Source organism: Armatimonadota bacterium, assembly GCA_029907255.1.
Classification (GTDB): Bacteria; Armatimonadota; UBA5829; order DTJY01; family DTJY01; genus JAIMAU01.
In genome coordinates this window covers 1-57,671 of the sequence record JARYMF010000016.1, presented here as the reverse complement: position 1 = coordinate 57,671, position 57,671 = coordinate 1, and the positions used below count along the sequence as shown (strand labels likewise).

The 57,671-nt window shown below is 46.2% G+C and carries 48 protein-coding genes (1 of these 48 running past the window's edge); 23 read left to right on the top strand and 25 right to left on the bottom strand.

Going from position 1 to position 57,671, the window contains the following annotated elements:
• Positions 1–985: the end of an alginate lyase family protein gene (locus QHH26_12455; GenBank protein MDH7482769.1), read on the top strand. It extends 1,094 nt beyond the left edge of the window; only the last 985 of its 2,079 coding nucleotides appear in the window; the start codon falls outside the window, past its left edge; it ends in the stop codon at positions 983–985.
• A gap of 117 nt (positions 986–1,102) precedes the next feature.
• Here QHH26_12455 and QHH26_12450 read toward each other — a convergent pair whose 3' ends face one another.
• Both QHH26_12450 and QHH26_12445 read right to left on the bottom strand, forming a co-directional pair.
• Positions 1,103–4,225 carry an alpha-mannosidase gene (locus QHH26_12450; GenBank protein ID MDH7482768.1) on the bottom strand — a complete coding sequence of 1,041 codons (3,123 nt, stop codon included), beginning with the start codon at positions 4,223–4,225 and terminating at the stop codon, positions 1,103–1,105.
• A gap of 155 nt (positions 4,226–4,380) precedes the next feature.
• Entirely contained in the window at positions 4,381–5,478 is a 1,098-nt protein-coding gene (locus QHH26_12445; protein MDH7482767.1) for a family 10 glycosylhydrolase, read from the bottom strand.
• Positions 5,479–5,671: 193 nt separating this feature from the next.
• Between QHH26_12445 and QHH26_12440 the strand changes: the two genes are divergently transcribed.
• Positions 5,672–7,237: a DUF6067 family protein gene (locus QHH26_12440; protein ID MDH7482766.1), complete on the top strand. Its 1,566-nt coding sequence runs from the start codon at positions 5,672–5,674 to the stop codon at positions 7,235–7,237.
• A gap of 76 nt (positions 7,238–7,313) precedes the next feature.
• On the opposite strand, the gene QHH26_12435 is transcribed toward QHH26_12440, so the two are convergent.
• A complete protein-coding gene (locus tag QHH26_12435) occupies positions 7,314–7,799 on the bottom strand; it encodes a tryptophan-rich sensory protein (protein ID MDH7482765.1) in 486 nt (161 codons plus the stop codon).
• 92 nt (positions 7,800–7,891) lie between these two features.
• Between QHH26_12435 and QHH26_12430 the strand changes: the two genes are divergently transcribed.
• Positions 7,892–10,153 (top strand): trehalase family glycosidase, encoded by a 2,262-nt coding sequence (locus QHH26_12430; GenBank protein ID MDH7482764.1) that lies wholly within the window; start codon positions 7,892–7,894, stop codon positions 10,151–10,153.
• Positions 10,154–10,244: 91 nt separating this feature from the next.
• Here QHH26_12430 and QHH26_12425 read toward each other — a convergent pair whose 3' ends face one another.
• On the bottom strand, positions 10,245–10,865 hold the full coding sequence (locus QHH26_12425) for an IMP cyclohydrolase (protein ID MDH7482763.1): 621 nt from the start codon (positions 10,863–10,865) through the stop codon (positions 10,245–10,247).
• An 80-nt stretch (positions 10,866–10,945) separates the two neighbouring features.
• Positions 10,946–11,953 (bottom strand): 4-hydroxythreonine-4-phosphate dehydrogenase PdxA, encoded by a 1,008-nt coding sequence (pdxA, locus tag QHH26_12420; GenBank protein ID MDH7482762.1) that lies wholly within the window; start codon positions 11,951–11,953, stop codon positions 10,946–10,948.
• Between the two features lie 295 nt (positions 11,954–12,248).
• Between pdxA and QHH26_12415 the strand changes: the two genes are divergently transcribed.
• Genes QHH26_12415 through QHH26_12400 form a run of 4 tightly spaced genes read left to right on the top strand, consistent with a single transcriptional unit; the run spans position 12,249 to position 15,698 of the window.
• Positions 12,249–13,319 (top strand): uroporphyrinogen decarboxylase family protein, encoded by a 1,071-nt coding sequence (locus tag QHH26_12415; GenBank protein MDH7482761.1) that lies wholly within the window; start codon positions 12,249–12,251, stop codon positions 13,317–13,319.
• 48 nt (positions 13,320–13,367) lie between these two features.
• A complete protein-coding gene (locus tag QHH26_12410; GenBank protein MDH7482760.1) occupies positions 13,368–14,846 on the top strand; it encodes an ADP-ribosylglycohydrolase family protein in 1,479 nt (492 codons plus the stop codon).
• A 36-nt stretch (positions 14,847–14,882) separates the two neighbouring features.
• On the top strand, positions 14,883–15,275 hold the full coding sequence (locus QHH26_12405) for a hypothetical protein (GenBank protein MDH7482759.1): 393 nt from the start codon (positions 14,883–14,885) through the stop codon (positions 15,273–15,275).
• 36 nt (positions 15,276–15,311) lie between these two features.
• The gene (locus tag QHH26_12400; GenBank protein ID MDH7482758.1) at positions 15,312–15,698 is read left to right on the top strand and encodes a hypothetical protein; all 387 of its coding nucleotides are present in this window, start codon (positions 15,312–15,314) and stop codon (positions 15,696–15,698) included.
• 54 nt (positions 15,699–15,752) lie between these two features.
• On the opposite strand, the gene QHH26_12395 is transcribed toward QHH26_12400, so the two are convergent.
• From QHH26_12395 to QHH26_12380, 4 genes are all read right to left on the bottom strand, one after another.
• Positions 15,753–16,259, bottom strand: a complete 507-nt coding sequence (locus QHH26_12395; GenBank protein MDH7482757.1) for a phosphoheptose isomerase — start codon at positions 16,257–16,259, stop codon at positions 15,753–15,755.
• A 3-nt stretch (positions 16,260–16,262) separates the two neighbouring features.
• The gene (locus QHH26_12390; GenBank protein ID MDH7482756.1) at positions 16,263–17,375 is read right to left on the bottom strand and encodes a uroporphyrinogen decarboxylase family protein; all 1,113 of its coding nucleotides are present in this window, start codon (positions 17,373–17,375) and stop codon (positions 16,263–16,265) included.
• Positions 17,376–17,385: 10 nt separating this feature from the next.
• On the bottom strand, positions 17,386–18,561 hold the full coding sequence (locus QHH26_12385; protein MDH7482755.1) for an aminotransferase class V-fold PLP-dependent enzyme: 1,176 nt from the start codon (positions 18,559–18,561) through the stop codon (positions 17,386–17,388).
• 567 nt (positions 18,562–19,128) lie between these two features.
• Positions 19,129–20,529, bottom strand: coding sequence for a sulfatase (locus QHH26_12380; protein MDH7482754.1), 1,401 nt, complete (start codon positions 20,527–20,529; stop codon positions 19,129–19,131).
• A 261-nt stretch (positions 20,530–20,790) separates the two neighbouring features.
• On the opposite strand from QHH26_12380, the gene QHH26_12375 reads away from it, so the two are divergent.
• A complete protein-coding gene (locus tag QHH26_12375; protein MDH7482753.1) occupies positions 20,791–21,045 on the top strand; it encodes a hypothetical protein in 255 nt (84 codons plus the stop codon).
• Positions 21,046–21,150: 105 nt separating this feature from the next.
• On the opposite strand, the gene QHH26_12370 is transcribed toward QHH26_12375, so the two are convergent.
• The 6 genes from QHH26_12370 to QHH26_12345 all read right to left on the bottom strand — a co-directional run bounded on the left by QHH26_12370 (position 21,151) and on the right by QHH26_12345 (position 27,715).
• On the bottom strand, positions 21,151–21,717 hold the full coding sequence (locus QHH26_12370; GenBank protein MDH7482752.1) for a flavodoxin family protein: 567 nt from the start codon (positions 21,715–21,717) through the stop codon (positions 21,151–21,153).
• A 180-nt stretch (positions 21,718–21,897) separates the two neighbouring features.
• A complete protein-coding gene (locus QHH26_12365; protein MDH7482751.1) occupies positions 21,898–23,337 on the bottom strand; it encodes an L-fucose/L-arabinose isomerase family protein in 1,440 nt (479 codons plus the stop codon).
• A 104-nt stretch (positions 23,338–23,441) separates the two neighbouring features.
• Complete coding sequence (locus QHH26_12360) at positions 23,442–25,415, bottom strand: hypothetical protein (protein MDH7482750.1); 1,974 nt, start codon at positions 25,413–25,415, stop codon at positions 23,442–23,444.
• Between the two features lie 103 nt (positions 25,416–25,518).
• Entirely contained in the window at positions 25,519–26,211 is a 693-nt protein-coding gene (locus tag QHH26_12355) for a tetratricopeptide repeat protein (protein MDH7482749.1), read from the bottom strand.
• A complete protein-coding gene (locus QHH26_12350; protein ID MDH7482748.1) occupies positions 26,211–26,978 on the bottom strand; it encodes an ABC transporter permease subunit in 768 nt (255 codons plus the stop codon). Before QHH26_12350 ends, QHH26_12355 begins: the two co-directional genes overlap by 1 nt.
• Positions 26,966–27,715: an ABC transporter ATP-binding protein gene (locus tag QHH26_12345; protein ID MDH7482747.1), complete on the bottom strand. Its 750-nt coding sequence runs from the start codon at positions 27,713–27,715 to the stop codon at positions 26,966–26,968. The genes QHH26_12350 and QHH26_12345 overlap by 13 nt, the downstream gene beginning before the upstream one ends.
• Before the next feature lie 153 nt (positions 27,716–27,868).
• Between QHH26_12345 and QHH26_12340 the strand changes: the two genes are divergently transcribed.
• From QHH26_12340 to QHH26_12310, 7 genes are all read left to right on the top strand, one after another.
• Positions 27,869–29,920, top strand: a complete 2,052-nt coding sequence (locus tag QHH26_12340; GenBank protein MDH7482746.1) for a PDZ domain-containing protein — start codon at positions 27,869–27,871, stop codon at positions 29,918–29,920.
• A gap of 16 nt (positions 29,921–29,936) precedes the next feature.
• Positions 29,937–30,767, top strand: coding sequence for a serine protease (locus QHH26_12335; GenBank protein MDH7482745.1), 831 nt, complete (start codon positions 29,937–29,939; stop codon positions 30,765–30,767).
• 64 nt (positions 30,768–30,831) lie between these two features.
• On the top strand, positions 30,832–32,196 hold the full coding sequence (locus QHH26_12330) for a ThuA domain-containing protein (protein MDH7482744.1): 1,365 nt from the start codon (positions 30,832–30,834) through the stop codon (positions 32,194–32,196).
• A 2-nt stretch (positions 32,197–32,198) separates the two neighbouring features.
• Positions 32,199–33,461: a Gfo/Idh/MocA family oxidoreductase gene (locus tag QHH26_12325; GenBank protein ID MDH7482743.1), complete on the top strand. Its 1,263-nt coding sequence runs from the start codon at positions 32,199–32,201 to the stop codon at positions 33,459–33,461.
• Positions 33,462–33,480: 19 nt separating this feature from the next.
• Positions 33,481–34,788, top strand: a complete 1,308-nt coding sequence (locus QHH26_12320; protein ID MDH7482742.1) for a Gfo/Idh/MocA family oxidoreductase — start codon at positions 33,481–33,483, stop codon at positions 34,786–34,788.
• Positions 34,789–34,892: 104 nt separating this feature from the next.
• On the top strand, positions 34,893–35,804 hold the full coding sequence (locus QHH26_12315; GenBank protein ID MDH7482741.1) for an FAD:protein FMN transferase: 912 nt from the start codon (positions 34,893–34,895) through the stop codon (positions 35,802–35,804).
• Between the two features lie 6 nt (positions 35,805–35,810).
• On the top strand, positions 35,811–37,199 hold the full coding sequence (locus QHH26_12310; GenBank protein MDH7482740.1) for a hypothetical protein: 1,389 nt from the start codon (positions 35,811–35,813) through the stop codon (positions 37,197–37,199).
• A gap of 32 nt (positions 37,200–37,231) precedes the next feature.
• On the opposite strand, the gene QHH26_12305 is transcribed toward QHH26_12310, so the two are convergent.
• Positions 37,232–38,101, bottom strand: a complete 870-nt coding sequence (locus QHH26_12305; protein MDH7482739.1) for a glycosidase — start codon at positions 38,099–38,101, stop codon at positions 37,232–37,234.
• A 270-nt stretch (positions 38,102–38,371) separates the two neighbouring features.
• On the opposite strand from QHH26_12305, the gene QHH26_12300 reads away from it, so the two are divergent.
• Positions 38,372–39,049, top strand: coding sequence for a DUF1080 domain-containing protein (locus QHH26_12300; protein ID MDH7482738.1), 678 nt, complete (start codon positions 38,372–38,374; stop codon positions 39,047–39,049).
• A gap of 73 nt (positions 39,050–39,122) precedes the next feature.
• Here the strand turns inward: QHH26_12300 and QHH26_12295 are convergent, their stop codons facing one another.
• The 5 genes from QHH26_12295 to QHH26_12275 form a co-directional block, all read right to left on the bottom strand.
• Positions 39,123–40,016, bottom strand: a complete 894-nt coding sequence (locus QHH26_12295; protein ID MDH7482737.1) for a sugar phosphate isomerase/epimerase family protein — start codon at positions 40,014–40,016, stop codon at positions 39,123–39,125.
• A 75-nt stretch (positions 40,017–40,091) separates the two neighbouring features.
• A complete protein-coding gene (locus tag QHH26_12290) occupies positions 40,092–41,441 on the bottom strand; it encodes a Gfo/Idh/MocA family oxidoreductase (GenBank protein ID MDH7482736.1) in 1,350 nt (449 codons plus the stop codon).
• A gap of 38 nt (positions 41,442–41,479) precedes the next feature.
• Complete coding sequence (locus QHH26_12285; GenBank protein MDH7482735.1) at positions 41,480–43,069, bottom strand: family 10 glycosylhydrolase; 1,590 nt, start codon at positions 43,067–43,069, stop codon at positions 41,480–41,482.
• Between the two features lie 100 nt (positions 43,070–43,169).
• Positions 43,170–44,027 carry a sugar phosphate isomerase/epimerase gene (locus tag QHH26_12280; protein ID MDH7482734.1) on the bottom strand — a complete coding sequence of 286 codons (858 nt, stop codon included), beginning with the start codon at positions 44,025–44,027 and terminating at the stop codon, positions 43,170–43,172.
• 10 nt (positions 44,028–44,037) lie between these two features.
• Positions 44,038–44,796, bottom strand: a complete 759-nt coding sequence (locus QHH26_12275) for a sugar phosphate isomerase/epimerase (protein MDH7482733.1) — start codon at positions 44,794–44,796, stop codon at positions 44,038–44,040.
• Positions 44,797–45,060: 264 nt separating this feature from the next.
• Between QHH26_12275 and QHH26_12270 the strand changes: the two genes are divergently transcribed.
• Positions 45,061–46,302, top strand: a complete 1,242-nt coding sequence (locus tag QHH26_12270; GenBank protein ID MDH7482732.1) for a glycosyltransferase family 87 protein — start codon at positions 45,061–45,063, stop codon at positions 46,300–46,302.
• Positions 46,303–46,415: 113 nt separating this feature from the next.
• On the opposite strand, the gene QHH26_12265 is transcribed toward QHH26_12270, so the two are convergent.
• Positions 46,416–47,072, bottom strand: coding sequence for an alpha/beta hydrolase (locus QHH26_12265; protein ID MDH7482731.1), 657 nt, complete (start codon positions 47,070–47,072; stop codon positions 46,416–46,418).
• 122 nt (positions 47,073–47,194) lie between these two features.
• Here QHH26_12265 and QHH26_12260 point away from each other — a divergent pair, with 122 nt between their 5' ends.
• The 6 genes from QHH26_12260 to QHH26_12235 are packed head-to-tail and all read left to right on the top strand — an operon-like array spanning position 47,195 to position 53,574.
• Complete coding sequence (locus tag QHH26_12260; GenBank protein MDH7482730.1) at positions 47,195–48,703, top strand: aldehyde dehydrogenase family protein; 1,509 nt, start codon at positions 47,195–47,197, stop codon at positions 48,701–48,703.
• Positions 48,704–48,741: 38 nt separating this feature from the next.
• Positions 48,742–50,985 carry a family 14 glycosylhydrolase gene (locus QHH26_12255; GenBank protein ID MDH7482729.1) on the top strand — a complete coding sequence of 748 codons (2,244 nt, stop codon included), beginning with the start codon at positions 48,742–48,744 and terminating at the stop codon, positions 50,983–50,985.
• A 3-nt stretch (positions 50,986–50,988) separates the two neighbouring features.
• A complete protein-coding gene (locus QHH26_12250) occupies positions 50,989–51,663 on the top strand; it encodes a creatininase family protein (protein MDH7482728.1) in 675 nt (224 codons plus the stop codon).
• 33 nt (positions 51,664–51,696) lie between these two features.
• A complete protein-coding gene (locus QHH26_12245) occupies positions 51,697–52,122 on the top strand; it encodes a hypothetical protein (protein MDH7482727.1) in 426 nt (141 codons plus the stop codon).
• Between the two features lie 3 nt (positions 52,123–52,125).
• Positions 52,126–52,554 carry a hypothetical protein gene (locus QHH26_12240; protein MDH7482726.1) on the top strand — a complete coding sequence of 143 codons (429 nt, stop codon included), beginning with the start codon at positions 52,126–52,128 and terminating at the stop codon, positions 52,552–52,554.
• Positions 52,555–52,560: 6 nt separating this feature from the next.
• Positions 52,561–53,574, top strand: coding sequence for a kelch repeat-containing protein (locus QHH26_12235; protein ID MDH7482725.1), 1,014 nt, complete (start codon positions 52,561–52,563; stop codon positions 53,572–53,574).
• Here QHH26_12235 and QHH26_12230 read toward each other — a convergent pair.
• From QHH26_12230 to QHH26_12220, 3 genes are all read right to left on the bottom strand, one after another.
• Positions 53,571–54,959 carry a hypothetical protein gene (locus QHH26_12230; protein ID MDH7482724.1) on the bottom strand — a complete coding sequence of 463 codons (1,389 nt, stop codon included), beginning with the start codon at positions 54,957–54,959 and terminating at the stop codon, positions 53,571–53,573. The two genes, QHH26_12235 and QHH26_12230, sit on opposite strands and share 4 nt — an antisense overlap.
• 11 nt (positions 54,960–54,970) lie before the next feature.
• Positions 54,971–56,191, bottom strand: coding sequence for a hypothetical protein (locus QHH26_12225; GenBank protein ID MDH7482723.1), 1,221 nt, complete (start codon positions 56,189–56,191; stop codon positions 54,971–54,973).
• A partial coding sequence (locus QHH26_12220; protein MDH7482722.1) for a hypothetical protein occupies positions 56,184–57,671 on the bottom strand: 1,488 nt, incomplete at its 5' end. The genes QHH26_12225 and QHH26_12220, both read right to left, overlap by 8 nt.

Sequence of the window (57,671 nt, the reverse complement as noted above, 5' to 3'; positions counted from 1 at the left end):
GGCACTATTACACGGCAGATCTCTTGACAAGGACTTCAAAGAACCGAATTTTAAGTCAATTAATTTCCCTGTCCTGGGCATAGCTGTCCTGCGTTCTCAGAACGGAAACATGATAACCTTTGATTATGGACCGCATCTCGGACACGGACAACGCGATAAAATGGGAATCACTTTTTTTGCAAATGGCAAACCACTTGTTCTAGACTACGGAACACCTGGTTACGGCTCGGAAATTATGCAATGGTATGTAAGCACTCCAGCCCACAACACGGTGGTCGTAGATTGCAAGAACCAAGCTACGACAAAGGAACGCCGGCTTACTTGCTTTAATTCAGGTGATATTTTTGAAGTTGCCGAAGCTGAAACTGAGGAAGCTTATCCTGGGGTGCTTCATCGCCGCACGGTAATTCGCGTTGAAGATTACTTCATTATGGTTGACCACTTAGAAAGCGAAGAAGAGCACTCCTATGACTGGTTCCTCCGATGTGAAGGCGACCTTACAATAAGGATGGTTCCAACTACAGAAGCACCTCCAATTTCATACAAATACGTCGAGCAATTGGCTTCTTTCGCTCCCAAAGGACCATGGCAAGCAAGGTGGAAGACGAAAGATGGAGGGCTTGGCCTTTTCATGCTTGATGATTCTCCGTCGCTAGTGTATTCGACCGAATGTCCTGCCGAATCGGGAACGCGAAAAGTACCTTTGATAGTTTCCCGCAAAAAGGGCAAAACCGCAACATTTACCGCGATTTTGTTTCCATACCTAGGTTCGCTGAGGGTAACGGCAACTTTGAAAAGGGGTTTGATAGAAGTCAATCATGACGGAGTTACCGATTGGATTTCCATTGAGCCCCATACAAAGGAACGACCGCTACTAACCGATGGTCGCTATGCTTTCGTGCGAACGAGAGACTCCAAACCCCTGTGCTCCTCCATAATTGGAGGAAGCTACCTGGATTGGAATGAAGCGAAAAGCCCTTTCTAAGCGAATAATAGTCTCATCCGCTTATGTAAAAACTCATCAGTTACATTTTCCGGGTAGCCCTGTCCAAACTATGCATTTCAAACACAGAAGAAACTATCCCAAACTAATCTTTTTCTTTTAGCCAGCGACCAGCTTAACCGTCTTAATCTCAAAAGGTGTAAATGACAGCTGGATTTTATTACCGTCAACTTCAAGCTCTTTCTTATCTCTCTCAAGAAGGTCACACTCTGCCGCACGAGAAATCGAGGAGCCTGCCGTAAGCGTGATCTTTGCAAGACCACCCGAGCATTCATACAATCGCACGATTAACGCGTCTTCCCTTTCTGCCTTCTTTATTGTTTCAACAATCACATTTGGCGAATCTACGGATAACAGACTTCCGCTGAATCTTGGTTTATCCTCCGAAAGCCACGCCGTCATAGGAACGTTTAGCTCATATGCCCTGCGCACAGTCTCCCCTGCTATCCAGTCGCCTTGGTGTGGCAGAAGTGAATATGTAAACACATGCTCGCCCATATCAGCCTGCGAATCTGGCATTTTAGGTGAACGGAGCAAAGTTAGCCGTATTACATTGCCGTGTATATCATGGCCATACTTGCAGTCGTTTAAGAGGCTAACTCCATAATCCGCTTGCGAGAGGTCAACCCACTTTTGAGCAGGAACCTCAAAGCGAGCGAAGTCCCAACTGGTATTCCAATGATTTGGGCGCTCAACACTCCCGAATTGAATTTCGTATCGTGCTTTGTTTCCATGAACATCCACAGGAAAAGCAACCTTTAGCATCTTTGTAGCTTCATGCCAGTCAACATGGGTTTCAAAGTCAATTCTTGGATTTGAGCCCCAAAGTACAATCCTTTGCTCAATCTGAGAGTTCCCAAACTTTCTTAGAATTCTCACAGAGCCTCGAACTGGCCCTGCCTCTTCTACTGTAATCTCCGCAAGGTCGGTTATATCATTGCCTTTATCGCGGTAGTAGAATTCGATATCCCATGCATCCCAAGAAAGCGGCTTGTCCTCGAATAACTGGAAAAGATTGGCACGGGCTCCCCTGGGAAGCACCTCCCTTTGTGCCCGCTTATCGTAAATGGAGGTTATTAACCCTTGCCGGTCAATTTTGATGCGGTAAAAAGAGTTTTCCATGCTCGATGTTGAAACCTTTATGTTTGCCTTAGCTATCCTTGGAGCACCCTTGACAAGCTTAAATGAGCAAAGCCCTATGCCAGGTAGTCCCTGCGGTTCGAACCAAAGTTCTGATGCATTTCCAGCTTTCGGTTGTGATGGAAGCACCCGGCCATCAATAGTTTCCACATGCCAATCTTTTGCATTCCCAGGTACCTTCAAGCAAACTGCATCCGACCGATTCCATGCCAGGCTATTAAATACAATAATTTGATTACCTTCTGCTTCTGATGCACCAATTACCCGCAGACCCTGGGCTCGCATTTTCTCGCCAATTTCGGCAATTTCTTGGTAGTCAACGGCTGTGTCTTTGTAAACATCTGTAACCGAGGTTCCAGGAATTACATCATGGAATTGGTTCTTGCAAATGAGCTTCCAAGCACGTGTAAAGCGTTCATGTGGATATTCAGCTTTCGCAAGAAGCCATGCGAGGCCGCATGCCATTTCAGCGTCACGAAGGAGCAACTCTGATTTTCGATTCGCTCTCTTGTTTCGCGATTGGGTGGTATATGTACCCCGATGGTATTCCAAGTAAAGCTCACCCACCCATGTGGGAAGGTCCTCGCTTCTCTTTTCTAGCTCATGGAAAAAGTCGCTAACCCACGACGGTTTGCATTTAGGAACGCCTTCTAAATTTGCAGCACGCTTCAGATGCTCCAAATGTTCTCTAGTTGGCCCGCCTCCGCCATCGCCAAAACCATATGGGTAAAGGGCGATATCCGATCTATCCTTCTCCCTATAATTCTCTGCCGCTCCTCGAAGCGTTCCTGGATCAATTCTTGCGTTGTAGTCATTGCTAGGAGGAAAATGAGCTAAAACCCGCGTTCCATCTATTCCCTCCCACCAAAAAGTTGAATACGGAAACTTATTAAACTGGCTCCAACTTATCTTAATAGTTGAGAAATACTTGATTCCACCAAGCTTTAAAATCTGCGGCAATGCGGCGCTGTATCCAAATACATCTGGTAGCCAAAATACTTCTGTTTCGATTCCAAATTCATCTAAAAAATAAGTCTTGCCAAGCAAAATCTGCCTTACAAGGGATTCACCTGACGTAAGATTGCAATCTGCCTCTACCCACATGCTTCCTTGAGGCTCAAATCTTCGTTCATTTATGCGCTTTTTAATTTTCTGGTAGAGACCAGGATAATGCTCTTTTGTAAACTCATAGAGCTGAGCTTGGCTTTGGGTAAAAAGATAATACGGATATTCCTCCATTAAGCGGTCAACAGTTGAAAATGTGCGTGAACACTTTCGTACTGTCTCCGCATATGGCCATAGCCAAGCCACGTCAATATGAGAATGACCATTGCATGCAAATTCAAGGGAGCTTGCGTTTGCAGGAGCCTTGTATAAGGGCATGAGTATTCTTGCCGCCTTTCTGGCGCTTTCTGCAAGTGCATCAAAACTCTTCTCTTCAAGATTAAACGAATCCACACTTTTATTGGCAATCCGAACTATTCTTGCGCGACGCCTATCTCCCTTTGGCAAGGATTCTGCAATCCCAAGAATGAATCCAAGATCGTAGTAATAGTCCTTAACATCGGTATTCAACACCGCAATATCCGCTTGCTCAAGCACCATCTTGTGTTTGATGCCCTGCCAAACTGGTGTGGAAACACATTCCACCACAAGGTCAAATTTCTCCCCTGGCTTTGCTTTTTCAGCCAAAATTACGTCCGGATGGTTGGGATCTATCCCTTGGTACGGAACACCATCTATGAAGAGGCATCCCTCGCCACCTAGCCAACCTGTCTTCCCAAAACGAAACAATGCTACAAGCGTCTTTCCTGCAAACTCCTTTGGGACTGTAAATTGGAAGCGAAACCAAGCAAACTCACCATTGCCAGCCCACTCATCGCCGACCTTGATAATACGCCAGTCACTTGCGTTCAATGCCTCATCTATCTTCTCATATGCGGTAGTTTCACGTATTAGGATTTTTTCGATTTGTCGAGTGCCCCACCAGCGCAAATTGCCTATTTCATTCCAGCGCTGTCGAGCTTTTTGGAGCAATAGCTCCTCGATTCTATCATGGAGCATGGGTTGTTCTATTGGCACTTTTACCTCCAAAAACTATAATGCATAAGTCCGAAAAGATTAGAAGTAAGCTTTCTCTTGCTTCTAACAAAAGTGCTATTAAACTAGCAAAAGATTTTTTCCTTTGTATTCCGCCAATGCCCTTTAGCTTAGCAATTCACAAAAATGATGAAAAATTAACGTGTCTGAGAAGTATGTTTGCCTAGTTGCCTTAACGTTGAAGATAGGTCCTTTAGAAACGGCCTTGTATATTCTAGCGTAAAGAATACTATGCCATCGGCGCCCAGCCTCATTGCTTCATTTATCTGAGCTTTGATTTCGTCTGCGGTGTTAAGCCTACCATGACTTGTAATCACACCAATAGTTACCAAATATGGGAAACCTTTAGGTATAGCCGAGCGATTTTGGCTTACACGGTCGGAAAAAGACTTCATATTGTATATGTAGCCAGAAGGGTTAATCCAATCGAGCCAGCCCTTTTTAATCCATGTCTTCCAATCTTGACAAGTCTGGTATTTCTCGCTGTAAGTGTGCACTCCCCACACATAGCTAGAAATCGGCAGTCCAGGCTTAATCTCGTTAACAACTTTGCGAATCTGCTCCATCTCCAGATTTATCTGCTTCATTCGCCAAGCCCGCCACTTGCGCCATTTATCAGTTCCTGGCATAGCTTTGTCCGCATCACGTGCATCATAGCCTGTTGCTTCTTTAAAAAGTCTCGCACACCTATCACAAAAGCAATTGCGGCCGCTTGGATAACGAAGATAATCAAGATTGATACCATCCACATCATATTTGCTTACAATTTCTTTTATTACAGAGCACACATAATCGCGTGCTTCCGGAGAAGAAGGGTCAATATAACCACCGCTTTTTCCATCAATGCTTACAACTCGCCACTCCGGGTGTTCTTCGAGAGTTTTCGATGGTTGTTCTCCACCATCGCAATTAACGCATATCCATGGATAAACTTTGAGCCCTCGTTTATGTGCAGCGTTTATAACGATTTTTAGCATATCTGGAGAGCCGGGACGTGCTTCAGGAATAATTTCGCTTTTGTAGTATGCCTTGCCGCTTGTGGACTTGGCAATAGGCATAAGAAATTGAATTCCCGAATCTGCAGCCTCATTGATAAGAGCAGAAATGTTTTCGGCAGAACCATCGCGCAAGTTCATATAAGCCCCAACATGGCCTGGAAATTTACAATCTGCCGAATATGCGCCAATTTTTAGTAACACCAACAGCGTAAGTATCCACAGAAAACAAGTCCTCATAATAAAACCTCCGCAATTATTTTTTACTCGCCTCCCCTAATTACCTTCAAAAGCTTTGTAAAACCAAGCATTTAATTTCGACATGCATATTTGAAAAGTAACAAACATGCTTCAAAAGATAACTCGGTGCAAAGCAGGGAATTCTTGCCAGCCTGCTGAAATGAAAAACGATAATTATTGGAGGTGCGCAATTATGGCATACGTAAACTTCGCCGCTGTCCTACTCCTCATGATATTATTGGGCACTGCGTCGGCAACAACAAATGAATACCGGCTTTGGATTGAACCATCAGCAAAGAAAATTCTACAAGATGCACTACCTTCCGAGCAAGCGCCTTCTGCCGCCGATCTTTGCGCTGCACGCAACGAATGGGAATCTTTCCAAATATGCCTAAGGTCCAACAAGACTATACGAAACATTGGAGCCGAAGCTTCTGACCTCAAGCAGGTAAAAGGCAAAGGCGTTATTCCAAGTACAAATATCTGGTTAGGCTTAGTTTCGTACGTGCCTATAATGAATCCACCAATTCCATATCCAGATCCACTGCCGCCTCTTCGCCCCTTTGATCTTCAGCCTAACGTTACTCAACCAATATGGGTTACTGTCAAAGTACCTGAGGGAATTCCAGCAGGCGAATACAAAGGAAGCATTAAGGTAACAGCAGGCAGGTTTACGTCAAACATAGCAATCAAACTTCATGTTTGGGACTTCACCCTACCTAAGACACCCAGTTGTGTGACAGCTTTCGGCATCACCATGGAATCAGTCGCTCGAACGCACGGCGCTACTGGCAGCGCTGAAAAGACTTTAGAGCTACATAAGAAATACTATGAGATGCTTCTCGACCATAAAATTTCACCATACCATATCCCGGTTGACCTCATGTCGCCCGATGCAAAGGCGTATCTAGAAGACCCGCGGATGACTTCTTATATCATCCCCTACATCGAAGATGATGCAAAACTCAAAGCGCTAGTCCAGTACCTCATCGAAAATAACTGGTTTAGGAAGGGCTACTTTTACCCTCTTGATGAGCCGGTCGATAAAAATGCTTATGACCGGCTAAAACAAATTACAGACCGCCTACGTGCAATCGAACCAAGATACCGCATTGTGGCGCCTTTCTTCCGAGGACCAGATTTTGCAGAAGGAAAAACCATTTGGGACTTTGCAATCGGGCAGATAAACATCTGGTGTCCAAATGAACACTATTTCGACCTTGAGCCGCGTACCCGGCTAATGATAAGGGCCCGCAAGAACGCCGGCGAAGATGTTTGGTGGTATGTTTGCTGCGGGCCTGGCGACCCATATTCGAATTTCTTTGTTCAACAGGAAGCAATGAAACACAGAATGCTTTTCTGGCATCAGAAACGAGAAGGCGTTGACGGACTCCTTTACTGGTCAACGACGTATTGGATGCCTTGGGCAGGATGCGATGACCCATGGAAATCAATGATGACCGTAAAGAACATAAACCCAAATATATTCGGCGACGGTTCGCTCCTATATCCTGGAAAACCCGTTGGAATTGACGGCCCAGTTTCGTCACTTCGGTTGGAAGTGATTCGCGATGGCATCGAAGACTTCGAATACTTATGTCTTGCTAATAACTTGCTTGGTTCTAGCGCAACGAACCAATACATCCGCACGGTAGCAAAATCGCTAACAGATTATGAGCTAGATCCGCTTAAACTTGAAAAAGTAAGAAGAAGATTAGGAATGGCAATTGAAAAAGCCTTTCAGAACAAAATTAATTAGAGTTTTCTTTAAAGGTAATATTGACCTACTGAATCATCCTAAAACCGGCGGAAGAAAGAGGTTTGTAGAAATAAACTTATACATTAAGACGCCAAATCACCCATGTTAAATACGTTGCAAACCCAGTCCAGAGAGCATATGGGATGAAAAGAATAGATGCAATGCGTGAAATACGCCAAGAAATAATAATTATCCCTATTACAGATAAACAAATCGCCGCCGCATCCCATATTGCAATATATACCATGCGGTTTCCAAAGAACAGCGCCGACCATGCAATATTTAAAACACCATTAAGGAAAGCAAGGCTTATGACCCAAAATGTGCCGTTCGTGTGTGGGCGGCTATTCCATACAAGCGATAGCGACACAATTGCAAGTAGAAATATAACATTCCATACAATTGGAAATACCCAATTCGGTGGCTGGAAGGGGGGCTTTTTCAGCTGTTCATACCAATCCCTGTTTTGATTGCTAAAGTAACTTCCAATTAAAGCAACCAATGTCACAATCAAAGCTATTACTATAACTGAAAACCATGAAATTCGTAATTCGTATGCCATGGCAAGGCTCCTCTTGCCTAATTTAGTACCCGTAAACCGCTATGTCAAAACAATCAAAATCTTGATTGCAAAAATATGTGGGGGGGTCTACTATGAATAGATGCCTTAGAGCAGTTCTTATTCTTGCAGTATTTACATTCCTACCAAGCTATGCAGATATTTCTCCTCCTGTTTCTGAACATTTGGTAGCCTGGTACAAAATGAATGAAGGTAAAGGCAATGTGATACACGATTCCATCCAGCCGTCTGCTGACGGGGAATTGAACAACGGTAATTGGGCACCAACGGGAGGGGTCATTTTTAACGGAAATGGAAACGTCCAAATTGGAAGCGCTCCAAAGTTGCTATTCCGCTCAAACTTTACACTTGCCGCAAGGATAAAAAGTAGCTCCACCTCGTTTGGTCAAATTGTCGGGTCTGCTGGTGCCGGTGGGCTAGTATTCTCCACAAATCAATTAAAGTTTGCTATCTGGGGCCATGACTGGCACGTTGAACAATTCCTGCCTGAGGACCAATGGCTCCATATTGCTGTTACAATGGACGAAGAACAAAACGCGCGAATGTATGTCAATGGCTCTGAGGTTGGAGCATCAAGAGTTATGGCATGGCCAAAAGATCCTGACAATTGGACAATCGGAGGATGGAACGTTGGTGAAGGATTCCGAGGGATAATTGCTGATGTAATGATTTACAATATTGCGCTTAATAAAAGGCAAGTTAAAGAATTAGCAGCTATGTTTGGCCTTGATAAGGAGCCTCTGATTCCAATTGACGAACGCGCCCCTTTGAACAAAACACCAAAATCAGTACGTGAAATGGCGAAAATTTTAGCGCCTCTTGCACTTGAACCTGACCTCCTCCCAAGATACCCTTTCAGCGCTATGATGGGAGGTAAGCGATTTGCTGAAGCTTTGCGCATTCATAAGTATGCCGACAGAACAGCCGCCGAGAAATGGCTTGCTGATAATATCCCCACTTTCGACTGCCCAGATGCAAAATGGACACGCTGCTGGTACTACCGCTGGTTTCTCGTCAGAGTAAACTATCAAGAAGAAGATGGCATCCCAGGGTTTTATGAAGGTAAGCGGGGCGGATATACGCGACATATAACTTATTCTGCGCCTCATATAATGGATGAAGTTCGCTGGTTACGCGACGGCAAGTACGCCTATGGTCAAGCAGAAATTCTTGGCAAGCGGCGGGAGCCAAACGGTAGAAGGTTCGGAGGATATACCCATTGGATTTCAAGCACACTATGGAATACTTACCTCGTGCATCCAGACAAAAAGAGATTAGCAAAACTTTTACCAGCATGGGCAGAAGACACTGAGTGCGCTTTTCCTGGCAAACTCGATACCAATAGGCCTCTACGCGATTATCTTCTCAATCCACCAAGTCACTGGGCAACAGGCATGGAATGGCAGCCTGCTTGGTTTTATTTCGACAATTATGACCGAAGCAAGGAAACAAACCTTTACCGACCCGACTACACAGCCTATTACTATGCTAACGCCCGCGCTGTGGCAAATATGTATCGTGAATTAGGCGATACAAACAGAGCTAAACAATTTGATGCCCTGGCTGACAAAATTAAAGAAGCGCTCAATACACTCATGTGGGATGCAGATACAAACTTCTTCTATTCAATCAAAACTGGCACAGATGACCAAAAAGCAATGGTAAAAGAAATTGTCGGCATTTATCCGTTTGCATTCGAAGTTCCAGAGAAAACGCACGTTCGAGCATTCGAGTCTATTTTGAATCCAGAAGAGTTTTGGGGACCTTGGAAGCTTACCACTTGCACAATGAAGTGTCCAATGTTCACCCCAAAAGTTGTGCTTTGCAACTGGAATGGTCCCATCTGGCCGCATGCAAATAGCATTGTTGCCAATGCGCTTGCCCAGGGAATACGAAGATACATGGCTCCAGCCGTTACACGAAAGCATCTTTGGGAGCTTCTCGATTCATACACAAATCTTCATTACGAGGATAAAGGAATTTGGAAGCAACCGAATATCCGAGAAGAAGGAAACGCAGATGATGGACAAATGTTTGGATGCCCAGACTACTTCCATTCTACATACAATAACTTAATCATCACACTAGTAGGAGGTTTGGTGCCGAGGAACGACGATAAGGTCGAGCTTTTCCCTGTTGTTGACATACCTTGGGACTATTTTAGGCTGGACAAAATCCCCTACAAAGGCCATCAGCTAACCATTGTTTTCGATTTAAGGGAGGATGGCAAGCGTTATAAAGGCTGTCCCAAAGGATATAGCCTATTCATAGACGGCAAGCTGGTAGCCACTAAACCAAAACTTGAACGAATGACAGCAAAGTTGCCAAGCCAATAAAATGGTTCACCAACCGCTGTCAACCAATTTAACACCGATTGTTACCAAAATTGAGACCGTTTTATAAAAATCCTTTCCGAAGGCTGGCACCTTATCCCTTTCTTTCGCCAACTTCAAATGGGTTAAATACCGCTAGCTTTTCCATCCAGGCTGCAGCACATATTGGTTTTTCTAGGTTTTCGAAAATACCGCCATCTATAACATATTTAGCTGCTTCAAGAGGGGTTCCTGCAAAAAAGGGATAATCCTTATCTTCTATCTTATTCATCTCATAAGTACAAATTATTCGACAGGAATTAGGCTTTAGGTCAAAGTGAGCAGTCTCCACCTTATCCGGGCGAACAATCCCAATGTAACCCACCGAATCTTTTACAATTCCGGCAATTCGAGGCGTGTTTAGCTCATCCCTTTCGTAACCCATCTCAGCAAGCACGTCACTCAGCGCTGTTTCCGGTTCGACCCCACCCTCGAGTTTCTCCCAAATTGGGTCAGTGTGCGAGCCATTTGAGACTACAACCCCATTCTTCGATACGCGTATGCAGTTGTAAGCTATATAAGGGTTTTTTTTCAAATCCTCGGCATCTAATGGCTGAATAGCAACACCTACGTCGGTAATTCTAGCAACTCTGTTTGGAAACGAACGCGATGAAACCCTATATGCAACAAATGGCTTACTAGTCATGCCCACAGCGACTATTCGCCCAACATACATTTTGAAAACCTCCATAATTCAATTCATGCGTTATTTACAGCACAACAGGCTGAAGAATAATACCAAACTGAACATTCCTTTTACAAGTTTCGCCTTTGATGTTCGAGTAAGTCTGCAGCAGCGATAATGGCAGCTTCCATACTAACGGGATTCGCCCTACCCTGCCAAGCGATGTCAAACGCCGTTCCATGGTCAACGGATGTGCGAAGGACAGGCAATCCCAGTGTCGCTGAAACTGTTCGATAGAAATCCCGCGTCTTTGCAGCGATGTGACCCTGATCATGGTATAGCGAAAGCACGCAGTCATATCTACCTTCAAGAGCTTGGTGAAATATAGAATCAGCGCCCACAGGTCCCTGCGCATTTATGCCCATTGCTTGTGCTTTTTTGACAGCAGGGATTAGAATCTTTTCTTCCTCATTGCCAAATTGCCCACCATCGCTTGCATGCGGATTAAGCGCGGCTACTCCAATTTTCGGCGACTCGAAACCCAATTCTCTCATCGCATTGTTCACTAATTGCAGCATGTTGAGCAGACGTTCCTCTGTTATATAGTCAATTGCTTCTCTTAGCGAAAGATGGCGAGAAAGGAAGAAAATCCTCATATTCTCAGTTATAAACATTGTGAGTGGGTTTGGTGCATCTAGATAGTCGGCAAGCATTTCGGTGTGTCCAATGCCTTCAACACCGGCGGCCCTCAGCGATTCTTTGCTAATTGGGGCAGTTACAATAGCGTCTATCTTTTGCCACAATGCCAATTCACATGCATACCTTATGTATGCATCGGCGGCACGACCTCCAATTGCTTGAACCTTCCCCGGTTCGATTTCTTGGATGCCTTCGACAACGACATCCAATACTTCAATCATTCCTGGAATCCCTTCGGCACTTCTGGGGTCGCTGACGGCTAATAACAGTGTTCGAATACCTAAGATATCAGCCACTCGCTTAAGCACAGAAAGGCTGCCTATCACGACTGGAACCAAACGCTTATAAATATCCCGACGCTGTAGGGCACCAAGCACGATTTCTGGGCCAATCCCAGCTGGGTCACCCATAGTTATTCCAATTACCGGTCTTGTTGACATTTTAACTCTCCAAGTACTTGGTTTAACTAATTTTACTCAAAAAGCATTTCGACTTTCTTCCAAATTAGTATTAACTAGTCTGAAACATGCAAAAACGTTGGTTAATCAGGAGTCAAATTTGCATAAAAGCCCGCGGTATTTTCTCACGCCTCGCATTGCACATAAAAATTGCTTCTTCGGATTCGCTCGGCTACTTTTTCTCCTAATGCTTTATTTAACTATACCAGCTAGACTCACAACTTCAAAGTCTGTATAATCAAAAACAACAATGGCCAATTGCCATGTGGAGGTCAGCATGACCCATATGTCTCCAAAGGAACGAGTTCTAGCTACTGTAAATCACATTCAGCCAGACCGCCCACCAATTCAAATATACGTCACGCCGGAAATTCACCAGAGGCTTATGGAATATTTTGCCCCATCAAATTACATTGAGGCTTTTGAAGTTGATTTTCGCCATGTTTCCCCGATTGAACTTAAAGCTCCACGAAAACCCGAACAGGGAAGTTCAATCGACTACTATGACATCTGGGGTGTTGGCTACAAGAACGTTCCCAATAATGCAGGTGGCGTATACAGTGAGGCATGCGACCTCGCTTTGGCACGACTAAAGACAATTGATGATGTTCAATCATATCCATGGCCGAACCCTGACGACTACGACTACTCATCCATCCCCAAACAAATTGAGCAAGTGAAAGATTACGCTATTTGCTTAGGTAATGCAGGCATCCCCGATATTATTAATGGAGTTGGCCGTGGCCGTGGAATGGAACAGGTGCTTATAGATATTATTACAGAAGACGAAGTTGGAATCGCTATTATCGACAAACGCGTAGACTTTTATTATGAATGGTGTCGCAGAGGATTGGAAGCAGGCGGAGGAAAAATAGACATCCTATGCATTGGGGAAGACTTGGGCACACAAAAAGGACCAACCATGAGCCCCGCAATTTTCGACAGCTTCTTCCGGCCTCGGATACAAAAGTTCATTGACTTAGCCCATGAATTCGGAGCAAAAGCAATGCTTCACTCATGCGGCTCAACCCGCTTGCTCCAACCTAAGTTTATTGAAATGAAACTTGATATACTGGATGCAGTCCAGCCGGAACCCGTAGGAATGAATCCAGAAGAATTGAAGAAGGAGTTCGGCGACCGTTTGACGTATTGCGGTATGATAAGCACCCAAAAAACGCTACCCTATGGTACAATTGAGGAATGTCGGGCGGAAGCAAGACATCGTATTGATGTCATAGGAAAAAATGGCGGCTATATATTTGCACCGGCACACTGCATCCAGCCGGACACGCCGCTAGAGAATATACTTGCAATATATGAAGAAGCAACAGGCAAAAAGTTTATGTAGTTTTTAGACCAACGCCAACAGCAGAAACGATAGAAAGGACAAACCGCCGTGAAGCCTATTACTATCTCAGAAACCGAATACCGCGACAAAGTATATGCATGCTGGCTCGGGAAGAACATTGGAGGCACGCTTGGCGCACCATATGAGGGCCGCAAGGAAGCACATAACCTCACCTACTATGACCCACTTCCCTCCGAGTCAGCAGCAAATGACGACCTCGACCTCCAACTCGTTTGGTTAAAAATGCTGCAGGAGCGCGGCATCAACCCACGCCTCCAAGACTTCGCTGATTATTGGATGAAGCACCTCTATCCATATCCCTGGGATGAATACGGATTCTGCCAGCGCAACTTGCAGAGAGGACTTAGGCCTCCAATTAGCGGATGCTTCGAAAATGATTTCATTGACCAAATGGGCTCGCCAATCCGAAGCGAGATATGGGCATGCATTGCCCCGGGAGACCCGCAACTTGCCGCCATAATGGCATGGAAGGACGCAGTTCTCGACCACGCCGGCGGCGAGGGCGTTTGGGGAGAGATGTTTTGGGCTGCCGTCGAAAGCGCTGCGTTTGTCATCAACGACCCCCTCAAGCTTATCCAAATTGGGCTCAGCATGATTCCAATTTGGTCTCATATTAGCCGTGCCGTTAATTCCGCTGTTTGGTGTTACAATAACAATATCCCCTGGGAACAAGCTCGAGAAAAAATATTGAATCGCTTTGGACATAATCATCCATGCCATGCCCCTCAAAACCACGGCTTCACGATAATTGGTTGGCTTTATGGTAAAGATTATGGCGATAAGTTGTGCAAAGCTGTTAACTGCGGCTACGATACTGACTGTACTGGCGCTACCCTTGGTTCCGTTCTTGGAATCCTTGGCGGTACGAAGAACATACCTAAAGAATGGTCGGACCCTGTAGGAGACGGAATTGTTCTCCACAAGTTTACACAGAAACTGGATGCTCCGAAGACAATCGGCGAACTGACTGAGCAAACAGTAGAAATCGGAAAGAAGGTGCTTTCTCAACGCTCCAAAATCAGCATGGTTGGCGAAAACACTAAAGTTCCACCCAATATCCTTCATATTTACTCAATAAACGAAAAAGCGCGTGCGCTTTGGAAGCGAGATATGGAATCTGCTACAATTCCAATCTCAAAAGACATGGAGGTAACGCTCCATTACCACGGCGATCCCGTGATTAAACCTGGCGTTCCAAAGGTCTTAAGCATCACGGTTGAGCGCAACGAAGAACTCATACCAGCCAACGCCAAGCTTGAATTCCCCTCGGACTGGCATGTTAAGCCAATCGAATCATCAGAACTCGAGATGGCATACGAAGTTTTTGCTGACAACCCAGCGGATTCGAACACTATCAAGGCAAAGGTCGAGATTGGCGCAGATAAGTTCGAGGCGAACTTCGTTATCCTTGGGCCAAACGCGGGTAAGGATTGGCAGCCAGCCGCTGGTGTGCCGCACTGCCCCAAGTGTGGCGCACGGATTGAGGCTTGCCTTTGCCCCAAATAAGTATCAAGTCTAACGAAAAACATTGGAGGTTAACTTATGAATAAAAGACTGTCAACTGCCATTGTTGCAATGCTTACCATCGCGCTCCTCATGCCAGGTTGCGCCAAGTATGGGAAGGAGAAGTTTGCCCGCAAGGTTATTGACGCCACTTACGCCGGGTCTTTCGACCCACTCCGCCCCAAGATGACCGATATGATGAAGGAGACAATGTCGGATTACTCCGTGGGCCAGGTTGGTAAAGACCTGCAACAGCGTTATGGCAAAGTCAAAAGTTTAAAGCTGACTGCAACAGAAAAACTCAACGAAGGCACCGAAGATGAGTTCGAGCACGAAACATGGGATGTCAAAGCCGAACGCGGTAGTTTCGACATGAAACTTATTATAGACAAGAAGGGAAGACTTGCAGGAGTCTGGTTCGTTCCAAAATAGCGGTTACTTTGTTATATAAAAAGAGGAATTGGTGTTATGTGCAGGAGGAAAGTATTTGCGCTCGTTCTCGCGCTTGTGGTTGCCGCCATCTTCTCCGGTTGTTCCAAAATGGAGAACAATCCCAAGTTCGCCCGCAAAATTCTATCGTGCGTATACGACGGCTCACTGCGCCCGATATCCAAACACCTGAGGGCGGATCTTGAAAACGTGCTTACGGACAGCCAGGTTGCCTATATCGGAAAAATCCTCCGCGAGAAGTACGGGAAACCACAGCGGGTGATGAAGGGCAAAACCACCACCTATGAAGGGGAAACCGTCACAACCTACGTTGTCGAAGCCCAGAAAGGTTCTTACCGAATGATAATAACGATAGACAATCGGAACATGATAGCTGGGCTTTATTTCCCCGAAGCCGAAGAATAAACTATCCTTCAGCAAAGCTTCTCAAAAATAATCAGAAGCCTTCCGAACGCCTATCTACCGCGCATAATCGTCTTGAATCCGTAAGATGTCGTCTTCGTCCGATGGATTGGCTGGGTCCACATGCTCCCAAATCTCTGCCACCCTGCCCCAAGAATCCAACGCACCCGCTAGACGGTGCATCTCCCCGCATTCAATATGTATCGTCTCGCCAGCATACAATACGTCATAGGCGAGATGTTCTTGGTCAGGCCCGTGTATAATCAACACCGGCCCATCAAGAACCCGCCACAGCTCCGAACGGCGGTTGTGGAGCTGTAGCGAAAGTCTCTGCCCAGGGGCAACGAGCAACACCTTCGGGTCACGCCGCCCAGTCCTCGAGCCTGTGTCTACTCCCTGCCAATAAGCTTCGAAGAAAGGCTCGAGAGATTCTTCCGAGAACCGAAGAAAACCTCCCCAGGGCCTGTCAAAATCTTTGTCAACTATTTCCAATCCGAATCCCTTCGCTTCCGCTAGGATTCGCTTGAACATAATGTCTGCATGCTCTCTGCCTGCAAGTTTCATATGCTATCGTTCCTCATACGTCTTCACGATTTCCGATACCAGCCGCACTCGTTCAATGTCGCAGACCGGCGACGGCTCGTCGGAGATACCTAGTATTAGGTTCGGCTTGAACTTTTCGATAATCTCCCGCGTAACGCTTTCGAGGTCCTCCACGCGCTCGTGTGGAAGAAACCATGTCATCGGTATGCCATCGAGCAGAATCATATCCCCAAGCGCTTCCTTCATCTCGTCAATTGTAATATCGCCCTGCGGCATCGGTGTCAATGCTTCAATCCCGTCTAATCCCGTGTCCTTGGCGTATGGCAACAAGAGCTTAATGTGTCCATCCCAGTGGGCATGCGTGAATTTGCCCTTCGACCGCAGGTACTTCGCTCTGCGCTTATATTCCGGCTCGACGTACCGCTTGTAGAGATTCGGCGGCAGGAAGTGATGGTCAATGTTATCGCCAAAGTTGATAATAGGGATTGGGCTTTCGGCAACCACTTTAAGCATCTGCTCATCCGTCTCGTTGATTACTTGAATCAGATGCTCAACCATTCGCCTGTCATCATTTAGCGCAAAAATCGTGTTCTCTACCCCCATTATCTCAATGTAGAGACGCTGGATGTTAATGCGGGGAATGAAGATCATCGGTGCGGCACGCTCGCCAATTAGCTTGTCATTTCGCTCGAACTCTTCATAATCAAACCACCACGTCCGCCCGCGGAGGATGTACTCCATCACTCGCGCATCCTCCGGCTTCTCCACCGGGAACTTTTCCGTATGATGAGCAAGCGCCGTGCGTCGAGAGCGCATCTCAATACTGCCAACGGGAGTCGTCCATCTGCTTACGGTAATGTCGCCGTATTCTTCGACTTTATACTTCACGCTCGGGTCTTCCTTAACCTTGAGACACCCATTGAAGAAGGGATAACTGCGGATGGAACAGCCAAGATCGTCGTATACATCAAGGAGCGACATTCCCCGATAGCGGGCGGGCAAAGTTCCCGCGTTTAAATTCACCCAATACCAATGCTCTATCCTCGGTTGGTAGACTATGTTGTCTACTGGCTTGTGGGCGAAGATTGCAAGTGTTCTCTCCCGAAATGTCATGCCGCTCACGCCTCCGTGAATCATTCTCCCGCCGTTATTTGTTCCAATCTCCCGAAATTATCTTGCCTCCGCTAATCTCTTGCACGGCGTCAATCACAGCGTCTATCTCTTCTTCCGAAGTAAAATAGCTGAGGCTAAACCTAACAGTGCCCACGGGGAACGTGTTCGCAGTCTTATGCGCCGCCGGAGAACAGTGGAGACCCGCTCTGGTGAGGATTCCATACCTATCCTCAAGCAGATAAGCAAATACCGACGGGTCGAAACCGCCGATGTTTGCCGATACAATGGAAATGCGGTTCTCGCTATCTTTTGGGCCATACACCCTAACATACGGGATAGCTTCTAGCCCTTTGATTAGCTTTTCTGTCAATGCTTTCTCATGTTTGCGGATTTTTTCGATGCCCTCAGCCAAAACAAACTCCACGCCTGCACCAAGGCCCGCTAGCCCAGGACCGTTCAACGTCCCGCTTTCACCGACGTCGGGGAGGAAATTAGGCTGGATCTCGCTGTCTGAACGGCTTCCAGTCCCGCCACAAACAAGAGGCTTAAACTGTGAACCTTTGACCGTCCGCGATACTACAAGTCCGCCAGTCCCTTGAGGACCGTACAGCGACTTATGACCTGCGAAAGCGAGGAGATCAACGCAGTCCCGCTCAATATCAATGTCTATCACGCCCAATGTCTGCGCGGCGTCAATAAAGAAAAGGATTTCCTTCTCGCGGCAAAGACGCCCTATCTCCCCAATCGGCTGAACGCTCCCAAGAACATTCGAGCCGTGGCAGATGGCAACCATGTCCGTGTTCGGCTGAATTGCCTCCGCAATCGCATCAACTGAAATATAGCCCTCGCGACTGCATTCTACAACGGTTACCTCAACGCCCGTGGATTCTAGCTGTCGGAGCGGCCGCATAACCGAGTTGTGCTCAACACTGCTTGTGATTACGTGCCTGCCAGGCTTGAGGAGCCCCTGAAGCGCTATGTTTATTGCGGTTGTCGCATTCGCCGTGAGGATGATGCGCAGAGGGTCTTCCAAGCCAACTAAGCGAGCGATGCTTTCTCTAGTTCGGTAGATGATGCGCGCCGCTTCCGTCGCCATGCGATGACTCGACCGCGCAGGGTTGCCACCAACCTCCGTGAGATATCTAACAACGGCGTCGACCACTTGCGGCGGCTTGGGGAATGAAGTTGCGGCGTTGTCAAGATATATCAATTCAACGCTCCTCTTTTCAAATGTTGTAATCCTTTACAACACTCAATTATAGAGATTGTTACATATGATATCCCACAATGTCAAGTGATTACTTATTTTTTCTAGGTTTTTTGCCGCTTTTTCAATTGAATTCAATGTTTTTCAGCCATTTTTGGTCCCTTTTTTATCTCCGTTGGAGATTGGTTTTTCAGCTTTCGCCGTTCGCCAATTATTTTGGGGCAAGCGTACAAAACTTTTGTACAGTCGTACAACATTTTTGTACTTCGGTACAACACTTTTGTCCCTCGGTCTAACAATGTTGTCCCTCGGTCTAACATTTTTGTCCCGCGGTCTAACAATGTTGTCCCGCGGTCTAACAATGTTGTACTTCGGTCTAACACTTTTGTACCAAGTGATAACTCCTTTGCTCAGGCTTCTATTTCGGTTAGAAAAAGGTAGTATAATGTGAGAAAAGTCCTCCACAAAGTTTGACCATATCCTGCAAAAAAGCGCCGCTTTGCAAACTTTATCCAAGCTCACGCTCTAAAGCGCCGCAATGCGCCAAATGGAAAACGCGGTGCCGCGCATTTACTTTGGATATCCTGTTTCTTTTTTAAGCCGCTCGAGGCGCGACTTCATTTCAGCTAGGATGTGCTTGTACTTTGGGTCATCTACCAAGTTGCGGAGTTCCTGTGGGTCATCTTTCAAATTGTAAAGCTCAGGCTTGTCGTTTATTTCGGGGTATTCGATGTATTTCCAGCAGTCAGTTCGAACGCCCACCATAGTCGGTGTGCGAGGGAAGCCCTTCTCTTGGAAGTACTCGTAAAGCCAGTCACTGCGCCAGTTCGACTTGCGCCCTTTCAGCAAAGGAACAATAGAAAGTCCTTGGTTGCCGGGGAGCATTGGAACGCCAGCCAAATCGAGAAACGTTGGCGCAAGGTCTATATTGAGTACCATTTCATCAACCAGCGTGCCGGGCTTAATAAGCTTGGGATACCGCATCAGGAAAGGAATGCGTATTGATTCTTCATACATCGCGCGCTTGTCGAGGCGCCCGTGCTCGCCTTGGAAGTAGCCGTTATCGCTTGCGAAGACGATAACGGTGTCGTCTAGCTTGTTAATTGCCTCAAGTGTTTCGAGTATCCGACCAACGCTGTCGTCCACAGCCATAATAGTGCGGTTGTAATCACGGATGAAAAGTTCGTAGCCTTCATCGCTTTTGAGCGCGCCCTTCGAATCGTGGCCCGGCTCCATGCCAAGCTTCACCCACTCGGGTTTGCCTTCGAAAGTTTCATTCATGCTCGGGGGCTTAGTTATGCGCACGTTTTCATACAGTTTGGAATGCCTTACAGCGGGCTGGAAAGGACCGTGGACGGCTTTATGACAAAGGTACAAACAGAAAGGATTCTCGTTGGTCTTCGACAGCCAATCCACCGCAAACTCTGTAAGGATATCGGTCATGTAGCCATCCACTTTCTTAGTTTCGCCATTGATATTCAGCGTTGGGTTGTAGTAGACGCCCTGCCCTTTAAAGCTAATCCAATGATTGAAGCCGGGCCTGGGCCCTTCTTGACCGTCCATGTGCCACTTGCCGATGAAAGCCGTATCGTAGCCGACTTTTTGGAGTGCCTGGGGCATTGTTGGGATTTCGTCGCTAAAAGGAGTTCCGTTATTAATAACGCCGTGCGAGTGGGCATAACGGCCGGTAAGGAAGCAACCGCGGCTTGGGGAGCATAGGGCGATTGTTACGAAGGCGTTTCTGAAGCGTGCGCCTTCTTTTGCAAGGCGGTCTATATTTGGCGTAAAAAGGAACGGGTGGCCAGCACAGCTCATCGCATCATAGCGCTGGTCGTCCGTAAGGATGAAGACGAAATTGGGCTTTTTATCGGCGGCGAACGCACTGCGGATATTGATGAATGGCATGCTCGCAACGGCGGCGCTCGCACCTGCTAAAAATTCCCTTCTTCCGATTTTCTTGTTGTCTGGCAAGATAATTCTCCTCCCGCATTTGGCACTTTTGTTTGGTAAACTCTTATCCAAAAAGAAAGGTTTTTCCTGCAACTTAGTGGCCTTTCGAAATCGGGCAAATCTGCCGATGCTTTTTTAGGAGGAATATTCAAATAATTGAGTAAAAATACTAAAAATGTTGTATAATAAGCGGTAGAGGTTAAACCATCTTGTCCTAGAGTTGGACAAGCAAACATATCTCCGACGACGGTGTCGGAAAGATTCCAATGGAGGAATGATCCAATGAAGGAAGGCATTTGCACGTCTTGTGTAAAGCGCAACGTTTGCACATTCAAGACCAACTCCGAAAGCATTATTGAATGCGACGAATACGAGGGAGAGGTCAACGGCAACGGCAAGAAGATCCCCAAAGATTACATCCCCTACTTAATCTTTGAGACAAACAACGAAGGGCTCTGCGATACTTGCGGATTTAGAGAGAAGTGCACCTATAAAGAGAACCATGCGGCAGTAGTTCAGTGCGAGGATTTTTGTTAGAGTAAGCCTCCGAATTAATAAGGACAATTTGCGAACGTGGCAATCGGCACCCTGCAGCTTTTTGCCTTTCGGGGGACTTTCGTTATTGAGTTAGACGAACGCCGCCTAGGCTTTCACGCGTTTTTTCAGCGACCTGCCAATATCATAGGCACGTTCAAGCACTGCCGGCTTCTGCAGGACGGCGCCTTTTGGTCCGACTCCATCCACAACCAATCGCTCGATGAGGCTGACGCCGAGGTAGTCGAAGCTCATCTCAAACATTCTAAGGAGTGGGTCGGCGGCTTCGGGCCCTTCCTCTTCGTATGCGACGACGAGGATAGCCTCTTTACCTTTGATTATAGGCCGTCCTTCGGGGTGGTTAAACACAACAAGGCGGTCAATGAATGCCTTCATAATTGCGGTGGGCGCATACCAATAAACCGGCGTGGCGAGCAAAAGGAAGTCGGAGGCGGCAATTGTTTCATATAAGCGAGTCATATCGTCATCAAACGCACAAGGGCGCCCCTTCCGCCAGCATTTCCCGCAAGCGACGCATGGTTTAATCTTGAGCCTTCGGAGGGCGACGACCTCGGTCTCGACGCCGACTTTCTCAGCGCCGTCAAGGACGCGGGAAGCGAGGATATCCGTATTGCCCCCAGGTCTTGGGCTTCCGAGAAAAGCGGTGATTTTCATTGCGTGCTTTCCAACAAACTCCCTTGCAATTCTATCTGCGAACGCTAGACGACATTATAAGACCATTTGCATAATTTGCAAATGGATATCATCCCGCACCTGAAAGCTAATTTTGCCAATTTAATTAGAAAGCATGCGACAGCTTAGGCAGAGCGACTGCACGCTGTTCGACAACGGTGCTTATCTTGGCGGGAACGGCGGCTCGGGCGTCCACATTCCTGGAACAACTTGGTCAGTTGCATATACTTCGAAGCCGAGATAGTTGCCGAAAGCCTCCCAAAGGACATCCTCGACCTTCCCTCTTGTAAACCCGACGTGATGCGGGAAGTGGCGCACGAGGATGTCTCGATAAAGCTTCGTTAGGTTGTTAATTCTTGCCCACCCATACGCACCGAACGTCTTAGCATTGCTTGCTTCGATGTTGGCAGGGACAATCACTGCCTTGTGGTTGCCATCCGCGTCCTGGGTTGCGCGAAGTAGCGTCACAGGCCCTTCTTTGACTTCGAACTCGACAGCACCCCAAGAGTTATCCTTGCCAATGGTGTGGGAGATGATTTCCTGGATGCCAAGCTTCAGGCGGGTTTTTGCAAAACTTCCGGGGAAGACTCCGCAATGCCAGAGATTAACCAAGTTAGGGTCTTCATTGTGAAGGTTATTCCAATCAGCAAGTCCCGCAGGGCTACCAGAAGCAAGGAGAAGCGCATGCATCGAAAGGGTCCCGAGTATGTCCGATTCGCAAGCACAAGGGATTCCTTCCTCCCCAAGGCGGCCCATTGTTGCGCATGCACACATGCTTAGATTATCCTGAAAACTCGTCCAGCACTGAATCGCCAATCCATCCAAATCCTTCTCTTCGACGAACTTCCGCAGGAAAAGCTCGAAGCGAGCCATTTTATTGACGACGCCTTCGGGTGCTTCTGACGTGTCGCAGTATCCGCGTATGTCGTCTTCAATTCTCTTGACGTCCTCAGAGGCGGGGTCCATGTTCGAGACGGCACGAATCGCTTCAGAAAGGTCTAGCGTAACTGTAGTGACTCCTAGACGCTGGAGAGCTTTCTCGCTAACGCGGCAAGTCCAGAATGCATCGGGGCGGGCCCCTATTTGACCGTATCTAGCATTCCTAATACCATTCACCACCCGGCAAAGTGCCGTGAAGCGGTGGAGTTCATCTTGGAAAGAATCTTCTCTTGGGAAGCAAATAGGCACACGAGCGACGGTATACTTCACACCCAGCTGTCTTAGGGCTTCTCCAATCGAAATAAGCCCGCAGAAAGAATCTCTCCTATCCGTGCTAGGCTTCAACACCTCTTCTTCCTGACAGCCGAATATCAGTATTGGCACGTTCAACGCCGCTGTTTTGATAGTAAAAGCCACTGCTTGTTCGTCGCCAAAATTGACTGCGGCGACAATAATGCCTTGGACATTTTCCTCCCTGAAGAGGCGTCCCGTCTTCAACGCTTCTTCGTAGGTTTCAACGCATCCAAGCTTTGTCATATCTTCGCTAGGGACTACAACCTCGATGCCAGCCTTTTCCATAGCCGCGATAGTTTCTTTGCGCATTTGGGCGGCAAGGATGTCGCTGAAAAAACCTCTGTTAGCGGGTATTAATCCGATTTTCATCGCCTACTAATCCTCCTATTTGGCACTTTGAAGTTGGAAAGAAAACTCAACAATTTGGTTTATACTCGCTACTTCGGCGTATGGAATCTTTTTTCCTTCTGTTGTTATGCGCCCCAGAAGCTGTATGTCGGTATTTTGAAAATAATCCCATAAATGCTCCAGAATGAACCGACAACGCACTGTCCTAGTATTAGCCCGAGGAAAAATGGAATTGCCCACCGATATGTTTTTAAGCCGCCGAAGCGGAGAATCAGCGACTTTAACAACCAAGCAATAAATAACGGAAGCCAGACTAGGTTCATCGACCAACTTCCCGAAATTGCGTAGCCGATTGGATGAAATGGGAACCCGACCGACCGAATGCGAATGAGGTTTAATAGCGTGCAGAAAGCGAAACCTATCACGATTGCCCAGGTAGCCAGAAGGTTTGGCGGCTGGGGTGAACTAATCCAGGCGTTTAGGCGGGTGTACATCTCGGTGCTGAACCATACGCCGGAATTAAACTTCGCCGCTGTTCCTCTAATATAGGCGTGGTGGAGAAATGCCCAGAACGCCGAAAAGGTTCCAAGAAAGCACGCCGCGCTCATTGCCCAGAAGTAGAAGCGCCGACTTGATTTGGTTGGGTCGGCAACCTTCAGCCCCTCCATTAACACTGGCATCGGGTGGCTTCGGTAAGCGCGGTTGAACCAGAAGAAATAACTCAACGCGGTCAGCGAGCGCCCATCAATGTTCTCCGTGCCAACTACCCTTGTAATAATATGGTCGGGTCCAGAGAAATGGAGGTCGTGCACTGGCGGCCCGAGTTCGGCACGAATGCGTGTCACGGCAACCGACAAGGCAAGGTAAATCAACATCCCGACGAAAGCCATCCAAGGCTTCAAACCTAGCAGAACAAAGAATCCAACAAGCATGAAAGTCCCCACAACCGCTCCAATCCCCGCCACACGATAGCCAATGGCTTCGTTGCTACAATCAACAGCAGAAGGCCGCCCAAGAATCTTCATGATAATTTCTCTAAGTTGCCGTCTCCCCGTGTAAAGAAGGAAAGCCACGATAGCCATATAGCCGCCGAAGCACTGTTCGGTTATGAACGGAAAGTTAGGAGTGACGTCCCACGCCATGGCGTTCGACACAACTAGCTGCATCTTCCAGAAAATATAGAAGAACCAACACGAGAAAAGAAGGTCCACGGGGAGCAGGAAACCCAGACCAATTGCAAATGGATAAAACGAGTATGGAGTCCAGCCAACCGCGCTCCATGGTTTTGCAGTAAGATATGGCCGCAAATCAGTATGTTTGACGACAATCTCAGGAATTGCGGGATAGAGGTAATGAAGCCCGTTGATGAAATCAATTCCTCCGGCTAGTATGAAACCCGCCCACATCAGCTTATTTCGATAAAGCTTCCCCTCGACATCGCTCATCTCGATTGGGAGATAAACAATCGGGAACGACAGTTTTTCTCTGTCTTGCCATTGCGCTCTAACCAATGTATTGATGCACATGAAAACAAAAAGTAGCACGAAGATGAAGCCTGTCCAAATCAGCACCGGCGATATCCAAGGCTCAAGATTGCTCCACCTATAAAGCGATGAGGCGCCATTATAGTAGCCTTTCAGCGCATCCATGTCGTCAACAAGAGCAAACTTTGGCAGATAACCACCGAAGTTGCTCATCCACCTGTTGCTTGCATTGGCAAAGAAGTAAGGATGGCCCATCATCATTATGAGCACAGGAATGGAATCGTGGCCCGCAAGCGCGCTTCCTATAGCAACCATTGTGTAAACCAGGAGCAACTCGGTCTGGGTTAGCGCGACCTTAGGAGCAAATTGGTGGACAAAGCGGTTTAGCAACCAAATGATTAGCAATATGAAGATGACGTTAGCAAAAAGGGATATACTCGTTGGAAACGGCCCAGGCAGTACCTTTTCCATTAAGATAACCCAGTAGCTATTGATAGGGATTATCAACAGCCCAAGAATCACTGCACGAAATCTTAATGCGCGGGTATATGCGGGCTTCTCGGGCTTACCAGGCTGAGCAACCTCTGACTGCTTTTCCAGGGATGTTTTTTCCATGTCTACAAGGTAAGATTATACTTTGGAAGCATTAATCCTCTTGAGAGAAAAAACAGTTTAAAAAGGGGCGTAATGTATAGAGGAACAATTGCAAGGAAAACAACTACCAGATATCTTTTACGTTCGGTCTGCCAGCGGCTTTTGCACGAACATAGCTTAAATAAGTATCAACTGTATGCCACTCAAACCCATCACTAACTGCGGGTCGCAGGACATCAGCTTTTTCAAGATCTTTGAGAGCTTGCTGCCATTGCTTAAGGCGCGCGAAGAGCACTCCGCGTTCTAAATAAAGCTTATAGTTTTTCGGATTGTGCCGAATTCCCTCGTTAATGAAAGCCTTTGCACGGTCATATTCCTTTGTGCGATAAAACCAATAAGTGCCAACACACCATGCTTCTATGTATTGAGGATTAAGGCGGACAGCAACAATGAACCAGGGAAGAATCTCTTTCTCATCTGCACCAACGACATGCCTTTCGCTGCTTGGTATGGCGGTCTCCTGAAGTAACTTAATATACCTCACTAATGGAAGACTTGAATTTCCTGGTTTATTACCCTTCTTGTGGTGCAAACTTCCATTCTCCTCATGTGATTCATTGCTACGTACACCGGAATGGAAATAAACATCAGCCTGCTTATATGCCGCTTGCGCCGCAACCCCCGATGCCCCGCCAAGTAGTTGTGTTAGAACATCTTCAGGCTGCGGATTTGCAGAGTGAACTACGGGATTAAGAATAGCGGCAAGAAGAACCGCAGAAAAAAGAAAAGAGATTACGACTGCAATGGACTTCACCATTAAAGCCACCTTCGCCGAAAAATTAGCGAACATACAGCTATTAAGCCAATTGCATAGACTATCCCGTAAATTGCAATATAAAGAAATATCCAAAACGGAAGGGGTCCCCACCCATGAACAAATCGCTGGGTTACATTAAAAAATTCGAAATGCGGCATCAAAAGATATAAACACCATGCTGTGTGCTGCCATATACTTGATACTCCTAGAATCATATCCGACAGCGATTTTGCGCCATATCGCATGACGCATAAGATTATGAAAGAAAATGTTACCGCACCTGCAGTCGTCGAGAAAGAAGAAAAGAAAACAGCCAGCGAGCACAACATGAATAATGCCACCAGCTGAAGTGCAAACGCCTGCCACAGCATTGGATCAACTAATGCTTCTCCACCTTTTACGCAGAGCATGATAGCTAGGACAAGAAACAATCCTGTCAGGCAAATGCCAGAAGCTCCAGCCGCTCCAATTGTCCTTCCAAGCACATATTGCCACCTAGGTAAAGGCCTAGCGAGTATTACGTAAACTGTTTTGCTTTCTAAATCCTGAGGGATTTGGCGAGCTGCAAGAGGAACAGCCAGAGCAAAGGATGCGAGCCATACGACTTGCATTATTACATCCTTTGCGAACCTGCCAGCGCTCGACTCACTAATATTAATTAGATGAAGCCAAATAGCAAGCCCAACGATTAAAACAAGAACAACATAAAATTCCTTGCGGCGCAAAGTCTCAATAATAGAAAGGTATGCAACTGCTAGGCAGCCCACGGTAATTCCTCCCCAAGCAGCCGCACGAACGCCTGCTCCAAATTAGTCTCATTTCCGACAAGCTCTGCAATCGGTCCTTGAAATACTAGGCTTCCTTCATTCATTAGCAAAATCCTATCGGCTACCATCTCAATCTCCCCAAGCTCATGGGAGGAGAATAAAATTGTTTTTCCTTCTGACCTTAGACTTGAAAGCATCATTCGCATTCTCATTCGAGCAATCGGGTCCAAGCCCGACATGGGCTCGTCTAAAATAAGTATCTCAGGGTCATGTAGAAGCGCCTGGGTAAAGCCAGCCTGCTGAAGCATGCCCTTCGAAAAACCCGAAAGTTTCGTTTTTAAATAAGGGGTCATTCCCGTTCGTTCAGCCGCAAACTTAACACACTCTTCTCGTTTTCCTCGAGGAACCCCCGACAATGCGGCACAAATACGAAGAAATTCGTAAAGTTTCAAGTATTTCGGATAGTAAGATACCTCTGGCATGTACCCAACGCTCAATCTTGATTTTGGGTTGGAGCTTGGAATACCTGCTATGACACATTCACCATGTGTCACGGGGATTAAATTAAGCAATGCCTTGATTGTAGAAGTTTTTCCTGCACCATTTGGGCCGATAAAACCAACTATTTCGCCGCGATGAACTTCAAAAGACAAGTCTTTTACCGCTTGACGTTTCTTACCGTGCCCTGCAAAGTAATTAATGTTAAGACATCTTGCCTCAATTATCGGTGCCCCCACGATTCTTCAACTCCCAATCGTAGTTATCGGCATGACCTGGAAGATTCATTAGCCTTGTCTTAAATAGAAAAACAGCCTTGACTTCACTCAATAAACAGTCTATGATTGTAATAATAATCCCATCACTGCCCCAAATACGATAAGGAGGGTTAAATGATACGCACCACGTGCAATAAAATTCGGCACTATATCCTGCTCGTCATAATAAACATCTCCCTTCTTGCTACATTCACCCCACTTCAAGCAGCAGGTGAAGCGCCTTCCAAGCTTGTTCGAGATGCGATGGAAAAGGCTGTTATGGCCGTCAAGCCTGCTTTAGTTCGAATTCACGTGGTGAGCGCCGAATACTACGAGGGGAAAGAATCTAAGAGCGAGAGTTTTGGCAGCGGCGTTATAATCTCTAAAGAGGGCTACGTCATAACTAACCATCATGTTGCTGGTGATGCAAAGCAGATAATCTGCACCCTTGCAAACAAGGAAGAAATTGATGCCGAGTTAGTTGGCACAGACCCAATGACTGATATTGCAGTTATCAAGCTCCTCCCGCCAACAAAACGAGTGTTTCCAACCGCAAAATTCGGCGACTCTTCTAAAATAAAAGTTGGCGATTACGTTTTTGCAATGGGCAGTCCCCTAGCCTTCTCTCAATCAGTAACCATGGGTGTGGTAAGCAATACTGAACTTGTAATGCCAGAAACTTGGGGCATGGATTTTAAACTTGACGGCGAAGATGTTGGGTCAATGGTGCGGTGGATAGCGCATGACGCAGAAATCTACGGTGGCAACTCCGGCGGACCTCTCGTCAATTTGAATGGTGAAGTTATTGGCATAAATGAAATTCGAATTGGCCTCGGAGGCGCAATCCCCAGCAACCTGGCTAAGCAAGTAAGTGAACAGATAATAAAACATGGAAAGATAATTCGCAGCTGGATTGGAGTTTGGGTTCAGCCACTCTTAAAATCAACCAAAGTCAAAAACGGCGTATTAATTAGTGGCGTCATCTCCGGCTCTCCTGCCGAAAAGGCGGGCATCAAATCCGGCGACATCCTTCTCAAAATCGGCGGGCGCGACGTAAGCGTGCGGTTCAAAGAGGAGCTCCCACCATTCAACCAAATTATGGCAGCGCTTCCGATAGGAAAGCCTGTTGAAGCTGTAATCTTACGTAATGGAAAACAAATCGTTTTGTCTATTGTACCTGAAGAGCGAGAACCTGCGTTAGCCCGACCTCAGGAATTTAAACAATGGGGTATTTGTGCGAGCAATATAACTTTCCTCAAAGCCAAGGAATTAAAGCGCAACTCACGTAATGGTGTGCTTGTTAGAAGCGTACGTCCGGGCGGACCAGCTGGTACTGCCAAACCAAACCTAAAGGAAAACGATGTTATTATTGAAGTAGGCGGCAAACCAGTAAATAATATCCACGATTTAGCAAAATTAACTGAAGAGATAACAAAAGACAAAACTGAACCAACCCCTACCCTTGTTGCCTTCGAGCGCTCTTCCGAAAAGTTCCTTACGGTTGTAAAAGTAGGAATTAGAGAGTTAAAAGACCCTGGGCTCGAGCTAAGCAAAGCTTGGCTACCAGTGTCTACACAGGTTCTAACGAGGGACCTTGCAAAAGTGCTAGGCATTGAAGGGAAAATGGGAGTCAGGGTAACCAAAGTATACCCAAATGCAAAAATTGATCTCCATGTTGGAGACATTATAACCAAAGTTGATGGCGAGCAAGTGCCTGCTTCACAACCCGAGGACGAAGAGGTACTATCTACAATGATTAGACAGTACCCAATAGGTTCCAAGGTAGAGCTTACTGTCCTACGCAATAATGAAGAAATAAAGGTCCCGGTGGAGTTGCCTGCCTCGCCTAAACTCCCCCGTGAGATGAAAAAATATCAGGATATCAACTTCGACTTTATCGTTCGCGACATTGCATTTTTAGATCGGGTAGAAGAAGGTTGGCCTGAGAATCAAGAAGGTGTTATTGTCGAATCGGTCAGCGAAGGCGGTTGGGCGGCTTTAGGAAACCTTTTGATTGGCGACCTTATCTGTACAGTTGACAACCAGCAAGTGAAAAATGTCCAAGAATTCCAGAAAATAATGGCAAAGATAGCAAACGAAAAACGGAAAACGGTAGTCTTTCAGATTAAGCGTGGTATCCAAGAAATGTTCATAGAAATAAGGCCAACTTGGCCACGCGTACCATAAAATTAAGGAGGATAAAATGCAAACACAAAGATTTGGATTTGCGGTCGGAGTTTCACTTTTGTGCGTACTATGTAGTTTGTTTTCTCCCGCAATCCTGGCCGCTGATGAAGCCGCCCAAGCAGGAAAGGATATCATCGCTAAATATGGCGATGCCATTGTTACTCTGCAATTAGTCGTCAAGACCGAGATGTCAATGGAAGGCGAGGAGGCATCGAAAGAAGAGAACAAAGCTGAGGCCACAGGAGTCATAATTGACCCCTCAGGTCTCACAGTTGCATCGCTCTCTGCGGTAGATCCATCTGAAATGATGAGCAAGATGATGAGCTCCAGCGAATACAATCTTAAGATTTCTAGCGAGGTCACTGATTTAAAAATTCGCCTTGCGGATGGCACAGAAATCCCTGCAAAAATTGCCCTGCGAGACAAGGATCTAGACCTTGCTTTTATTCGTCCGATACAAAAGCCTACAAAACCGCTGAATGTACTGGATCTTTCAAAACAAGCAAAACCAGCGTTACTAGACCAAGCAATAATGCTATCAAGACTCGGAATGATTGCCAACCGCACGATTGCCGCTAGCGTTGAACGCATCCAAGCAATTGTAGAAAAACCACGTACGTTCTATATCACGGGTATGTCGGTGGGAGACTTAAACCTTGGCGGGCCAGTCTTCGCGCTCGATGGAAACGTAATTGGCTTACTTATTATGCGAATTCTTCCGCAGCGTGCTGGTGGGGAAACGTCGTTTTCCATGTTTAGTATGAACGATATGCCAATAATGCCAATGATTCTCCCAGCATCCGACATTCTGGCAGCTGCAAAGCAAGTCCCAGAATCAGTGCAGTAGGCATTCTTGTATATTTAAATCTAACGCGATATAATAAAGCGGTTACTCTTATTTAGGAGCGACAATGTTGCAAACGCCTAACCTTAAAGCAATAAGCACTTTAGCATTTGCATTCTGTTTTTCAATGTTTTTCCTCGGTTCAACTCTTGCACTTCCATCATCCCCCAAGAAATCGGTGCTCGTTATATCAGTTACCAAAGGCTTCCGACACAGTTCCATACCTCTAGGAGAAGAACTGATAAGGAAGCTTGGAACTGAATCGGGCGAATGGGAAGTGGATTTTGTGCGCACAGACGAAGAAATGGCACTAAAAATGACAGCGACTGCTCTCAAAAAGTACGATGCCATAGTCTTCAATAATACAAGCGGCGACTTACCACTTCCTGATAAGCAGGGGCTCCTCGATTGGGTAAAAGCCGGTGGAGGCGTAGTCGGAATACATGCCGCAACCGACACATTCCGTGAACGCGGCGATTCTCCTGGCTGGGCCGGATTCCGAGAAATGATGGGAGGTCAATTCGTTTCTCATGGACCTCAATCAGAAGTAGAACTTCTTATCCAAGACCCCAAACACCCAGCTACAAAAGAACTGCCTTCGAAATTTAAAGTCACCGAAGAAATTTACCTCTTAAAAGATTGGTCAAGAGATAAAGTCCGGGTACTTATTGCACTGGATAAGCATCCAAACTCAGGTGAACCAGGCGACTACCCAATTGCCTGGGTACACCAGTACGGAAAAGGACGTGTTTTCTACACCTCACTTGGCCATCGAGAAGACTTAATGCAAACTGAGAATTACAAAAAGCACCTCCGTGGCGGCATTCGATGGGTTCTCGGCTTGGCAAAAGGAGACGCAAAACCACTGCCACCACCTGCACCCGTTACTAAGCAAGAAAAGAAAGAGGGCTTTCGAGCGCTCTTAAACGCCAAAGACCTTACAGGCTGGCATCCAAGGCGCGAAGGTGCCACTCCATGGACAGTGCAAAACGGAATGTTGGTTATGGGGAAAGGTGGTTCAGACTTAATCACCGATGAAAAATTCCGCGATTTTATCATCCGCTATGAGTACATGATTCCAAAAGGCGGTAACAGCGGCGTCTATCTGCGCGGGCGTTATGAAATACAAATTCTCGATGATTTCGATAGAAAAACCCCCGACGTTCACGGCAACGGTGCTATTTACGGTCTAATTCCGCCATCCCAATTCGCTAGCAAAGCCCCAGGGGAGTGGCAGACCGTCGAAGCCAAACTAATCGGCAATAAAGTAACCGTAATTCTAAACGGAATAAAAATCATTGATAACCAGGAGCTTAGCGCGCCAACGGGAGGCGCATTGGATGATAAAGTAAATGAACCAGGGCCAATTATGCTTCAAGGAGATCATGGCCCGGTTGCATTTAGAAATATTAGAATCAAGGTGCTGAAGTAACTATGAGCAATGGAGCAATTGATCGGCGAGATTTCATTAAAGGTGCAGCAGCTTCAATGGCACTTCTTTTTGCTGCAGAGGAACTTTTTGCAGCAGAAGGGGCAACTGAAACCGCGGTAGCAGGACCGCCAGTGAAGTTCGGAGTTGTCGGAATTGGCCAATGGGGAAGAGAAATTTTATCAACACTTTCTAAAATGCCCTCAGCACAAATAACGGCAATTTGCGATACCTACGAACCCTTCCTAAATAAAGGAAAGGAAATTGCACCAAATGCTGGAACTTTCACTGATTTCAAGAAAGTGTTGGAATCGCCTGATGTCGAAGCCGTTATTGTAGCAACTCCAACTCACCTGCATAAAGACATAGTAATTTCGGCTTTGCAAGCCGGCAAGCATGTCTACTGTGAGTCGCCACTTGCTTCAACCATAGAGGATGCAAAGGCCATTGCGATGGCCGCACAGGGAGCAAAGCAGGTATTCTATGCTGGACAGCAAGGGCGGTCGAACCTTCTTTACAAGCATGTCTCCAACTTTGTAAAGGCCGGCGTTCTCGGAAATACTGCAATGGTCCATGCCCAGTGGCACAAGAAAGATAGCTGGCGACGCATGGCTCCAACACCCGAACGCGAGGCAGAACTCAATTGGAGAATTTCCAATAAGACTTCTGTTGGCCTAGTTGGAGAAACAGGAATTCACCATCTAGATTTAGCAAATTGGTATCTTAACTCGCTACCCACCGCTGTAATCGGGTTTGGCTCAATAATAAACTGGAATGATGGCCGCGATGTACCTGATACGATACAGTGTATCTTTGAATATCCACAGAACGTGCGCATGATATTCTCAGCCACGCTAGCCAACTCATTCAGCAACGCGTATACACTGTTCCAGGGAAGCAATAGCAGCCTTATGATGCGCGAGAAACGAGCTTGGATGATAAAAGAAGCAGACTCACCCTTGCTTGGATGGGAAGTATACGCCAAGAAAGAACAATGCTTCGACGAAACCGGCATTTGCATGGTCGCTGATTCGACTAAACTGCTTGAAGCAGGCAAAGAACCAAGCAAGGAAGGTTCAGTTGAACCAACCAAAGAAGCTTTATATTGCGCGCTAGAGAATTTTACCAGGAGCATCCGAGAAGGTTCCAAACCAGCCTGCGGAGCACTCGAAGGCTACCAAGCAGCGGTGGTCGCCATCAAAGCTAACGAGGCAATCCTATCGGGGACTAAAATTTCCTACCAGCCAGACTGGTTTGAGCTAAAATAAGTATAAGGAGTGCAATTCTATGTCTGAAAAGCAAAAAAAGAAAAGACTAAGTCGCAGAGAGTTTATTAAAGCTGCGGGCGTAACTGCCGCCGGGGTTGTAGCGGGCTCAATTGTTCCCACGAATCTTCAGGCAGGTGAATCACTTCCATCTCCCAAGGTTCTGGGAGCAAATGACCGCATCAACGTAGGAATAATAGGCGTCGGCGGCATGGGGCAAGGCCACCTCAATCACTTAAAAGGCATGCAGGAAGAGCAAAACATCCGAATAGTCGCCGTTTGCGATGTGTGGGACAAGCGCCTAGAAAACTCAAGAAATGCTCTCAATCTGCCTCGTTCCTATGCCTATAAAGATTATCGAAAACTTCTAGAGCGGAATGATATCGACTCTGTTGTAATCGCCACGCCAGACCACTGGCACGCACCAATTGCCATTGCCGCCATGGAATCTGGCAAACATGTATATATAGAAAAGCCCATGACCCACGACTTCGAAGAAGCGGTTGACATGTGGAAAACCGCTCAGCGTACAAAAAAGCTTGTGCAAGTGGGTTCGCAAGGTTGTGCTGATGCGAAATGGCATAAGGCAGGTGAATTGGTAAAAGCCGGCCGAATTGGCAAGCCGATTTGGGCACAGGGTGGCTACTGCCGAAATAACCCCAACGGCGAGTGGAATTATAACATCGATCCTGATTTGACTCCGGAAACATGCGATTGGAATATGTGGCTTGGCAATGCACCCAAGCGGCCCTTCAGCCCTGAACGCTACTTCCGATGGAGGAAATTCTGGGATTACGGCACAGGAATCATTGGTGATTTGTGGCCCCACCGCCTTCATCCATTAATGATTGCACTGGCAATGACCGAAGAGTGGCCATCCAAGGTCACCTGCATTGGAAGCATACTCTGCAATACCGATGCAGGCCACGGTGAGCCACGGGATGTTGCCGAAGCAACATTGTTGACTGTTGAGTTCCCAAGTGGAACAATGATCTTTCTCGCTGGTAGCACAGTAAACGAACGCGGCGTAGAAGATATGATACGTGGGCAAAAGGGAAATCTCTATTTCGGTGGCGGAAAAGTCCGAATAGAACCCGAGCGACCCTTTGCAGATGAAGTTGAAGCCAAAGATGAGCCTTACGAGGGCCCCGGTGAGAGCCAAGTTGAAATGCACAAGAACCTGTTCGATGCAATTCGAAATGGCGCAAAACAATATTGTCCGATAGACTTAGGAATTAGAGTTCAAACCATTGTCTCAATGGCAGTAAAAGCATACCGCGAGAACAAGACCGTACGCTTTGATCCGAAAAAGATGCGGATGATTGCTTAAAAATATAAGACTAACAACGGATGAGAGGAATATTAATTCCTCTCATCCGTTTCATTCCTCATTGGTCAAGTTCACCTCATACATATTAGAAAACGAAACCTTATATGATCCCAACATCGCCAGTTAAATTATCAATTCCTGCAATGGGGACACGCTTTGAGTTAGTCCTCTACGGCGATAATCCGTTACGGTTACGATCAGCAGCAGAGGAGGCCATTACCGAGATTGAAAGACTTGACCAGCAGTTGAGTTTCTACCGTCCGGATAGCGACCTGTCATGGATTAACACCCATGGAGCAAAAGGACCAGTCAAGGTAGAACCACGCATGTTTCGGTTGCTTGAGCAAGCGCTTGAAATCAGCCACCGCACAGCCTATTCGTTCGACATTACAATCGCACCGCTAATGAGAGCTTGGGGCTTCGTTGGCGGCAAAGGTAGAATACCTGATTCAAGTGATATTGAAGCCGCAAGGTCCGCCACAGGAATTGACCATATCCACCTAGACCCTAAGCAATTCACCATTACTTTTGATCATCCTGGAGTTGAACTTGACCTTGGAGCGATTGGTAAAGGTTACGCAATTGAACGAGCAGTTGAAATACTGCGAGAAAACGGCATTCAAAGCGCCCTTCTTCATGGCGGAACCAGTAGTATCTCTGCAATTGGCACCCAACCAGATGGAAGAAAGTGGAAAATAGCAGTAAATCATCCAATCATAAAAAATAAGCCATTTGATATATTTGAAATTGAAAACAGTTCGCTGTCTGTATCCGCAGCGCATGGAAAAGCCTTCACCGATGGGACAGTGGAATATTGTCATGTAATTGACCCTAGAAGTGGGCAGCCAACTCGCGAAGCATTAATCGCCGCAGTCGCAGGTCCATCATCAACAATTTGTGATGCTCTTGCAACCGCTTTACTTGTCCTGGGCACACCAGGCTTGGAACTACTTGCGGCTGAATTTCCCGACTACAGCGCAAAAGTTTTGGATAACGAACTCAAAGTTTTTGAATAATAGCAGATGGATTTCAGATTTCTAATATTAATCATTTTTGCAATTATGTTACTTTCATGCAATGCTGAGGCAAAACTCAATCCCTTCGCCAGAAGCATCCAAATTGACCCAAACTTCAGCTATTATATGGACCGTAGTCCGGAGAGCATAGCATTAGAGATAAAAGCGAACGGATTCGGTGCCGTCCGTCTAATAGTTACCAATGACAACAGCGTCAATCCCAAATTGATTGAAGAGTTCCATAAAGCAGGCATTGCGGTTTGGTACGAAACATGGGGCAATGGAACATATGCATTTGCTTCACTACCACCAGGCTCAGAAAAATGGCAGATGAAGCTAAAATCAAAAAAGGCAAATGAGGCAGCAGCAGGGTTTGTATATCTTTGCATGAATAATCCCGAATACCGCAAGTGGAAAAAGGAACAAGTCGTCAATACACTCAAGCGCATTCCATTCGATGGCTTTGAAATCGTTGAAACATTCTGGCCTGCGGTTAATGGACCAGAAAGTGACTACTATGGCTGTTTATGCGACCATTGTAAAGCTGCCTTCCTTAAAATGTATCCAGAGGAGAAGTCAATTCCCAACTTCTTTGATGAAAAAAGCCCGAATTATTACAAAACCAACTCTAACCTTTATAAGAAATGGATAAACTTCCGTTGCCAAAGCATAGCATCATTCCAAGATTTCATTATAAACAGCCCAGGCGGAGTAAGGAATACTCGACCGAACATTAAGGTTGCTGCTTGGGGAATTGCAGATGATGTTCCAAATCCCGTTGAAACGCTCAGGGAATGGGAAGGGTCGGATGGACCGCTTATTGTAACAACCGTCCGGCCGGACGTCTATGTCATCCAAACTGATTGGCCAGATTGGTCAAACCCGAACTTGCCTGCTGAGTACCCATTAAAATACAAACCCTTCGTTGATGCCGTTCGGAAGGTTTCAGGTGTTCCGATTATTATGCAAACAGACATCGGCTCAAAAGAGATGTGCCTACGTGGCTATGAATGGCTGCGTAAATGTGAAGTAGCAGCAAAAGAAACAGGAATGCTAGGTATCACCGCATATGAATATCACCTTAATCTTGATATTTATAAACTAGAACCCCGCCCTCTTTATGCAGTGGGCAAGAAAAATCTAATTACAATAGTCTTCAATAAGCAGCTTGATCCTAAAAAGGCATCTTGTATTGAGAACTTCGCGGTCACTCCATGCAAAATCAATGATGTAGAAGTAGACGGCAACATAGTGCATTTAAAGGTAGAAGGTAAGCCCAACGTTGTTACCGTGCGCAACCTCGCTGACGATTATTCAAGAAGGTTTTTCAAAAACTACCCCGCTGTTGCCATGTCCGCCGAGGTAAGAATACCTGTGAAGTGGCAACAGAAATAATAACAATTTTCTTTCAGTGAACATTCGCCCTTTCAAATTCTGTATTTTCTAAGCAACTCAAGCAAGTCCGAAAGATGAGCAGTTGCTAGGCAGACGCAAGTGTCAGCAGCGCCATAATATACGCGAATTTCATCGCCAAACTGCGTGTGTCCACATGCAAAAACCACATTGGGCACAGCACCGCTTACCTCATAGTGTTCGTGGGGACCAAGAACCCAAAAAGGAAGTCTTGCAATCATTTTTCTGGGGTCTTCCAAATCAAGTAACGCCATTCCCATGCGATAGGTTGGTCCAGCGGCGAACTCCTTTACTCCATGGTATAATACGAGCCAACCTTCAGGTGTCTCAATTGGCACAGTGTTTGTGCCAACTTTACTTCCATCCCACATCGGCCCACCGCGTTCCATAAGAACACACCAAGGTCGGCCCCAATGTATAAGGTCAGTCGATTCGGTCAACCAAATATGTTGTATTTGCCCTGCCTCTGGCCGGTGGAGCATCCAATATTTGCCGTTAATTTTTCGCGGAAACACCGCTGCATCTTTATTGCTCGGTGCCAGCGCCAAACCAATGCGTTCAACGCTTTTGAAATCCTTTGTAGTTGCAAGCGCTACGCCTGCGCCAAAAGGAGAATAGGCAGTATAGGCAATTACATACTGCCCTAGGTCATCCAAATAGGTTATTCGAGGATCCTCACAGCCATACTCCTCGTAAGGAGAAGCATTTTGCGAAGGAGATAACAGTGGGTCAGGCTCAATTCGCCAGTCAGTTATCCCATCAACACTTCTGGCTACAGTCAGGTGTGATTTACCTTCCAAATCCTCTACTCTTAGGAGCAAAACTGTTTCATTTCCGACGAGAACTGCCCCAGGGTTGTAAACCGCCTGGCAAAGATACGGCATATCACGAAAAGTTATTATAGGGTTGTGCTTCGAACGCCTGAAAACTTCATTTATTAATTTCACTTTACACCCAGTGCCCCCTTTGCAATTTATTGGATGTGAAGCGTTAATACTGCAAGCACCGATTCATCGTGCATTTCCTAGGTTAGCAAAATTTCTATTAATATATTCCCAAGAAAATAAGGAAATTACGCATCAAGCGTCGAATGTTATATCAAACACAGCTCAAGTTCAGCATTAGCTGAATACTTTGAATAGGAGGCATCTACCTTGAGACGTTTTTACACACCATTTGTTACACTTATTCTGCTTTTGTGCTTCATAGCAGTTGCCCATGCCGGGTCAAAATGCACCGCCGACCCATCGGGATGGAAGTATTTATTCGATGGTAAAACATTGAAAGGATGGAAAGCAACTGGCGATCCAAAAGGTTGGGCAGTGGAGAATGGCACAATTGTTAACCTTGCAAAAGGTGGCGGCTATCTCGCTTCTGAGAAGACCTATGGCAATTTTCAGCTTGAACTAGAATTCAAGCTTGAAAAAGGAGTAAACAGCGGTGTCTTTTTCCGCTGGGCAAACTTGAGTGATCCAGTGCAAACGGGGATAGAAATTCAGCTTCTAGATTCTTATGGGGTACAAAATCCAGGCAAGCATGACTGTGGGGCAATCTATGATTGTTTAGAACCAAAAAAGAACGCTTGCAAGCCAGCTGGGGAATGGAACAAGTTACTACTCACCTGCAAGAACAACATGATTCTCGTTGACCTAAATGGTGAGCGAATCATTGTCATGAACCTCGACAGGTGGACAACTTCGCATAAAAACCCCGATGGTACAAAGAACAAGTTCAATACCGCTTACAAAGATATGCCCCGTTCCGGACATATTGGTTTCCAGGACCATGGCGGTAAAATCTGGTTCAGAAATATACGCATCCGCGAGCTCTAGGGGCTCTGGAATATAAACTTTTGGTCAAAAAAAGACAGCCGGCTTGCAGACAGCCGGCTGTCCCTGCTTCACGCTATTCGCCGGCTATTATTTTGTCCATGCGAATGGCAACATCTTTTAGATATGCGGCATCCCCGCCCGGAAGCTCTGCTGTCAAATAACCTTTATAACCTACTTCGTCGAGCGCCTTGCGGACTTCAATCCAATCAACGCTTCCTTCACGCAGGTTTTTCCATTCACGAGTATCCTTTTTAAAATCTTTTACATGAACCCTGTAAATTCGTTTTCCAAGCGTGCGAATCCAGTCCTGCGGCCAGCCAAACGCCACAACGTTCCCGACATCGAAGTACGCTCGGACAAACGGACTATCAAACTCATCTACATATCGTGCGAATTCCATTGGGCTTAGCAGGAAGTTATTCCATACGTTTTCAATCGCAATTGTAACATTCAAATCCTTTGCCGTCGGGATGATGCGCCTAATATTTTTCTGAGAACGGTGATATGCGTCCTCATATCGTGTATGTTCGTTGACCACTGCTGGAACAAGCAGGAGGCAAGCCGCACCCATTTCCTTCGCTCCTCTGAGCCCTTCTTTGGCAGCTTGGACTGCTTCTTCCTGCGTTTTCTCATCCGCAGCGGATAGTGGCTTTCCCCAACCGCCGTAGATTACCGAGTGAATTTCTATGCCTGCTTTCTCTGCTGCCAAACGCATAGCCTCGGTCTCTTTTGAATCCGTCAAAGGCGGCGCTTCGACGCCGTCAAACCCACAATCTCGCGCAAGCTTCATGCGATCTTCAATGCTCAGGCTGCCTGGTAGCATGCCGAAAACCAGCGCCTTTTTAAGCTCGGATTTTGACACTGAACTTTCCTCCTTGGCAAATGTTTCCGATGATATTAAGCTTGGTGACAAGCCAGCCGCCAATGCAATCTTAGCTGCCCGCCCCAAGAACTCACGTCTTTTCATAACATTTTCCTCTAGAGTTTGGAGTGATGGAAATTTTTAAACAATTAACCTAGTTGTTCCTTTACTCCAATCCGGTTACACTTTGGGAAACACCCAGGGCTTTCGATAGACTGGCGTTACGAGTTCGTTGGCTTCCTTGTCGCCAATTATTTCACCCTTTTTTGCATCCCAACGAACCTTGCGCCCTACTTTCATTGAAATATGCGCAATGTCGATGGCAATAGCTATTGGCAAATGGTAATCGAAATTGCATGATGGTTGCTGCCGGGTTTTAATTGCATCCAAGAACTCCCTGTCATGACCTGGCGACGAAGGTATCGTTGGAGGCGGAGGAGTGAATTCTTCGCCCTCCTTCATCTTTTGCTTTTCAACAACCACTTTATGGCTGCCATAATCACCCAGCAAGGTAGCATCAGTCCCATGGAAAATTACGCCCAGTCTTCGCCCTCCATCAGGTGGACCGCCAAAGTCGAAGTTATAGCTATTTCCACACATGTTTATCCACGACATAGTGAAGCCAGGGAATTCCCAAACTGCATCTACTGTGTCGGGGATATCGCTAATGTCGTCAGCCACAAACCTTCCACCGGTAGCATATGCAGATAGGGGCTGTCCTGGATCCATTGCCCAAAAAGCAAGGTCAAGAATATGAGGACCCAGTTCACTTAGCCAGCTTGCCACATAATCTTTAAAATACCTGTGAAACTTAAATCGTGCTTCATTATATGGCACTTTTGGCGCAGGCCCAAGCCACGCATCCCAATCCAATCCTGGAGGCGGCTCGGAATCTGGTGTCTTACCTATGCCCCCAGGATACTCGTTCATAGTACAAATCACACGAACAGCCATTACTTTCCCAAGCTTACCTGATTGAACAATTTCGACACACCGGCGGAAGTTGTCCAAGGAGTGAATTTGTGTCCCCACTTGCGTCACGCGCTTATTATCCCGCGCTGCCTTTGCCATCGCAATTGCTTCGGCTGGATAGCGCGAAATTGGTTTTTCGCAGTAGACATCCTTCCCAGCCTGGCAAGCATAAATAGACATTAGAGGATGCCAATGAGGCGGTGTTGTTATAACCACTGCATCGATGTCCTTCTGCTCCAACACCTCGCGAAAATCTTTGAATGCCTTTGCCTTGCCTTCGGTCTTTTCAACAGCCGCATTCCGTCGTTCTTCGCTTACGTCGCAGACTGCCCCAATTTCCACGTCTTCGTATCTCATGAATCCGTTCATGACGCCCATTCCGCGACCACCAAGCCCAATACAACCAAGAACGATTTTCTCGTTTGCTGAAACCACTTTTCTTACCTCCTGTGCAGCAGCGTGGCTAACAGACAAGCCCATGCCCGCTGTTAGTGCCATCGCCGAAGATGACTTAAGAAAATCACGCCTGCTCAATTTATGAGCCTTTTTTGCTTCCATTTATGAAGCCTCCAAACTTTTTCTATTGCCTATGTTCGTCATTGACTGTTGACTATCCTTGCAAATTTCAAGACCGGTTCTAATTCTGGACTTATATAGTGGCAACAGAAAAATACGATTCCTTTAGCACCTCTTTTTCGACAAAGTTCAATCTGGTGTTTAACATAATCCTTTTCTTGAGAAACTGCTTTTTGGTCCTTAAAAGTATAAATCGACAGACCAGGGATGACTTTCTCGCGCCATTTCGGGAGCTTTTCCCACTCATCAAATGCCCTAGCCAGCTCCCCATGACCAACATACGCCATTGGAATCACGTAATCAATAAAGCCCTCCCGAATCCAACGCTGCCAATCTTGGAGAACCCCATCCGCGCTTGCCTTTTTATAGAACACAGCTGCGGTTACTTCAATATTTGGGCGAATCCGCTTCGCAGACTGGTAAACATCCTTTACAAGGTCGCTGATGCGATCCATCCTCCACTGCTTCCACGAAGTTGTTTGTTTCTGCAACAGCTTCTGCTTGCTTAATTGCTTATCCACAGGCATTGCAGGGTCATCTACGATGGGTGTGATGACTTGCTCATCGGCAAAGAAGCTAGCCGGATGATCAACACCGAGAACAACCATAAGGTCTTGCATGTTCACCGCTGGCCCATCTATCCAAATTACATTCATTCCCTCTTCGACAAGCTTTCTCAATTTAGCCGCGTCTTGCTGTGACCAAATATAAATATTCGATACGATAAGGATTTCGTTGGCGGAGGGCTCATCCTTCCCAAATTCTGCAGTTGTAGCTTTGAATCCTATTCGTTCCAGCCATGCTTCAGCAGCATTTTTGAAAGCTAATCCATAGCGCTTCGTATTTGCCTCGGATACAAGAATTCTGATACGTTTAGAATCGGCACCGAATCCTCTGAGCTTTGCCCACAGAAAATTGTCTAGAGCAAGAAATCTAGAGTATTCGGCATGCCAATTAAACAATAATACACTTCCTCTTCCTAAACGGTTCTCGACAATTGCTGGAATTCCATTATCAAATACAGCTAGGACTCTACCAGTAGTAGCAGCATGAACTGGATTTGCACTCATAGTCAACCTTAAGGGAAATTTATCCCATGTGGGCAAATCAAGCCCAGTAGCCTTGCGGAACTCTTCAGCTGCTTTCCCATAGCCCAATGACATATTCGGAAAGCGTATATAGTCGAAATGTATTCCATCCAGATTGGGGTATTGCTTCACCGCCGAGAGCATTAAGTCCCGCTGGAAATCCCGAACTTCTTTTTTTGTAAAGTCAAACCAACCCGCCTTCTTGCCTTCGGCATCTTCCGCAAGCCAATCTTGATGCTTTGATGTGATAGCACCGTTCTCGGCTTCTCCGTTCACAAACCAAGCGTGTACCTTAATCCCCCTCTTGTGAGCGGCTTCTATGCAATATCCAAGGGGGTCGAAGTCGCCAACAACGGAGTTTGACATCGGACAAAGCGGCGTTTTGAACCAAGCTTGCTCATGATGGAAAACGAGAACAAAGATATTGTCTATCCCACAACGCTGTGCTTGGTCTAACGTCTTATCTGCAACTTCTTTGCTTATAACCCGCTCCGGATGCACCCAAAGGCCATTAATTGCCATCGTGGAGCTCCTAATCAACCAAAAGCAAACACATACTGCAATTAATCTAAAAGCTACTATTCGCACTTCTAGCTTCCCTTGCAATTAGGTTTATACTCTTCTAATCACTGTCTTTTACAAACAGCGGTCGAAGGAAATTGTAGCCAAGTTTCAATCCTTCAACTCTTCGCTCACCAGAAAAAACAGGGTCTTCATGTTCTATCGCCGCCCCACCGTTGTAGCCTACTTCCCTCAGCGCGGAGATAAAACCAGCCCAGTCTATCACTCCAAAGCCGGGAATCCTATACCTCCACCAACCACGGCTGAAAAACCCCTTGCAACTCAAGACGTCTTCTTTTATCTCGGTGTCTTTCAAATGAACATGGAGAATCCTCGAACCAAAGGTCTTAACAGCACTAATGTAGTCAATAAACTGCCACACTAAGTGGGATGGGTCAAACTCCAAACCTAGAGCTGAGGAGTCAACTGCATCGAACATCATTTCCCAAGCAGCTGGGTGAAAGCCGAAATTTTTCGACTTAGCCGGAAGATTTGAAACCGCCGGCCAATTTTCAAATGCAATTTTCACGCCGTTATCTTCGGCGATTTTTGCAATCTCACCAAACGCCTCTTTAAAAATTGGAATGTTTTCCTCTAATGACTTTTCAGGATCTCCAGCGGACATTGCAGCAACAACAGGAACGCCCAATTCGGATGCAAATTCAATCACAATGCGGAAGTCGGAAATTCGCTCAGCGGCTGGCTTGAAAGTAGCATCATAAAACGACAATGCCGTCAACGCAATGTTGTACTTCGCTTGAAGCTCACTTGCCAACTTTGCAGCTTCCCTGCGCTTGTCCGTGGACTTCAGAACGTCAGCAGGCCAAGACTTTGCGTGAACCTCCAATCCATCATAGCCGATGGATGATGCCAGCCTAAGTTCATCTTCATTGAAAATCGTTAGATATCCTAGCTTCATAAGCATCTCCTTACTTATTTCCTTCAGCCAAACCATTTGAAGTTAGGTATTCATAGCTCTTCTTAACGTCAAGCAACATATCTCCATAGGACGCATCTAACTCAACAATAAGCCACTCAAGAACATTTGGGTCTGCGGCGCCAATGATTGCTGGAAAATCAAGCTTGCCTGAGCCCACCGCCGTATGCACGTGCTCACCCTCTTTTAACAAGCCATCCTTAATATGAAGCAGCGGCATACGAGACTTATATTGTGAAATAATCTTTACGGGGTCTGCTTTTCCAAAGGCACACCAATATACGTCAAGTTCGCTAAAAATTTCGGGAGCTTCCTCCATGATTATGTCAAATGCATACTTGCCATTCAATGTAACAAACTCCCACCAATGATTGTGAATGCCAAAAGTCATGCCGTATGTCTTTACTAATTCGGCTGCCCTATTGAATTTGTCAATCGCCCGCTTGCATGCATCAATAGTTTCAAATTCAGCTGGTCCAAACCCACTAATCACTCGTTTGTTGCCTAATGTAAGCTCGGTCTCGCAAATCTGGCTTACGTTCTCCGAAGTTGGCATTGGCGTATGGCTGCTAGAGACTTGAAGACCGAGGTCGTCAATAACTTTCTTAATTTCCTTCGGGTCGTGCCCGTGGAGTCCAGCAAATTCGACACCCTTGTATCCAATGTCTGCGATTATTTTTAGAGTGCCAGGAAAATCCTCTTTTGCCATCTCGCGGACTGTGTACAATTGAATTGAAATTGGTTTCGCCATAAGCTGCTCCTTATTATCCAAAGTCTCCCTTTTTGGGATTAATTCACAACCATTGAGACGTTTCGACAATATACAAGGAATACCTCCCAAATATTGAGCTTGTAACTAAATAAAAAATATGTTTTTTAGTCATCTAGCCGAATTCTCAGGAATACCCTAGCCGCATAAGAAACAACGCCTCCGCGGCACAATCCTGATGACCTAGAAAGCTTTGACAAACCCTAGGAGTGATATTATCATAATCATAGTCTTGGAGGGCACCAATTGAAACTGCGATGGTACCATATTCTCGCGTTCACACTGCTGGCGGCCTATTGCATAAGGCTGCTGTATGGCTTTGCACAAGAGACATCCAATCTGCAGTGGGACTTCAGGACTTACTATTACGCAGCTAAAGCTCACAAAGCTGGCCTAAATCCATACAGTTTAACCGATCTTTCGCACATTGCCGGCAAGTCAATTACACTCCGTTACGTCTACCCACCAATTATCCTGTATTTCTTTCGCATTTTTGCACTACTTCCCTACACTGCAGCATATTGGGCATGGCTGTTGCTCAAATCAATACTGCTTTTTGCTCTTATTCGGCTTTGGATAAAGGTATTTTTAATTAAAGAAGCAGACCTGTTTTTCTATGTCTTCTGCGCATTTGCTTTTACGGGTAGTTTGTTCCACGACATTATTGCAGGCAATATATCTATAGTAGAACAATTCCTTTTGTGGCAAGCATTTGCGTTCTACCTGAAACGCAAAACAGGGCTGTTCTGCATTTTTCTGACATTAGCAAGCATTTTCAAATTGACTCCAATATTGTTTCTACTGCTTTTGTTGTTTAGAGACGACAGAAAAAGATTCTTATATGCTGTGGTCTCGCTTTCCATATTCACAACGGCAATCTTGCTACCAATTTTGCACTATCCCAACCTTGGTCGAAGCTTCTTAAACATCATAACTCGCCTGGATGAGCGCGCTGAACAATACAATCCCTCAACACTGTCATTCATAAGAGACGTATGCGACCTGGCGGAGAAACATATTGGCATCAAAATATCCTCTCTTACGGAAACTACTCTTTTCCTTGCCATATGCATAGCTGTGCTTGCAGTATCATGGTGGGCATTACGCAAGAATAGCCTGTTAATAAAAGCAGATGAGAGAATAGGCTTATTCCTTTGGTGTTTTGCTCTCGCGCTCGTGATGCCTCGATTCAAATCATACTCTTACATCCTCTTACTAGCTCCAGCCTATTATTTGATAAAAAACACAAAACACATACATGTAAGCACTCTCCTCTTTCTAATTGCAGCATCACCAACGCCTGAAATTGTGCTAGGGTTCGGTCTTTTTGGCATGATGGTGGCGTCCTATTTCCTATTGCTACTGATATTCGGCCTCTGGGGGTTGTTTATTTATGAAATGACAGTCAGTTCACGAGAAATTAAACTAGAGGCTTCGCGACAAGGGCGCATTGCGCAGATAACACAACGTAAGGAAGTGAAAACCTAGATATCAGATATTAATGGGGTACGATTTTACTCGTCTTAAAGGCTATTACTTGCAAAAGACTTTAAAGCATCCGCCTGTTTGAAAAAATAGTTCTAATAGCATCTTCTCATTATTTACTTAGATGCTTCGCGTCCAAGGTATTTTTTAAACCACTCCCTAGCAAGCCTAGCCACTTCCTCCAACGCACCTGGTTCTTCGAAAAGATGGCTAGCACCAGGGATTATTACAAGCTCCTTCGGACCTGGAAGTAAATCATAAGCTTCGCGGTTCAAGGGAATTATAGGCCAATCCTCGCCGCCAACGATTAGAAGCGTAGGAGAAGTCACATTCACAAGATAATCCATGGCAAGGTCAGGACGTCCGCCCCGCGATACTATCGCCTTGATAACATTTCCCAACTCTGCTGCAGCAATTAAGGCTGCTGCTGCTCCCGTGCTTGCTCCAAAATAACCCAAGTTAAGAGAACGTGTTTCCGCGTCAAGCAATGCCCAATCTGTAGCAAACATCAGGCGCTCTGCAAGAAGTTCCACGTCGAAAACTTTTTCTCTGTCCTCAGCCTCCCACTGCTCAAGCAAATCAAACAGCAATGTCGCAATCCCTCCGCGCCTTAGCTCTTGTGCAACAAACTGGTTCCTAGGACTAAATCGCGAACTTCCGCTACCATGAGCGAAAATGACCAACCCAAATGCATCTTTTGGTATAGCCAGGATTCCTTCCAACGTCGCTTGAGGAGTTTCTATCGTCACTTTTCTCTCAACTTCAGTTGCCATTTCATTCTCCTTGCCCTAAACAATTTTAAATGAATTTCCCTGCAATTTTTATTTGCGAAACATAGTCGGTCTACCTTGACACACATTCCTTGAGTTATTAGTATACCAACATGGAGGATAAAATGGCAGGCTTTGAAAGAATCACCAAGTTAGAGGCTGGAATGCCTATTCTTGTCGGAGGCGACCGCATTGCATATGTATCAGCAGATTTGGCTGAGAAATATAAGCCAGGGGACCAACTGATAATTCTGAGGGAAACGGGCGATATATTGCTCATCCCAAAGGAGATCCATGATTTGGTAACTTCTGCTGTTGACAAGGCACTAGAAGCCTTCGAAGCCCTCAGGTTAGTTTCAGATGAACAAATAACCCAATTCTACACCAATTTTGCCGAGCGATTGGCAGATGATGCTACGTGGGCAAAAATTGCTCAGGCAAATGAAGCTGACGTGGCACGTGCAAAGGAAAAGGGACGCTCAACCACTCGCCTTGTTGCAGACGAGAAGATGCGGCGAAATATGATTGCTGGTCTGCAACAATGGCATGATCTCCCCTCCGGGCGCGAAAGGGTGATACGAACCTATCAGCATGAAGGTTGGAAGCTTGATGAAGTCCAAAGCCCCTGTGGAGTTGTCGCCTTTGTGTTTGAAGGACGCCCAAACGTCCTTGCTGACGCAACCGGCGTACTAAGAACAGGAAACACCGCTGTGTTTCGCATAGGAAGCGACGCATTAGGTACGGCACAAGCAATGATGGAAACTGCTGTCAAGCCAGCTCTAGTTTCCGCTGGTTTGCCTGAGCACTCAGCCATCCTGCTTGAAAGCGCAGAGCATTCAGCTGGGTGGGCGCTATTTGCAGATTCCAGACTAGCACTTGTAGTTGCTAGAGGTTCAGGCAGGGCAACTGAAGTTTTAGGAGCAATTGCGCGCCAGGCTGGGAATGTCGCAAGTCTTCATGGTACGGGCGGCGCCTGGATTATAACTGATGAAACTGCAGACCCTGAAAAGTTCGAGCTGGCAGTTTATAACTCAATTGACAGGAAAGTATGCAATACTTTAAATGTTGTTTGCATACATCGATCTCGAGCAGCCGACCTCGTAGAAAGTATGTTAAATGCGCTCAAGAAACGAAGTGAGAAGCTAGGCCATGGATACCGAATCCACGTCGTCGAGGAAAGCAAGAATTTCATACCCAAAGAGTTGTTCGAGACGGAAACTGAAGTTCTTAGGGCAGATGGAATTCATCGCGAACCCATCGCTACTATCTTGCCCCAAAACAAACTTGGGCATGAATGGGAATGGGAGCAAACACCCGAGGTAACTGTAACTATCATTTCAGACCTAGCAGAGGGCATTCAGCTTTTCAATGAGCAAAGCCCTCTTATGGTTGCCTCACTGATTAGCGAAGACCCAGCTGCTCACGAACGCTTTTTTGCAGAAATCAATGCCCCATTCGTAGGGAACGGATTCACTAGGTGGGTTGATGGCCAATATGCTCTCAAGCGACCAGAGTTGGGGATATCAAATTGGCAAAATGGCCGCCTGCTAGCTCGTAGCGGCATATTAACCGGCGACGGAGTCTATACCATTCGTCTTCGAGTACATCAAACAGACCCCGATGTTCATAGGTAAAAAGAACGATTACTTTATAAAGGACAGAGATTCAAATTATGCGAACTTTATTTTTGTTGCTCATATTAGCAATAGCTAGCCCTTGCTTACCAGCTCCAGTTGCTACATGGATTCCCAGCCAACCGACAGGACTTGACGTCGTTTCGGTGCCAGATGGCCAGTGGGAAGCTTGTGTAGTGGCCAATCGAGATGCAATTCGATTAAAGAAGGGCACCCAACCAAAAAGCAACTATTTGTACTTTAAGCTTTCCCCAGACTTAAGGGCAAAATTTGGCTCCGACGCTTGGCTAATCGTTGAATTCTTTGACAATGCACTATCGCATGTAGGAGTTCAATACAATTCCAGCCAGCCGTATACCAGTGCTAAAGGTTTCCTTCTTACAGCTACTGGTGAGTGGCAAAAAGCTATGATATATCTGCCAAATGTGAAGTTTGCTGGTCTCCAAAACGGCGGCGCAGACTTCAGGCTTTCGCATTCCGGAAGTTCGCTCACCGTCTCAAAAGTTGAAATATATGCTGAGAAACCAGACGTGCAAATACCGTTGGACAAGGAGCGTGTCATGAAAAACTTAAAGTTTAATCCCGCACCAAAAGGTATGTTTTATACCTTTGGTGTGAACGAGATTGACGAACCATCAGCGCTCTTTTACAGGTCGCTTGGTGTAACTAGCATCGAAAGTTATGTCACATGGGAGACGTGTGAGCGCGAAGCTGAAGGAAAATGGGACTGGTCCTATTGGGATAAGCAGGTCCAAGTGCTCAAGGACACAGGCTTAAAATGGGTACCATTTCTAATTCTTGGGCCGGCATACTCAACGCCTGATTGGTTTAGAGCAAGCAAAGAACATTTCCCCTGCCGTTGTCTTGAGCATGGAATTGACAGCAAAATTGAATCGCTTTGGAATCCAAATTTACCAAAGTGGATTGAACGCTTCATTGCCGAGTTTGCAAAGCGATACCGTGACTCAAACGTAATTGAATCCGTTCTGCTTGGTATCCAAGGTGACTTTGGCGAGGCAATTTACTCAGTAACTGGTGGCGGCTGGACCTTCAAAATTCCTGGAGTGTATCACAACCATGCAGGCTACTGGTGTGATGACCCCTATGCTCTCTCTGATTTCCAAAAGTTTGTTGAGAGAAAATATAAGACAATCCAATCGGTCAATAAAGCATGGGGTTGCTCATTTGATTCCTTTGATAAGGTTGATTTCCCTGGCAGAAAAGACGAGCTAACAGCATTCCAGGCTAAGGCTAAATCAGGCGACCCCAAAGCACGCCGCAGGTGGCTCGATTTTATTGAGTGGTACCGTGAGGCAATGACCCGATGGGCAGACTGGTGGATAAAAATAACAAGGCAGTATTTTCCTACAACACCGATTTATTTATGCACTGGCGGCGATGCCGAACCTAGGCATGGCTCAAATTTCGCCGAACAATGCCGAATTGCCGCAAAATATGACGCTGGCGTGCGCATCACAAATGAAGCATCCGATTATGCCGCCAATTTCGTGATTACACGATGGGTAGCTTCAGCGGCAAAGTATTACGGCGCGTACTATGGTTTCGAGCCCGCTGGAGCCGAGGATGAGAAAGGTATAGTTGCTCGTATATACAACGCCACAGCTTCGGGTGCGAATCAACTTCACGACTACGCAGGAAACGTTACCCAATCACAAGAGCGAATCGACACCCAGCGCAAACATTTGAAATACCTTTTCCATGTTGAGGAACCAATTGTTCCAATCGCACTTTGGTATCCCAACGTCCACATGACCATTCACTGGGGCGAAGGCTATTTTGGTAAGGCGGCAACTTTTAGGGACTACACGGACTGGGATTATATAGACGAGACAATGCTCAGGAACGGAGCGCTAGATAGGTACAAATTGCTTGTAATCCTCCATGGCAGGATTATTGAGACGGATGACGCTCGCCGAATCGCAGATTGGATAAAAAAGGGCGGCAAAGTATTAGTTATGGATATAGAAAAGTTTGAAAGCGTAGAAGGCACAAATGAACCTGAGCAAGTCTTGACACAGGCTGGAATTACCCGGGTGAATGGCTGGAATGAGTTAATTTCGGAGCTTCGCAAGGCATTGGCAAGCTTCGGTTATCCGGTTTACGACCTGAAAAAGGATGGAATTTTTGGCACTCAAATTAGCAATAATAAATTCCTCTTCCTAAATACCACCAAAGCCGAATCGCAAATTGAGATTGAAAATCGGGGGAAGAAATCCAAGGCTTTCCTACCTGCTGGGACAATAACGGAGGTTGACCTTTAAGCTATGAGATATGAGTATATGAAGCCAGAAGATTATCGCCGCGCGAAAGATGCCGCTCCAATAGCATATCTCCCCTGGGGAGCCCATGAATGGCATGGCGTGCATAATCCGCTTGGATTGGACACACTCAAGGCACATGCCCTATGCTTGGAACTCTGTGCCGAGACAGGTGGCATAGTTTTCCCAGCAGTCTACTGTGGTTTTCAGACGATGAAGCCTTACGCTGGATTCGACTGCACGCTAGAGTTCAGCCGTGAATTGGTGCAAGAACATATTCGGCAATATCTAGCAGAACTCGCTGCCGAAAAATTCAAGGTCATCGTGATTGTTATGGGTCATTATGGTGGCGAGCACCAAAAAGCAATTCAAGAAGTAGTTTCGGAATTTAACTCTAACCAACATTCAACAGTCGCGTGGGCTTTTCCAGACTATGAGCCCACGAAAAGCGAGGGATTTCCAGGCGACCACGCAGGAATTGGTGAAACTTCCTATATGATGTATTTCTACCCCCAGCTTGTTGACCTTTCAAAACTTCCAGAACGAGAATTAACCACGAACGAAGATGGCATAATGGGCAACCCCCGACTTGCCTCCTCAAAACGTGGGCGCGACCAAACTAATATTTTTGTAAAGAATGCCGCTTTGAAGATAAAAGAACTGCTCCAAAAGTCATCGTAATTAAAGTTCAACCTTCAAAGGGCGGTGGCTTACATGGCAAATGTTCATAAGGATTTCCATGGTTGTTTCAGCTATGCGCTCAAGTTCCTTTATGAGGAATTTGGATTTAGTGAAGTGGAGGAGTATCTTCGCAGAATAGCACGCAACGTATACGCTCCGCTAATCGAGTCACTTCGCAGCCGTGGACTACCAGCCCTGAAGAAACATTTAGAAAACGTAATGGTTCTAGAAGAAGCAGATTTTGATTTGCAATATAAACGTGGCAACTTGCTATTAATAGTTAAGAAATGCCCCGCCCTTCACCATATGCGCGCACGCGGCTATGAAGTTTTTGAGCAATTCTGCGAATCCACACGAATCGTAAACGAAGAAATTTGCCGACAGGCCGGGTACAAAGCAACCGTAAAATATGACCAGCTAAAGGGAACGTGTACACAGTGCTTTCAAAAGGAAAAATGAAACATGATTTCTTGCACTGAATTTGTTATGGCTTATAGTGAACTTTTTGCTTTCATTGAAGAGCGCCATGGAAAAGAAACCTTATTGCGCTTTTGGGAGCAACTATCAGATAAATTCTTGTACAACCTTCGACAACTTGTAAGTGAGAAAGGCCTAGCCGGCATGTACGAGTACTGGACGCATACGTTAACCGAGGAGGGTGGCAAACATTCACTAATTTTGACCGACGATGAATTCCGAATTGAAATGGAATGCTGTCCCTCGATCTCTATTCTACGCAATAACCAACATCTAAAGCCCTACCCTGATTACTGTGAACACTGCAATGTACTTTACAAAAGAGTAATTGAACCATTCGGTTACCACTGCGAGTTGTTAATCCATGACAGCACCACTGGAAAATGCACACTTAGGGTGAGAAGGAAAGCTTAAATTAACATGAGAAGAATGGTAACCTGCTCAATTTTCTTCTGCTTGCTTTCTTCGGCACATGGGTCCATCGAGTGGCAGAATGGTCCAATGTTGCCCACTGCACGCGATAGACTTGGCTCAGGAGTAGTAGGCAACCTGTTCATAATTGCGGGAGGAGCATATTGGAAAAATGCGGAAAAACGGTACTACTCCGATACAATAGCCTACTCCTCAAAGACAGGCAAATGGGTTCGCCTTGCTTACCTTCCAAAAGCTGGTGCTTACGGAGCAAGCGCAGTTATGCATGACAATCGTGGCAACGAACAGCTATTAATCGCAGGCGGCTCAAATGAAAGCGGCGCATACGCGAACTGTTTCCGACTGGTTAAAGAAAGGGGGAAATTTCAATGGAAGCAGCTCCCCCCACTGCCCAAGCCGCTCACTGGAGCCTCTGCCGCTGTTATTGGAAATAAGTTCTATGTGTTCGGTGGAGCATCGAACATGGATGAAGAAGGAATCCGCACCGCTTGTCCTACTCTCCTCGAGCTTAGATTCGATAATCATATGGTCCCAGAAAATCGGTGGCGCGAAATTATACTTCCAAATGCCCCATCACCGAGAATAGGAGCGGCAGTTGCATCATGTGGGAAACAACTCTTTGTTTTCGGAGGGTATGGCGTGCAAGCAGACGGCATGCTCGGCAACTTTAATGACGCGTATGTTCTGGATTTCTCCAAACCAGGGACTCGTTTATGGAAGCGAATTGCTAATTTGCCAATCCCAGTCAGATGGGCAAGCGCAATTGCGCTGGACTCCAATAACATTGGAATCTTTGGAGGATATGGCGAATACTTTCTCGACAAATCTTTTATTTACAATATAGAAAAAGATACTTATCGCATTGACTCACCAATCCCCAAAGCAACAGCCATAATGGCATCAGGCGTTAGTAGGGATGGAATTATTTTCCTGGCAGGCGGTGAAGACGAACCTAAGCATCGGTCAGCATCGTTATTTCTTGGCCGATGGAAACCAGACTAACGAAAGCATATTGAGCAGAGGTCAGCATCCATAAGTTTAAATCTCAAGCGCACTGGCTTTCCTGCCAAGTGGGAAACATCCTTTTTACCCTTCCATGAAACTACTCGCATTATTTCATCGCCATAGATTGTTTGGCAATCCTCCATAGCAAATCCCGGAATAGGCTTGCCATCCTTATCTTGTATTTCAACCTTGATTTCACCAATTGCTGAAGTTGAGTAATTTAACACCAGTTCCTTGCCGCTAAAAATGATAGCTTTTGTAAGCATTTCACCGCCGTTTGCATCTGCATGCAGTGAAACAAAACCGTCCTTTCGAATTGTTGCCCTCATCAAACCATTGGTAGCATGACGGTAGTGTTGTGAATAATAAATCGTCAGCTCACCTGATTTAAGCTCAAGAATTCCCCATGCCGCCATTACATTACGGTCCGTCCAATTCGTTTGGTCAAGCCCTGGACGCATGAACGCCTCACGCCATCGCTTGAATTTCAACCCATCTCTGCTACTAATAAAAACCCCATCGGAGACACCCATTATAGGATGAGATTCAACCGCTTTTCGATTTGGCACAAAACGCTTTGGGAAGCCAACGTAAATATGTGGCGCATACGGATATGGCATGATTGCATTAGTGTAAAGATGCTCAGCAGGAGCCTCACCCCAATCCAGCCATTCCCCTGCGGTCCAATGAATAAAATCATCCGAGGTCGCGCGCTTGATATCACGAACTTGATTTCGAAAATCCCTGTAATAGCAGACATATTTCTTTAGATTGGCATCCCAGAAAGCAACGTTTTGAGAATCAAAAGCACCATCCGTGATAATAGCCTTGTCGCTAAGCGGCTTCCAACGATAGCCATCTTGAGACAAAAATGCGTAGAGAACACTTCGTCCGTCGCCCGATCCTGGCGCAACCGCCTTGTATAGCTGGTCAGGCTTAGCAGTGGGATAGGTATCTTTAAAAGGCACAAACGCATGGCTGCCTTTTGAAAACCAAACAATATTGTTGTCTTTCGACCCATTAAACTCATATATGCCGAGCGTGGGTCTTTCCCAATGTATTCCATCTGTGCTTTCGGCAACACAAGCTACCTCAGGATGGCCATTCTCGCCATTTGAACCTCTATAATACATTTTGTACTTGTCGCCGTCCTGAAAAATTGTCACATAAGCGCTAGTATCTCCCTCCCATGGAGCATCGAATGTAAAAACAGTACCCTGCGGGATAGGATGATGTAGTTCGAATGAAACTCCCTTCATCTTTTCGATTAGGTAATCATCAATAAAAAGCTCTAGTCGTGTTCCGATATTCAAAGCCTCTTCTCCTAGCGCTATCTTTAGCATGAAAACAAGCAGCATGACACTCCAAACTAATATTCTCATTTGTAACCTCTTTACCAAATTAAATCATGTAACCCAACCCACCTATGATCTTTAAAAGGTTTATTATGGATTCCCAGCCAAATATCGGCAAGATTACTTTCCGCCTTCAAAAGAGCTATGAGGGCATAGGAAGTTGTGCGCATATTCATACATCTTCGCCCGAGTTTTCGTTCCTCCTTGCCTTCGTAAACTCCATAAAATGCGCCGTCGAGGCGTGGGTCCCCAGTATCAATCCACTGCATTTCAAGCAATTTTTTCAAACTAATGTCGGCGTGCTTGAGAAGCAGTTCATCGCCGAGAATTTCGCCAATATCTCGAAATATCATCTCACTTACCGGCACCGCTGAAGGTATTTCGCCTCCAGCAAAACTCCCATCATTTTCTTGAACTGATGCAAGCCAATGAGCAAACTTGCGAGCCTTCTCAATAAAGGAGGAGTCTTCGAAAAACCTAGACGCAGCTATCATCATCGCTGTGCCGAAATCATCATTGTAGGCATGCTGCGGTAGCTTCGTTTGGCCCGGCTGCGGAGACATTACCTTCCCTGTGAATGGGTCAATATCAAGATTAAGACTGCCATCATCTCGAATAAACTCGTCTCTATAAATGACTGCAATTGGGAACAATCCCTTCTCAATATACCGCTGATCACCTGAAAACCGAAAAATATCGTAAAAGAATAACCCAGTACCTGAATGGAATGAACCACGAGAATAAAAGTTCTCAAGTTTTGGGTCCATGTAAATTGCGTACAAAGGCCATCCCCTATACATGCCTCTATCGATTAGCCAATCGGCAAATAACCTAGCCCTATCTAGATAAAGCGCTTCACCAGTCGCCTCGTAGAGCCATGCCAGTCCCCATGCGGCAGAAACAGCATCACGAGGTGCAAATTCGATAGATTGAGGCGTCAGTTCTCTGATTGCGCCAAAATATTGGTCTGAGCGGTCCATTACCTGCAACGACAATATATATCGCCCGGCAAGCTCAGCAGAACGGAGATATCTCGCATCGCCCGTCCGCTTCCAAAGCGCAAGAAGACTCATTAACATTGTTCCAGTCATCCAGTTGCCGGTAAGCACAAGCTCCTTCGTATCTGCATCATAGCTTCGAATTCCCCGACCACGGTTTGCGTCCTGACGGTCAGTAATTTGATTTCGTACCATCCATTCTCCACATAAGATAGCTCGTTCAAGAAGCAACGACGGCTCAATCATTTTTCCATCACTCATCGGCAAGACCTCTTTCGCAAGGATATACGGCATATAGTTTCGTGCTCCGACTTTGAATCATGAGCCTGATTTTCTTACCAATTAAATGACTAATGTTGCTCTCCTTGCGCCAACTTAGAACCCAATCGGTATCATTCCCTTGGATTCGGTCCGAATCTTCTAGACCATATCCTTTAATTACAGAACCATTCTCATCAAGAAGAGCCGCATGTGCAACACCACTTGCTGATGTGTCAACATTGATCTTGAGCACTGGTGCTTCAAGCATAAAGGGCTTGGTAATCAACGTTCCACCTGTATACGCACTATCGGCTGAAACAAAGCCATCCAATCGTTGTTCAACTCGATAAACCATTGGATCCCCAATTTGCGGAGGACGCTTAGCACTAACGGAAGGCTTTGGTTGAACATCGTCTGGTACTCTTCCCTCACCATGACTGCGACGGCTTCCGATATAATACTGGCTAATGCGATATCCGTATGGAACCATGCCGACAAGCATGTGCATCATTTTTGTGCATGGGCCGTCAGGCAAATCAAGCCGGACGTAAGACCCACGAAAATCACGTCGCCAGTTTATTCCATCCCTACTTGCTGCAAATTGCAGGTCAAGATATCCATCATTTATGAAACCTTCTGGATACCATGGATGGTGGTAGTAAAGCGATGGGAAAGCGAAATAGGCATCTTCAAGGTATTGAACAGCCGCTGCTTGGTAGATATCTGCTTCTGGAGGGTCGAGCTCATCGGGAAAGATTACTGACGGAAGTTCTTTGTTGACACGGCGCATATTCTCATGTCCAAGGCCCTCCCACTTCTTCGACATCGGCCAAGGGTCTGGCGCATTTTCGTCCCATGGAACAGGCAAGAGCAAGTCATCAGTCTCAATTCGAATAACAGTTCGACTTCCTGCCATTGGTGGTATTGGGCGGTCTCTATCCCATCCTCTGGAATAAATTACATATTTTCCGATGCGTGTATCATAGAAAGAAGAATTATGGTTGTCCAAAATAAAGGGAAGCAGGTTTCCAGGATTGCGTTTGAATCTCATGCCATCGGGCGAAGTCATTACATACATTCCGCCTTCTTCTTGGGCATGTCCCACAAGTTTGAATCTCTGTTCCTTTGGAGCACTTGAGTCAACGAATATACACCCCTCATTCTGGCGGCAACCTTCAATGCTGACTAGATTGTTTGCCTTCGAACCTTTGTACTCCACCACACCAAGCTCGGGACGTTCCCAATTAATACCATCTTTACTGACAACAAATGCTAGCGTCGTTTCTCCCTCATTAAGGCGCACACTGTAGTACAAGCGATATTCATTGCCAACGCGCACAATGCACATTGGACGAGTGCCCCCAAGCTCCCATTCCTTCTCAATTTGCAGACATGCACCACGCTTTTCGGGAGGATTCAAAACAAGACTTACGCCCTCGCACGACTCAATATCGCGATCATCAAAGAAAAGAAAGCGCCT

Excerpts from the sequence above, each read along its gene's own strand:
- QHH26_12445 (MDH7482767.1), bottom strand. The coding sequence starts at position 5,478 with ATGAGGACTTGTTTTCTGTGGATACTTACGCTGTTGGTGTTACTAAAA.
- QHH26_12440 (MDH7482766.1), top strand. The coding sequence starts at position 5,672 with ATGGCATACGTAAACTTCGCCGCTGTCCTACTCCTCATGATATTATTG.
- QHH26_12435 (MDH7482765.1), bottom strand. The coding sequence starts at position 7,799 with ATGGCATACGAATTACGAATTTCATGGTTTTCAGTTATAGTAATAGCT.
- QHH26_12430 (MDH7482764.1), top strand. The coding sequence starts at position 7,892 with ATGAATAGATGCCTTAGAGCAGTTCTTATTCTTGCAGTATTTACATTC.
- QHH26_12425 (MDH7482763.1), bottom strand. The coding sequence starts at position 10,865 with ATGTATGTTGGGCGAATAGTCGCTGTGGGCATGACTAGTAAGCCATTT.
- pdxA (MDH7482762.1), bottom strand. The coding sequence starts at position 11,953 with ATGTCAACAAGACCGGTAATTGGAATAACTATGGGTGACCCAGCTGGG.
- QHH26_12415 (MDH7482761.1), top strand. The coding sequence starts at position 12,249 with ATGACCCATATGTCTCCAAAGGAACGAGTTCTAGCTACTGTAAATCAC.
- QHH26_12405 (MDH7482759.1), top strand. The coding sequence starts at position 14,883 with ATGAATAAAAGACTGTCAACTGCCATTGTTGCAATGCTTACCATCGCG.
- QHH26_12400 (MDH7482758.1), top strand. The coding sequence starts at position 15,312 with ATGTGCAGGAGGAAAGTATTTGCGCTCGTTCTCGCGCTTGTGGTTGCC.
- QHH26_12395 (MDH7482757.1), bottom strand. The coding sequence starts at position 16,259 with ATGAAACTTGCAGGCAGAGAGCATGCAGACATTATGTTCAAGCGAATC.
- QHH26_12390 (MDH7482756.1), bottom strand. The coding sequence starts at position 17,375 with ATGATTCACGGAGGCGTGAGCGGCATGACATTTCGGGAGAGAACACTT.
- QHH26_12375 (MDH7482753.1), top strand. The coding sequence starts at position 20,791 with ATGAAGGAAGGCATTTGCACGTCTTGTGTAAAGCGCAACGTTTGCACA.
- QHH26_12370 (MDH7482752.1), bottom strand. The coding sequence starts at position 21,717 with ATGAAAATCACCGCTTTTCTCGGAAGCCCAAGACCTGGGGGCAATACG.
- QHH26_12365 (MDH7482751.1), bottom strand. The coding sequence starts at position 23,337 with ATGAAAATCGGATTAATACCCGCTAACAGAGGTTTTTTCAGCGACATC.
- QHH26_12360 (MDH7482750.1), bottom strand. The coding sequence starts at position 25,415 with ATGGAAAAAACATCCCTGGAAAAGCAGTCAGAGGTTGCTCAGCCTGGT.
- QHH26_12355 (MDH7482749.1), bottom strand. The coding sequence starts at position 26,211 with ATGGTGAAGTCCATTGCAGTCGTAATCTCTTTTCTTTTTTCTGCGGTT.
- QHH26_12340 (MDH7482746.1), top strand. The coding sequence starts at position 27,869 with ATGATACGCACCACGTGCAATAAAATTCGGCACTATATCCTGCTCGTC.
- QHH26_12335 (MDH7482745.1), top strand. The coding sequence starts at position 29,937 with ATGCAAACACAAAGATTTGGATTTGCGGTCGGAGTTTCACTTTTGTGC.
- QHH26_12330 (MDH7482744.1), top strand. The coding sequence starts at position 30,832 with ATGTTGCAAACGCCTAACCTTAAAGCAATAAGCACTTTAGCATTTGCA.
- QHH26_12325 (MDH7482743.1), top strand. The coding sequence starts at position 32,199 with ATGAGCAATGGAGCAATTGATCGGCGAGATTTCATTAAAGGTGCAGCA.
- QHH26_12320 (MDH7482742.1), top strand. The coding sequence starts at position 33,481 with ATGTCTGAAAAGCAAAAAAAGAAAAGACTAAGTCGCAGAGAGTTTATT.
- QHH26_12315 (MDH7482741.1), top strand. The coding sequence starts at position 34,893 with ATGATCCCAACATCGCCAGTTAAATTATCAATTCCTGCAATGGGGACA.
- QHH26_12310 (MDH7482740.1), top strand. The coding sequence starts at position 35,811 with ATGGATTTCAGATTTCTAATATTAATCATTTTTGCAATTATGTTACTT.
- QHH26_12305 (MDH7482739.1), bottom strand. The coding sequence starts at position 38,101 with ATGCCGTATCTTTGCCAGGCGGTTTACAACCCTGGGGCAGTTCTCGTC.
- QHH26_12295 (MDH7482737.1), bottom strand. The coding sequence starts at position 40,016 with ATGAAAAGACGTGAGTTCTTGGGGCGGGCAGCTAAGATTGCATTGGCG.
- QHH26_12290 (MDH7482736.1), bottom strand. The coding sequence starts at position 41,441 with ATGGAAGCAAAAAAGGCTCATAAATTGAGCAGGCGTGATTTTCTTAAG.
- QHH26_12285 (MDH7482735.1), bottom strand. The coding sequence starts at position 43,069 with ATGGCAATTAATGGCCTTTGGGTGCATCCGGAGCGGGTTATAAGCAAA.
- QHH26_12280 (MDH7482734.1), bottom strand. The coding sequence starts at position 44,027 with ATGAAGCTAGGATATCTAACGATTTTCAATGAAGATGAACTTAGGCTG.
- QHH26_12275 (MDH7482733.1), bottom strand. The coding sequence starts at position 44,796 with ATGGCGAAACCAATTTCAATTCAATTGTACACAGTCCGCGAGATGGCA.
- QHH26_12265 (MDH7482731.1), bottom strand. The coding sequence starts at position 47,072 with ATGGCAACTGAAGTTGAGAGAAAAGTGACGATAGAAACTCCTCAAGCG.
- QHH26_12260 (MDH7482730.1), top strand. The coding sequence starts at position 47,195 with ATGGCAGGCTTTGAAAGAATCACCAAGTTAGAGGCTGGAATGCCTATT.
- QHH26_12255 (MDH7482729.1), top strand. The coding sequence starts at position 48,742 with ATGCGAACTTTATTTTTGTTGCTCATATTAGCAATAGCTAGCCCTTGC.
- QHH26_12250 (MDH7482728.1), top strand. The coding sequence starts at position 50,989 with ATGAGATATGAGTATATGAAGCCAGAAGATTATCGCCGCGCGAAAGAT.
- QHH26_12245 (MDH7482727.1), top strand. The coding sequence starts at position 51,697 with ATGGCAAATGTTCATAAGGATTTCCATGGTTGTTTCAGCTATGCGCTC.
- QHH26_12240 (MDH7482726.1), top strand. The coding sequence starts at position 52,126 with ATGATTTCTTGCACTGAATTTGTTATGGCTTATAGTGAACTTTTTGCT.
- QHH26_12235 (MDH7482725.1), top strand. The coding sequence starts at position 52,561 with ATGAGAAGAATGGTAACCTGCTCAATTTTCTTCTGCTTGCTTTCTTCG.
- QHH26_12230 (MDH7482724.1), bottom strand. The coding sequence starts at position 54,959 with ATGAGAATATTAGTTTGGAGTGTCATGCTGCTTGTTTTCATGCTAAAG.
- QHH26_12225 (MDH7482723.1), bottom strand. The coding sequence starts at position 56,191 with ATGAGTGATGGAAAAATGATTGAGCCGTCGTTGCTTCTTGAACGAGCT.